Origin of the sequence: Streptomyces sp. CT34 (assembly GCF_000805335.1) — a bacterium.
In the GTDB taxonomy this organism is placed as follows: Bacteria; Actinomycetota; Actinomycetes; order Streptomycetales; family Streptomycetaceae; genus Streptomyces.
In genome coordinates, this window is sequence record NZ_KN708638.1 from 4832927 (window position 1) to 4885930 (window position 53004).

47 protein-coding genes, 1 pseudogene and 1 riboswitch are annotated in these 53004 nt (G+C 72.0%); of the genes and pseudogenes, 23 read left to right on the top strand and 25 right to left on the bottom strand.

Annotation, left to right across the window (positions count from 1 at the left end):
• Positions 1 to 371: 371 nt before the first annotated feature.
• The gene (locus RZ84_RS21220; RefSeq protein WP_078894038.1) at positions 372 to 1619 is read right to left on the bottom strand and encodes an FAD-dependent oxidoreductase; all 1248 of its coding nucleotides are present in this window, start codon (positions 1617 to 1619) and stop codon (positions 372 to 374) included.
• 483 nt (positions 1620 to 2102) lie between these two features.
• Between RZ84_RS21220 and RZ84_RS21225 the strand changes: the two genes are divergently transcribed.
• Positions 2103 to 2747 (top strand): pentapeptide repeat-containing protein, encoded by a 645-nt coding sequence (locus RZ84_RS21225; RefSeq protein ID WP_043265613.1) that lies wholly within the window; start codon positions 2103 to 2105, stop codon positions 2745 to 2747.
• Between the two features lie 88 nt (positions 2748 to 2835).
• Here RZ84_RS21225 and RZ84_RS21230 read toward each other — a convergent pair whose 3' ends face one another.
• Together RZ84_RS21230 and RZ84_RS39120 are read right to left on the bottom strand one after the other, a co-directional pair.
• Positions 2836 to 3333 (bottom strand): hypothetical protein, encoded by a 498-nt coding sequence (locus RZ84_RS21230; RefSeq protein WP_043265614.1) that lies wholly within the window; start codon positions 3331 to 3333, stop codon positions 2836 to 2838.
• 96 nt (positions 3334 to 3429) lie between these two features.
• Positions 3430 to 3771 (bottom strand): hypothetical protein, encoded by a 342-nt coding sequence (locus RZ84_RS39120; protein WP_157878874.1) that lies wholly within the window; start codon positions 3769 to 3771, stop codon positions 3430 to 3432.
• Between the two features lie 38 nt (positions 3772 to 3809).
• Here RZ84_RS39120 and RZ84_RS21235 point away from each other — a divergent pair, with 38 nt between their 5' ends.
• The gene (locus RZ84_RS21235; RefSeq protein WP_241777797.1) at positions 3810 to 5132 is read left to right on the top strand and encodes an SGNH/GDSL hydrolase family protein; all 1323 of its coding nucleotides are present in this window, start codon (positions 3810 to 3812) and stop codon (positions 5130 to 5132) included.
• A 98-nt stretch (positions 5133 to 5230) separates the two neighbouring features.
• On the opposite strand, the gene map is transcribed toward RZ84_RS21235, so the two are convergent.
• Positions 5231 to 5998, bottom strand: coding sequence for a type I methionyl aminopeptidase (gene map / locus RZ84_RS21240; protein ID WP_043265615.1), 768 nt, complete (start codon positions 5996 to 5998; stop codon positions 5231 to 5233).
• Between the two features lie 127 nt (positions 5999 to 6125).
• Between map and RZ84_RS21245 the strand changes: the two genes are divergently transcribed.
• The gene (locus tag RZ84_RS21245) at positions 6126 to 6416 is read left to right on the top strand and encodes a helix-turn-helix domain-containing protein (protein ID WP_043265616.1); all 291 of its coding nucleotides are present in this window, start codon (positions 6126 to 6128) and stop codon (positions 6414 to 6416) included.
• 370 nt (positions 6417 to 6786) lie between these two features.
• On the opposite strand, the gene RZ84_RS21250 is transcribed toward RZ84_RS21245, so the two are convergent.
• Positions 6787 to 7362, bottom strand: coding sequence for a TerD family protein (locus RZ84_RS21250; RefSeq protein WP_043265617.1), 576 nt, complete (start codon positions 7360 to 7362; stop codon positions 6787 to 6789).
• Positions 7363 to 7695: 333 nt separating this feature from the next.
• Here RZ84_RS21250 and arfB point away from each other — a divergent pair, with 333 nt between their 5' ends.
• Positions 7696 to 8124 carry an alternative ribosome rescue aminoacyl-tRNA hydrolase ArfB gene (gene arfB / locus RZ84_RS21255; protein ID WP_043265618.1) on the top strand — a complete coding sequence of 143 codons (429 nt, stop codon included), beginning with the start codon at positions 7696 to 7698 and terminating at the stop codon, positions 8122 to 8124.
• 22 nt (positions 8125 to 8146) lie between these two features.
• On the opposite strand, the gene RZ84_RS21260 is transcribed toward arfB, so the two are convergent.
• Entirely contained in the window at positions 8147 to 8770 is a 624-nt protein-coding gene (locus tag RZ84_RS21260) for a flavin reductase family protein (protein WP_198540020.1), read from the bottom strand.
• Positions 8771 to 9248: 478 nt separating this feature from the next.
• On the opposite strand from RZ84_RS21260, the gene cdgB reads away from it, so the two are divergent.
• The 3 genes from cdgB (at position 9249) to RZ84_RS21275 (ending at position 12584) form a co-directional block, all read left to right on the top strand.
• A complete protein-coding gene (cdgB, locus tag RZ84_RS21265) occupies positions 9249 to 10931 on the top strand; it encodes a diguanylate cyclase CdgB (protein ID WP_043265619.1) in 1683 nt (560 codons plus the stop codon).
• A 260-nt stretch (positions 10932 to 11191) separates the two neighbouring features.
• The gene (locus RZ84_RS21270) at positions 11192 to 12106 is read left to right on the top strand and encodes a CBM35 domain-containing protein (protein ID WP_043265620.1); all 915 of its coding nucleotides are present in this window, start codon (positions 11192 to 11194) and stop codon (positions 12104 to 12106) included.
• A 169-nt stretch (positions 12107 to 12275) separates the two neighbouring features.
• A complete protein-coding gene (locus tag RZ84_RS21275) occupies positions 12276 to 12584 on the top strand; it encodes a peptidase inhibitor family I36 protein (protein WP_157878875.1) in 309 nt (102 codons plus the stop codon).
• Positions 12585 to 12733: 149 nt separating this feature from the next.
• On the opposite strand, the gene RZ84_RS21280 is transcribed toward RZ84_RS21275, so the two are convergent.
• From RZ84_RS21280 to RZ84_RS21290, 3 genes are all read right to left on the bottom strand, one after another.
• Positions 12734 to 13663: a 1-phosphofructokinase family hexose kinase gene (locus RZ84_RS21280; RefSeq protein WP_043265622.1), complete on the bottom strand. Its 930-nt coding sequence runs from the start codon at positions 13661 to 13663 to the stop codon at positions 12734 to 12736.
• A 187-nt stretch (positions 13664 to 13850) separates the two neighbouring features.
• Positions 13851 to 15080, bottom strand: coding sequence for an N-acetylglucosamine-6-phosphate deacetylase (gene nagA / locus RZ84_RS21285; RefSeq protein WP_043265623.1), 1230 nt, complete (start codon positions 15078 to 15080; stop codon positions 13851 to 13853).
• On the bottom strand, positions 15080 to 16012 hold the full coding sequence (locus RZ84_RS21290; protein WP_043265624.1) for an ROK family protein: 933 nt from the start codon (positions 16010 to 16012) through the stop codon (positions 15080 to 15082). The genes nagA and RZ84_RS21290 overlap by 1 nt, the downstream gene beginning before the upstream one ends.
• 346 nt (positions 16013 to 16358) lie before the next feature.
• On the opposite strand from RZ84_RS21290, the gene RZ84_RS21295 reads away from it, so the two are divergent.
• From RZ84_RS21295 to otsB, 3 genes are all read left to right on the top strand, one after another.
• Positions 16359 to 17579: an extracellular solute-binding protein gene (locus RZ84_RS21295; protein ID WP_241777798.1), complete on the top strand. Its 1221-nt coding sequence runs from the start codon at positions 16359 to 16361 to the stop codon at positions 17577 to 17579.
• A gap of 202 nt (positions 17580 to 17781) precedes the next feature.
• Entirely contained in the window at positions 17782 to 18000 is a 219-nt protein-coding gene (locus RZ84_RS21300) for a DUF3263 domain-containing protein (RefSeq protein WP_043270452.1), read from the top strand.
• Between the two features lie 113 nt (positions 18001 to 18113).
• Positions 18114 to 19031, top strand: coding sequence for a trehalose-phosphatase (gene otsB, locus RZ84_RS21305; RefSeq protein ID WP_043265626.1), 918 nt, complete (start codon positions 18114 to 18116; stop codon positions 19029 to 19031).
• A 118-nt stretch (positions 19032 to 19149) separates the two neighbouring features.
• Here otsB and RZ84_RS21310 read toward each other — a convergent pair whose 3' ends face one another.
• The 4 genes from RZ84_RS21310 to RZ84_RS21325 all read right to left on the bottom strand — a co-directional run bounded on the left by RZ84_RS21310 (position 19150) and on the right by RZ84_RS21325 (position 23684).
• Positions 19150 to 19824, bottom strand: a complete 675-nt coding sequence (locus RZ84_RS21310) for a hypothetical protein (RefSeq protein WP_043265627.1) — start codon at positions 19822 to 19824, stop codon at positions 19150 to 19152.
• Positions 19825 to 19929: 105 nt separating this feature from the next.
• Positions 19930 to 21051 carry a cytochrome c oxidase assembly protein gene (locus tag RZ84_RS21315; protein WP_198540021.1) on the bottom strand — a complete coding sequence of 374 codons (1122 nt, stop codon included), beginning with the start codon at positions 21049 to 21051 and terminating at the stop codon, positions 19930 to 19932.
• 103 nt (positions 21052 to 21154) lie between these two features.
• Positions 21155 to 22648 (bottom strand): alpha,alpha-trehalose-phosphate synthase (UDP-forming), encoded by a 1494-nt coding sequence (locus tag RZ84_RS21320; protein ID WP_043265628.1) that lies wholly within the window; start codon positions 22646 to 22648, stop codon positions 21155 to 21157.
• A gap of 49 nt (positions 22649 to 22697) precedes the next feature.
• Positions 22698 to 23684, bottom strand: coding sequence for a glucosyl-3-phosphoglycerate synthase (locus RZ84_RS21325; protein ID WP_043265629.1), 987 nt, complete (start codon positions 23682 to 23684; stop codon positions 22698 to 22700).
• Positions 23685 to 23858: 174 nt separating this feature from the next.
• Positions 23859 to 24007: riboswitch (SAM riboswitch) on the top strand.
• Between the two features lie 17 nt (positions 24008 to 24024).
• On the opposite strand from RZ84_RS21325, the gene thrC reads away from it, so the two are divergent.
• The 5 genes from thrC (at position 24025) to RZ84_RS21350 (ending at position 29602) form a co-directional block, all read left to right on the top strand.
• Complete coding sequence (gene thrC, locus RZ84_RS21330) at positions 24025 to 25341, top strand: threonine synthase (protein ID WP_043265630.1); 1317 nt, start codon at positions 24025 to 24027, stop codon at positions 25339 to 25341.
• A gap of 72 nt (positions 25342 to 25413) precedes the next feature.
• Positions 25414 to 25692 carry a MoaD/ThiS family protein gene (locus RZ84_RS21335; RefSeq protein ID WP_043265631.1) on the top strand — a complete coding sequence of 93 codons (279 nt, stop codon included), beginning with the start codon at positions 25414 to 25416 and terminating at the stop codon, positions 25690 to 25692.
• A gap of 446 nt (positions 25693 to 26138) precedes the next feature.
• Positions 26139 to 26342: a cold-shock protein gene (locus RZ84_RS21340; protein ID WP_010035953.1), complete on the top strand. Its 204-nt coding sequence runs from the start codon at positions 26139 to 26141 to the stop codon at positions 26340 to 26342.
• 403 nt (positions 26343 to 26745) lie between these two features.
• Complete coding sequence (groL, locus tag RZ84_RS21345) at positions 26746 to 28371, top strand: chaperonin GroEL (protein ID WP_043265632.1); 1626 nt, start codon at positions 26746 to 26748, stop codon at positions 28369 to 28371.
• A 508-nt stretch (positions 28372 to 28879) separates the two neighbouring features.
• On the top strand, positions 28880 to 29602 hold the full coding sequence (locus RZ84_RS21350) for a DUF998 domain-containing protein (RefSeq protein ID WP_241777799.1): 723 nt from the start codon (positions 28880 to 28882) through the stop codon (positions 29600 to 29602).
• A 286-nt stretch (positions 29603 to 29888) separates the two neighbouring features.
• Here RZ84_RS21350 and RZ84_RS21355 read toward each other — a convergent pair whose 3' ends face one another.
• A complete protein-coding gene (locus RZ84_RS21355) occupies positions 29889 to 30944 on the bottom strand; it encodes a hypothetical protein (RefSeq protein WP_052230066.1) in 1056 nt (351 codons plus the stop codon).
• Positions 30945 to 31244: 300 nt separating this feature from the next.
• Between RZ84_RS21355 and RZ84_RS41500 the strand changes: the two genes are divergently transcribed.
• Positions 31245 to 31697, top strand: a complete 453-nt coding sequence (locus tag RZ84_RS41500; protein ID WP_063772692.1) for a hypothetical protein — start codon at positions 31245 to 31247, stop codon at positions 31695 to 31697.
• Between the two features lie 240 nt (positions 31698 to 31937).
• Here RZ84_RS41500 and RZ84_RS21365 read toward each other — a convergent pair whose 3' ends face one another.
• Together RZ84_RS21365 and RZ84_RS21370 are read right to left on the bottom strand one after the other, a co-directional pair.
• The gene (locus RZ84_RS21365) at positions 31938 to 32162 is read right to left on the bottom strand and encodes a DUF397 domain-containing protein (protein WP_043265634.1); all 225 of its coding nucleotides are present in this window, start codon (positions 32160 to 32162) and stop codon (positions 31938 to 31940) included.
• Positions 32146 to 32985 carry a helix-turn-helix domain-containing protein gene (locus tag RZ84_RS21370; RefSeq protein WP_043265635.1) on the bottom strand — a complete coding sequence of 280 codons (840 nt, stop codon included), beginning with the start codon at positions 32983 to 32985 and terminating at the stop codon, positions 32146 to 32148. The genes RZ84_RS21365 and RZ84_RS21370 overlap by 17 nt, the downstream gene beginning before the upstream one ends.
• 112 nt (positions 32986 to 33097) lie before the next feature.
• Here RZ84_RS21370 and RZ84_RS21375 point away from each other — a divergent pair, with 112 nt between their 5' ends.
• The gene (locus tag RZ84_RS21375) at positions 33098 to 33376 is read left to right on the top strand and encodes a hypothetical protein (protein WP_052230067.1); all 279 of its coding nucleotides are present in this window, start codon (positions 33098 to 33100) and stop codon (positions 33374 to 33376) included.
• 28 nt (positions 33377 to 33404) lie between these two features.
• Here RZ84_RS21375 and RZ84_RS21380 read toward each other — a convergent pair whose 3' ends face one another.
• From RZ84_RS21380 to RZ84_RS21390, 3 genes are all read right to left on the bottom strand, one after another.
• Positions 33405 to 35063, bottom strand: a complete 1659-nt coding sequence (locus tag RZ84_RS21380) for a PTS transporter subunit EIIC (RefSeq protein WP_052230068.1) — start codon at positions 35061 to 35063, stop codon at positions 33405 to 33407.
• 51 nt (positions 35064 to 35114) lie between these two features.
• Positions 35115 to 36068, bottom strand: a complete 954-nt coding sequence (gene murQ / locus RZ84_RS21385; RefSeq protein WP_043265636.1) for an N-acetylmuramic acid 6-phosphate etherase — start codon at positions 36066 to 36068, stop codon at positions 35115 to 35117.
• Between the two features lie 62 nt (positions 36069 to 36130).
• Positions 36131 to 37042, bottom strand: a complete 912-nt coding sequence (locus tag RZ84_RS21390) for a MurR/RpiR family transcriptional regulator (RefSeq protein WP_078894707.1) — start codon at positions 37040 to 37042, stop codon at positions 36131 to 36133.
• A gap of 247 nt (positions 37043 to 37289) precedes the next feature.
• Here RZ84_RS21390 and RZ84_RS21395 point away from each other — a divergent pair, with 247 nt between their 5' ends.
• The gene (locus tag RZ84_RS21395) at positions 37290 to 37652 is read left to right on the top strand and encodes a hypothetical protein (RefSeq protein ID WP_043265637.1); all 363 of its coding nucleotides are present in this window, start codon (positions 37290 to 37292) and stop codon (positions 37650 to 37652) included.
• 1 nt (position 37653) lies between these two features.
• On the top strand, positions 37654 to 37923 hold the full coding sequence (locus RZ84_RS21400; RefSeq protein WP_043265638.1) for a DUF4031 domain-containing protein: 270 nt from the start codon (positions 37654 to 37656) through the stop codon (positions 37921 to 37923).
• Between the two features lie 97 nt (positions 37924 to 38020).
• Here the strand turns inward: RZ84_RS21400 and RZ84_RS21405 are convergent, their stop codons facing one another.
• Positions 38021 to 39313, bottom strand: coding sequence for a Cmx/CmrA family chloramphenicol efflux MFS transporter (locus tag RZ84_RS21405; RefSeq protein WP_043265639.1), 1293 nt, complete (start codon positions 39311 to 39313; stop codon positions 38021 to 38023).
• Positions 39314 to 39369: 56 nt separating this feature from the next.
• Entirely contained in the window at positions 39370 to 40011 is a 642-nt protein-coding gene (locus RZ84_RS21410; protein WP_241777800.1) for an HD domain-containing protein, read from the bottom strand.
• Between the two features lie 336 nt (positions 40012 to 40347).
• Here RZ84_RS21410 and RZ84_RS21415 point away from each other — a divergent pair, with 336 nt between their 5' ends.
• Positions 40348 to 41070 (top strand): copper homeostasis protein CutC, encoded by a 723-nt coding sequence (locus RZ84_RS21415; RefSeq protein WP_043265641.1) that lies wholly within the window; start codon positions 40348 to 40350, stop codon positions 41068 to 41070.
• 168 nt (positions 41071 to 41238) lie between these two features.
• Here RZ84_RS21415 and RZ84_RS21420 read toward each other — a convergent pair whose 3' ends face one another.
• Complete coding sequence (locus RZ84_RS21420; RefSeq protein ID WP_241777801.1) at positions 41239 to 43500, bottom strand: HelD family protein; 2262 nt, start codon at positions 43498 to 43500, stop codon at positions 41239 to 41241.
• A 344-nt stretch (positions 43501 to 43844) separates the two neighbouring features.
• Between RZ84_RS21420 and RZ84_RS21425 the strand changes: the two genes are divergently transcribed.
• Both RZ84_RS21425 and RZ84_RS21430 read left to right on the top strand, forming a co-directional pair.
• Entirely contained in the window at positions 43845 to 44075 is a 231-nt protein-coding gene (locus RZ84_RS21425; RefSeq protein WP_043270462.1) for a hypothetical protein, read from the top strand.
• A gap of 425 nt (positions 44076 to 44500) precedes the next feature.
• Positions 44501 to 45817 carry a glycosyltransferase 87 family protein gene (locus RZ84_RS21430; RefSeq protein WP_052230070.1) on the top strand — a complete coding sequence of 439 codons (1317 nt, stop codon included), beginning with the start codon at positions 44501 to 44503 and terminating at the stop codon, positions 45815 to 45817.
• A gap of 287 nt (positions 45818 to 46104) precedes the next feature.
• Here RZ84_RS21430 and RZ84_RS21435 read toward each other — a convergent pair whose 3' ends face one another.
• The 3 genes from RZ84_RS21435 to RZ84_RS21445 form a co-directional block, all read right to left on the bottom strand.
• On the bottom strand, positions 46105 to 47784 hold the full coding sequence (locus RZ84_RS21435; protein ID WP_043265643.1) for a DNA repair helicase XPB: 1680 nt from the start codon (positions 47782 to 47784) through the stop codon (positions 46105 to 46107).
• Positions 47785 to 48785: 1001 nt separating this feature from the next.
• Positions 48786 to 49454 carry a rhomboid-like protein gene (locus tag RZ84_RS21440; RefSeq protein WP_052230071.1) on the bottom strand — a complete coding sequence of 223 codons (669 nt, stop codon included), beginning with the start codon at positions 49452 to 49454 and terminating at the stop codon, positions 48786 to 48788.
• A 379-nt stretch (positions 49455 to 49833) separates the two neighbouring features.
• Entirely contained in the window at positions 49834 to 52425 is a 2592-nt protein-coding gene (locus RZ84_RS21445; RefSeq protein ID WP_043265644.1) for a helicase C-terminal domain-containing protein, read from the bottom strand.
• Between the two features lie 302 nt (positions 52426 to 52727).
• Here RZ84_RS21445 and RZ84_RS41505 point away from each other — a divergent pair.
• A pseudogene (locus RZ84_RS41505) lies at positions 52728 to 53004 on the top strand (hypothetical protein); the annotation flags it as partial.

A 53004-nucleotide genomic window follows, 5' to 3' on the forward strand; every position in this document is an offset into this window, starting at 1 on the left:
CGCTGGTCGTCTTCGGTGGCGCGGGGGTCGCCGTGGCGCTGGTGGGTGGGGCGCTGTTGACCGGACGGGGTCGGTCCTAGCCGGTCCCAGCCGGCGCGGGTCGGTCCCTCCTCGGTCCTGGCCGGCGGGCCGTTCCTTGCGGGGCGCGCCGGCCTCTCGGAGTGCGCTGGCCTCTCGGAGGGCGCCGGCCCCTCGGCAGTTGGTGGTTGCCGTGGTGACGGCAGTTGGTTGTTGCCGTGGTGGTGGCGGTGGTCAACTGCCGTCACGTCACTCTGGTACATCAGGCTTGATCGAAGTCAGGCTTGATCGAGGTCAGGCTTGATCGAGGTCAAGGCCGGCCGGGGGTGCGCGCCGATCCCTCGCGCGGGTGGCTATTGGGCCGATGTCCGATCCGGGGACCGAGTTCCTGAGGGGGCGGCTGCCTGATCAGTGCGACGGGTGCTCGCCCCGTGGGCGTGGGTGTGAGCGGGTGGGCGGGGGCCGCCGGCCAGGGCGAGCGTGACGGCCTCCAGGGCGCTGGTGAATGAGACCTCGGAGAGCAGGCCGGGGGCCGCGACCTGGTCGCCCGCCAGGTAGACGCCGTGGCCGCGGTCGATCGCCGGGCGGTCGCGCCAGGTGGTGCCGGGGAGGTCCACCGCTCCTGTACGGCCGGTGGACAGCGACTCACGGCGCCAGGTGGTGCGCTCGCGCCAGTTGGGGAAGCCGGCGTCGAGGAGGCGTTCGGCGCGGGCGATCCCGGCGGCGCGGGGCTCGTCCGGGGCGATGCCGAAATGGCCCTGGAGGAGCTGTTCGCCCTTCGGTGCCAGGCTGGGGTCGGGGGCGGTGAACCGCTCGATCCAGCCGGGGAAGTCGAGCCCGGACACCACGAACGGGTCGCCGCGCCGGGTCCGTATGGCGAGGTCGAGCAGTGCCGCACGGGCGCTGCTCCAGCGGAGCCGGTCGTCCTTGAGCAGGGCGCGGGCGGAGCCGAGGTGGGTGGCGACGATGACCGGGGTGTCCTCCGGCAGCGTCTCGACACGGGCCCCGGTCTCGATGCGTACGCCCAGGTCACGGGCGTGCCGTGCCATCCCGTCGATGAGTGTGCCCCAGCCCCCGGCGACGTAGTGGGCCTCGGCCGGGAGGTTGGTGCTGCGGCGCAGCCGCTCCTGTACGAAGGCGGCGGAGAGCGAGCCGGGGTCGTGGTGGAAGGTGGAGACGCCCACGTAATGGGCCGCCGCGCGGGCGGTCGGCTCGCCGACCTTGCTGCTCGCCCAGCTGAGGAAGTCCTGGTCGACCGGGGCGGTGCGGTGGCGGCGCAGCGTCGTCACCATGCCGAGCGGGGGCAGCCGGTGCAGTGTGCCGTGGTGCAGGAAACGCATCCGGGTCGCTTCCAGCGGGGGCAGCGTGGCGAGCGGCGGCAGTAGGCCGCGCTGCTTGAGCCAGGGCCAGTGCGGGCCGCGGTTGTAGAGGGCGTGCGCGCCCTCGTTGGTGCGGTAGGGCGCGTCGGCGGTGCGGGCGCGGCCACCGAGGGTGCGGTGGGCCTCGTAGAGGGTGACGGCGGCGCCGGACTCGGCGGCGGAGATGGCCGCGGTGAGGCCGGCGAAGCCGCCGCCGATGACGGTGAGGCGGGGGGGGGCCATGGGGGGCTCCTTTGGTGGTCGGGGTCGTGGTTGTGGTTGTGGTTGTGGTGTGTGCTCGGTTGTGTTTGGTCGGCTGTGGCTGTGGCTGTGGCTGTGGTCGAGGTCGAGATCGTGGTTGTGGTCGGTCGTGGTTGTGCTCGGTCGTGCGGGTGGTGCTCGGTCGTGCAGGTGGTGCTCGTGGGCTTGGACGGATGGGGGTGCCGCGGATGTGACATGGGGCCGGTAGAACGGGCGTTTGTGCAGGTCAGGGCGATTGTCAGTGGTGTGGTTCACGATGGGGTGTGGGTCGCGACGGGTTGAGTAGTTGAGCGGCTGCGGACCGGTCGCGTCGCGGACGGGCCGACGGTGGGAATACGCGGCGATGTGACCGGGACGTGGCAGGGGCGTGGCAGGGATCTGGCGGGTACGCGGGCCGGGGAACCGGTTCCGTGCGGTACGGAAGGCGGTGATCGCGTGGCAGGGGCAGGGCGCGGCAAGGAGACGGTGCGGGCGGTGCGGCGGCCGGAGGTGCGGTTGCCGGAGCTCCAGCCGTACGACGGTGCGGAGCTGGAGCCCGAAGGGGACTACGACGGGCTGGAGTTCGCGGGGACGGACTGCTCCGGGCAGTCGGCGCGGGGTGCGAGATTCATGGACTGCGCGCTGCGGCGGTGTGTGCTGGACGAGGCGGTGCTGAGCCGGGCGCGGATCATCGACAGCGTGCTGAGCGGGGTCCGCGGGGTCGGTACGGACCTGTCGCAGGCGATGCTGCGCGATGTGGAGGTGTCGGACGCCCGGCTCGGCGGGATACAGCTCCACGGTTCGGTGCTGGAGCGGGTTGTGGTGCGCGGTGGGAAGATCGACTTCCTGAATCTGCGCAAGGCGAAGTTGCGGGATGTCGTCTTCGAGGGGTGCGTGCTGGTCGAGGCGGACTTCGGCGGCGCGGAGCTGGAGCGGGTGACGTTCGACGACTGCACCCTGGCGCGGGTGGATTTCAGCGCGGCCCGGATGAAAGACGTCGATCTGCGCGGTGCCGCTGCGTTGGATATCGCGCGGGGGATCGACTCCCTGGCGGGCGCGGTGATCAGTTCGGCCCAACTGATGGATCTGGCACCGGCGTTCGCCGCGCAGGTGGGCGTGCGGGTGGAGTGAGCGGGGAGTGGGGAGTGGGGGGACGTGAGGCGGATGCGGCGAGGAGGGGCGACGTGACGGTGGAGGATGCGCCCGTCGGCCGTAGGGGTCAGACGCGGGGGAAGCGAGCCTGGAGTTCCCAGATGGCGGGGTTGTCGGCGAGACCGTTGTGCATATCGGTGAGGTCGGCGATCAGGTCGTGCAGGAAGTCGCGGGCCTCGCGGCGGAGTACGGCGTGGTTGAAGGTGAGCGGGGCCTCGTCGGCGGGCATCCAGTCGGCGTCGATATCGACCCAGCCGAAGCGGCGCTCGAAGAGCATCCGGTCCGCGGATTCGGTGAAGTCGAGCTCGGCGTGGATCGGCCGGGCGGAGCGGCTGCCGCGCGGGTCGGTGTCGAGCTGCTCGACGATGTCGCACAGCGCCCAGGCGAAGTCGAGTACCGGCACCCAGCCCCAGGCCGTGGACAGCTCGCGGTCGGACTTGGTGTCGGCGATATAGACGTCGCCGCAGAAGAGGTCATGGCGCAGGGTGTGCACATCCGCGGTCCGGTAGTCCGTCTGCGGCGGATCCGGAAAGCGGTGGGAGAGGGAATAGCCGAGGTCGATCACGTCTTGATGGTGTCACGCCGGTGCGGCGGGCGGTCCGGACGGTCGGGCGCCGCCGGTCCACCCCGGCCGGCCCGGGCCCGTGTGGCCCCGGGTCGATCACCGCAAGGAGATCGCCGACGGTGAGACGACCTGCGGCGTGATCGCAGACGGCGCTATCTCGTACGGCGTGATCGCAGACGGTGAGATCGCGGGCAGCGAGATCGCGCACGACGAGACGACACACCGCGCGATCACACCGTCCGCGATAACGCACCGTGCGATCACGCACGACGAGATCGCTCGCCGCGGATGCGGCACGACGGGACGACGGAGGACGGGACGACGGGACGACACACGACGAGATCGCTCGCCGCGGATGCCGCACGACGAGATGACGCGCGACGGGACGACGCACGACGAGACGACGCACGGCGGGACCGCGTACGGCGGGATCGTCATGACCAGAGGGTGGGGTAGTGATCATGTCTGGTTCGCCGGTGAGACGTTCGGCGGTTGCGCTGGTGTCGGCGGCGGCGCTGGTGGCGCTGCCGGTACTGCCCGTGCTGCCGGACGGCCCGGGTGGGCAGGGTGCGGCGGCGTACGCGGCGGGGCCGGGCGCCGGCGCCGGGCCGGCCGGCGCAACCGTGAGGTATGCGCAGGGGCATTGGCGCGGGGGCTGGGCGGCGGCGCCGCAGCAGGCGAACGAGGTGCTCGGCAAGAACTGGTCCGAGGGCGGCTTCGCACGGCAGACGGTGCGGCAGGTGGTCCGGGTCAGTACGGGCGGCACGCAGGCCCGTATCAGGCTGTCGAACCGCTACGGTGCGACGCCGCTCAAGGTGGCCGGTGCCACTGTCGCGCGGACCGCTCAGGGGGCTTCGGTGCAGGCCGGTTCGGTGCGGCAGCTGACCTTTGGGCACCGGCGGTCGGCGACCATACCGGCGGGCGGCGAACTGCCCAGCGACGGCGTGGGGTTACGGGTGCGCGCCCTGGAGTCGGTGACCGTCACCCTGTATCTGGACGCACCGACCGGTCCGGCCACCTTCCATGCGATGGCGATGGCCACCAGCTATCGCGCGGCCGGTGACCGCCGCTCCGATGTGGGGGCCGCGGCGTTCACCGAGACCTCGCAGTCTTGGTACTACCTCTCCGGCGTCGAGGTGGCCGGTGGCGGGCCGGCCGCACGGAGCGACGGGGTGGTGGCCTTCGGGGACTCCATCACCGACGGGTACGGCTCCACGGTCGACGCCAACCGCCGCTACCCGGACCAGCTGGCCGAGCGGTTCGCCGCCGCGGGCCGGCCGCGCAGTGTCCTCGATGAGGGGATCAGTGGCAACCAACTGACCAGCAGCACGAGCGGGTTCGGTGAGAAGGCCGTGGTCCGTTTCCGGAAGGACGCGCTCAAGGCGCCGAACGTGGGCACCGTCGTCGTCCTGGAGGGCATCAACGACATCGGTATGAGCGAGTGGGGCGGCGCGCCGGGCGGGCCGACCCCGGAGGTGTCCGTCCGACAACTCATCGCCGCCCAGCGGGTGTTGATACGTCAGGCGCACGGCAGGGGAATCCGGGTGATTGGTGCGACGCTGACACCGTTCAGGGGTGCCGCGTATTACACCGAGCGGGGCGAGATCAAGCGTGAGGCGCTGAACGACTGGATACGCACCTCCGGTGAGTTCGACGGGGTGGTGGACCTGGACCACGCGTTGGCCGATCCCGCCGACCGGGGCCGCATAGCGCCCGCGTACGACGAGGGCGACCATCTGCATCCGAACGACGCCGGCTATCGCGCGATGGCCGATGCGGTCGACGTCAACGCGTTCTGAGGGTGCCGGCCGCCGGCCCCGGGGCGTTGGTGCCGGGCGCTGAGGGCACCGGTGCCCGGCGTGGGCGCTGACGGCGGCGCGCCGCTTCGTGCTCGCGCCTACGGCAGGGTCAGTACGCGCGGGCCGTCGTCCGTCACCGCGACGGTGTGCTCGAAGTGGGCGGCGTGGCTGCCGTCGGTGGTGCGCAGGGTCCAGCCGTCGGGGGCCGCGTAGTAGCCGTCGCCGCCGCCGGACAGGAACATCGGCTCGATGGCGATGACCAGGCCGTGGCGGAGGACGAGGCCGCGGCCCGGTCGGCCGTCGTTGGGGACCGGCGGGTCCTCGTGCATCGCGCGGCCGATGCCGTGGCCGCCGAAGTCGTGGGGGATGCCGTAGCCGGCGGCGCGTCCGACGCTGCCGATGGCGTGCGAGACATCGCCGATCCGGGCGCCCACGACGGTCGCGGCGATGCCCGCTTCCAGGGCGCGCCGGGTGGTCTCCATCAGCCGGGCGTCCTCGGGGTGCGTGGCGCCGACGGTGAAGCTGGTGGCCGCGTCGCCGGCCCAGCCGTCGACGACCGCACCGCAGTCGATGCTCACCAGGTCGCCGTCGCGGAGCCGGTAGCCGTCGGGGATGCCGTGCACGATGGCGTCGTTGACGGAGGCGCAGATCACGGCCGGGAAGGGCGTCGGCGCGAAGCTGGGGCGGTAGCCGAGGAAGGGGGAGGTGGCGCCGGCCTCGCGCAGGACCGTACGGGCCACCTCGTCCAGGTCCAGCAGCCGTATGCCGGGGGTGGCCGCGGCGCGGACCGCGGACAGGGCGTCCGCGACGACCCGGCCGGCCACGCGCATCGCGTCCAGCGACGCATCCGTCTTGATCTCGACCATCCGTACAGCCTCCCGTTCGGGCCGCCCGTACGCACCTCGGTGCCGGGCGGCGGACACAGCTCACAGTTCCGCGCAGCGACCGGTATTTCATTACCGGTATTTGTTTACCGGTATTAGTATCACGGGCATGGTGCGCACTCCACTGACCCCCTGGGAACGCGAACGCGGCGAGCGGCTGGGCGCGCTGCTGCGGGCGGCGCGCGGCGAGCGGAGCATGGTCGAGGTCGCCGCGGCGGCCGGGCTGTCCGCGGAGACGCTGCGCAAGATCGAGACCGGGCGGGCGCCGACCCCGGCGTTCTTCACGGTCGCCGCGCTGGCCGGCACGCTCGGCCTGTCGCTGGACGAGGTGGCGGTGCTGGCCACGCCGCCGGATGCCGCGCCGGAAGCCGCCAACCGCCACGGTGGCGCGGCGGCCTAGGGTCCTACCCCATCGGGCAGGCCCTGGCGCCCATCCGAGCCGGGGCCTGGCGCCCATCCGGTCGGGGCCTTGTCGAGCGAAGGGCCGGCCCCCGTCCGGGAGTCGGCCCCAGCATGGATGGCCGGGCTGCCAAACGCGAAGGGCCGGCCCCCTTCCGGGAACCGGCCCACCGGCGGTGCGTCACCCACGGCGGTGCGTCACCTGCTGACGTGTGTGACCTGCCGGCGGTGTGTCACCACAGCCGATGTCCGACCTACCTCCAGCGCTTCACCCGCCGCCGGCACCTCACCAACGCCGGTACCTCGTCAACGCCGGCGCCTCGGGTGCCGACTCCGAGTGCGGGGCAATCGCCTCAGACACCTCAAACGCCTCAGACGTTGACGCCGAAATCCTGGGCGATGCCGGCCAGGCCGGATGCGTAACCCTGTCCCACGGCGCGGAACTTCCAGTCCGCGCCGTTGCGGTACAGCTCGCCGAAGACCATGGCGGTCTCGGTGGCGGCATCCTCGCTGAGGTCGTAGCGCGCTATCTCGGCGCCGCCGGCCTGGTTGACGATGCGGATGAAGGCGTTCCGTACCTGGCCGAAGTTCTGGCCGCGGCTCTCGGCGTCGTAGATGGAGACCGGGAAGACGATCTTGTCGATGTCGGCGGGCAGCGCGGCGAGGTCGACGTTGATCGACTCGTCGTCGCCGTCGCCCTGGCCGGTGGTGTTGTCGCCGGTGTGGACGATGGACCGGTCCGGCGTCTCCTTGTTGTTGAAGAAGACGAAGTGCTGGTCGGAGTGGACCTTGCCGGTGGCGTTGACCGCGATGGCGCTGGCGTCGAGGTCGAAGTCCGCGCCCGTGGTCGTGCGGACGTCCCAGCCGAGGCCGACCGTGACGGCGGTCAGGCCCGGTGCCTCCTTGGTGAGCGAGACGTTGCCGCCCTTGGACAGGCTTACAGCCATGGGAAGTCCCTTTCCTCGTCGAGGTCGCGAGCATGTGGTCACACGCTTCGGGCTCCGCAGCGTGCGGTCACACGCTTCGGGCTCCGCCCCGGGCGGAGCTGCCGTTACCCACCTCAACGCGGCCGGGGGACCGGGTGGTTCCAGGTTTCTTTACTTTCCTTGGTCGACTCTTTGGCTGTTCCTTTGCCTTATCCCGGCGCCGGTCTTCAGCCGACCGGCCTTTACTCGGTGCCGGGTGCCGGGTGCCGGGTGCCGGGTGCCGGGTGCCGGATGGGGGGGGCCGCCCGGGAAAGTGAGGTGACGGGCGGCCGTGGGCGCGGGATCATGGGAGGCATGTCCGGGCCCTATGTCATCCGAGGTTCGGTCGTTCTGCCGGAGGCCGAGCTGGTCTGGCGTTTCTCACGCTCCTCCGGGCCGGGCGGCCAGCACGTCAACACCAGCGACAGCCAGGTCGAGTTGCGCTTCGACCTGGCCGGGACGAAGGCGCTGCCCCCGGTGTGGCAGGAGCGGGCCCTGGAGCGGCTGGCCGGCCGGCTGGTCGACGGCGTGCTGTCCGTACGGGCCTCCGACCACCGCTCCCAGTGGCGCAACCGCGAGACCGCGGCCGTACGGCTCGCCGCGCTGCTCGCCGAGGCCACCGCGCCGCCGCCCAGGCCGCGCAAGAAGTCGCGGATCCCACGCGGTATCAACGAGCGGCGGCTGCGCGAGAAGAAGCAGCGCGGCGAGACCAAGCGGGGCCGCTCGGGCCGCGATTGGGGCTGAGCGGGCCGACGGTTCCCGGTCCTCAGCCCAGCTGGCGGTACTTGCCCCGGAAGTACGTGAGCGGCCCGTCGTCATCGTCGGACGTCGTGGTCGCCAGGACGCGTCCGATGACGAGGGTGTGGTCGCCGGCCACCACCCGCTGTTCGGTGCGGCACTCCAGCGTCGCCAGTGCGCCGCCGATGAGCGGGGCGCCGGACGCTTCGCCGCGTACGGACGGAATGTCCTCGAAGAGCAGCCGGTCGCTGATGCGGCCCTTCATGGCGAATCGCCCCGCTACGTGACGCTGATGGCCCGAGAGTACCGAGACGGCCCACAGCGGCTGCTGCGCCAGCAGGTCGTCCATCCGGGAGTCGTTGCGAACGCTCACCATGACCAGCGGCGGGTCCAGGGACACGGACAGGAACGCCGTCGCGGTCATGCCGACGTCCTCGCCACGCGGGCCGGCGTCCGGGTCGTGGGCGGTGATCAGCACCACGCCTGCGGCGAGGCGGGACAGGGCGGCACGGAACTCGTCGTCACTCACCCCAACAGCATGCGCGATCGGCCCGTCGCCCGGCACGGAGGCGAGGGAGACGGCGGGTGCGGTGGGTGCGGCGGGTGTGGCGGAGCCGGCGGCCGGGGTGGCGGCAGGAGTTTTCGTGAACACGCCATGAACGCTAACTTCGACCGGCCCCGGTCCGCATCGGGCCCCGGGACCACTCGCGCCCTAGGTCCGGCGGCGGAGGCGATCGCCACCGCGGAGGGCACGGAGGGCACGGAGGGCACGGAGCGTGCGGGGCGGCGCCCGGGGACGGGTGCTCGCGGAAGTGTCCGCCGAAGTGCCCGCGGAACGGTTCGGAGAAGTGCTCGCGGAAGTGCTCGGAGGTGGCTGGAATTTGCGTTCAGGAAGACTTCGAGGAGTAGCCGAGCGTTGTTCGGGCGCCTTGGTGAGCTGCGGCCGTGGACCGGCAACCGGCCGTCACCGCTTGTGACTTGAGTCACAGCGGGCGCTAATTGTTGACCCTGTGTACCGAGTGAACAGCTCACTGTGATTCAGTGAGCGTGGAATCGGACGACGAAGACGACGAAGAAGAAGACGACAACGAATCGGTGGAGTGCTGTCGAGGTCTCAGGGAGAGCGAGCGATGGAGACCGAGTCGGAGCCCTATGTCCGTCTTGCGACCCTGCGGCAGCTGCACCAAGTGGTCGCCGAGCTGAATACCGCACGCAGCCTTGCGGACACCTTGCAGTCCGTTGCCGACGGGGCGATCGCCGGGCTGGGCTTCGAGCTCGCCGCGGTCAACCTCGTACGGCCGGACGGCGATCTCGTGGTCGCCGCGGTGGCCGGCAGCGCGGGCGCCGAGGCGCTGATGGCCGGGCGGGTGGGCTCGCGCTCCTCATGGGAGCGGCGGCTGTCCATGGGGGAGCGCTGGGGCGACCTGTGCTTCATCCCGTACACCGAGGGCTGGGTGCTGGATGACGACGACGTGCCCCAGTGGCACACCGCCGGGCCCGCGCCCCGCTTCCCCGACGAGTGGCACCCGATGGACCGCCTCTTCGCGCCGATGTACACGGCCGCCAACGGCAACGGCGAGCTGCTCGGGGTGATCTCCGTGGACCGGCCGCGCAACGGCCGGCGCCCCGGCCCCTGGGGCCAGGAGGCGCTCCAGATGTACGCGTTCCAGTCGGCCATCGCGATCAGCAACGCCCGGCTGCGGGCCAACATGCAGCGCGCCCTGGTCCGGCTGGAGCGCGAGCAGCAGGCGCTGCGCGCCAGCGAGGAGAGCTTCCGGCAGGCTTTCGAGTACGCGCCGAGCGGGATGGCCGTCGCCGAAATGGGCGGTGACCAGCACGGACGGCTGCTGCGCACCAACGACGCGCTGTGCCGGCTGCTGGGCCGCCCGGCGTCCGCGATGCGCCGGCTGTCCTTCTCCGACCTCGTGCACCCCGAGGACATCGGCACCCTGCTGCGCACCTCCGCCGAGGGCGGCCGGGCCGAGCTGCGGCTGGCCCGCCGGGACGGCACGTACGTGTGGGTGTCGCTGCGGAACTCGGTCGTCGCGGACACCGCCGACGGGCCCCGCTACCTGCTCACCCACGTCGAGGACATCGAGGAGCGCAAGCGCCATGAGCTCGCTCTCGCGCACCGCGCCAGCCATGACTCGCTGACCGGACTGCCCAACAGCGCCGAACTGCGCACCCGGCTCGGCGCCCGGCTGTGCTCCCGCCGGCCGGGCTCGCTCGCCGACGCCTACGCCTCCTCGGGTGCGGACGGCTCCGATCCGCGCGCCCCGCACGGCTTCGGGGCGGACGGCACGGAGCCGTTCGAGGGGCTCGACGGCTTCGAGGGCAAGGCCGCCGGCCCGGTCCCGTTCGACCACCACATCCATCTCTTCGCGCCCCCCGACGGGCCCGAGGACGACGGCTCCAAGGGGCTCGCGGTCCTCTTCTGCGACCTGGACGGCTTCAAGTCGATCAACGACCGCTTCGGGCACAACACCGGTGACGCGGTGCTGATCGAGGTCGCCCGGCGGCTGACCAGCGGTGTCCGGGACGGCGACACGGTCGCCCGGCTCGGCGGCGACGAGTTCGTGGTGCTGGCCGACGGGCTGGGTACGGCCGATGCGCAGGACCTCGCGGTCCGGCTACGGAACGCGATCATCCCGCCGATCCGGGTCGAGGGCCGGGCAGTCCGGGTCGGCGCCAGCTTCGGCATCGGCTGGGCGAGCTGCGGTATGACCGCCGAGGAGGTGCTGGAGTCGGCCGACCAACGGATGTACGTGGAGAAACGCTCCCGCTCGAAGGGGAACCGGCGGGCGGCGGGCTGAGCGTGGGAGCCGGGCCGGGAACCGCGGCCCCGGTGCCGCGCATCTCACACCCGCGGCATCGTGCCTGGCGTACCGCCCGTTCACCGGCCGTTGGTGATCTTGTGGTTGGGCGGGATCGGCGTGGTACGGCCTTGACGGGGTAGGCTGCGCCGATGCGGCGCGGAGCCGCCGGGGCCGGGAAAAGACAGTTCGCGCGGATGCCCGCGAACGCGCACATCACGCGCACATCACGCGTACGGATCGCTTGGGAGTGACACGGAATGACGGCCGGTAACAACGGCGCGGACACGCCGGAGAACGACGACCCGTTCGGCTACCTCTACCGCTCGGAGGGCGGCGAGGGCGGCGCGGGCCCGTCGGGCGACGGCGGGGCGGCGCGGCAGCCGGGCGTACCGCGGACCTCCTACAACCAGGTCCGCGCGGTCGGCCAGCGGCAGTACGGCGGTCAGCAGACCCAGCAGCCGGCGTACGGCCAGCAGAACGCCCACTACGCCGCGCCCGAGACGCTGCCCGGAGGCGGCGGCGAGCGCACCCGCCCGGCCCCCGCGTACGGCGGCCAGGAGCCCCGGCGCGGCCGGAACGGCCTGCTGATAGGCGCGGTCGCGGTGGTCGCGGTGGTCTGCATAGGCATCGGTGTGGCCATGCTGACCAACAGCGGCGACAACAAGAGCGACACCGCCCAGAAGCCCGGCCCGACGGCCGGCGACTCGGTCCAGCCCAGCACCCAGCCGTCCACCAAGCCCAGCCCCGGCGCACTCCCCAAGGACGACGCGGGCGCACTGCGGCTCAGCGGTGGCGCGACGACCGCCAAGGACATCAAGGGTGCCCAATCGGCCAGCGGTTCGTACGTCACCGGCTTCAACCAGGTCGGGGCGAAGGTGCAGTGGACCGTGAACGTGCCGACCGCCGGCGACTTCCGGCTGAATGTGCACTACAGCATCCCGGGAGACGACGCCAACGCCACGCTCTCGGTCAACGGCAAGCCCAACAGCTCGCCGTTGGGCCTGAAGAACTTCATACACTCCGCGAAGGGCGACTGGGTGAAGGGCTGGCAGACGACCTGGGCCCCGGTCACCCTGAACAAGGGCACCAACACCCTCGAGATCGCCTGCGCACAGGGCAATCAGTGCAACGCCATCCTGGATCAGGTGTGGCTGACGGGGGCCAATCAGTAGGCGTCGATTGCCACTTGGGGTGCGGCCGCAACACCGCAGGTGAGCAGGCTCGTTGCCCGAAAACGGATTGCACTCGTCACTTTGGTCAACTGGACTGGGCAGCAACATTCCAGTTGATCTGAGGTGATTACGCGAGAAGTTACGTGTCATAGCCCTGTCCGGTGCTGTGTTGCTGGCCGCGCTGCCGCTCACCGCGGGAACGGCCGATGCAGCTGCCAAATGCCCCAACGGCAACATCTGTGGCTGGACGCAGCCGAACTTCGAGGGGCAGGAGTCCGACGTGTTCACCCCCTCGTCGGGATGCAACGCGTTCGACCAGGACAACGTCCGGTCGGTGTCAAACCAGGACTACCACCGGGTGACCTTCTACAGCGATAGCGGGTGCTACGGCCAGCACTTCGACCTGACCAGGGGCCAGTACTCGGCCAAGACTCCGTGGCCGGTGAGGAGCATAGCCGTCTGGGGGCCGGACAAGTAGCAGGTGGCGTTGGGCTGATACGGGCCGAGGGCGCGATCGACCCGGTCGTGTCCTCGGCCCGTCGTCCGTCCGAGTGTTGCGCCTCAGGGCCTTGCTGCCGGCAGTTGGACAGGGCACCGGGCGAGTGCCGCCGAGCAGGTTCGGAATCCTCACGCCGCCGTAGGCCGATCCGTCACCACCACGTGCGGCAGCAGTTCTTCGTACGTCGCGGGGTCGAACTCGCCCGCGGCCGGGGCCCGTACGGTGGCCGCGGAGAGGGCCACCGCGCGGGTCAGGCGGTCCGGCCAGGGGAGTTCCTCGACGAGGCCGGAGAGCAGGCCGGCCACGGCGGAGTCGCCGGCCCCGGTGGGGTTTCCGGCGAACCGGTGGGGTGGGGTGGCCTGCCAGGCGCCCTCGGCGGTGACCGCGAGCATGCCGTCCGCGCCGAGGGAGGCGGCCACCGCGTGGGCGCCGCGGCGGCGGGCGTCGCGGGCGGCGCGCAGCGGTTCGGTGCTGCCGGTGAGGGCGGCCAGCTCGTCGGCGTTGGGCTTGGCGAGGTCGGGGCGGGCGGCCAGGCCGCGGCGCAGCGGTTCGCCGCTGGTGTCGAGGAGGACGGGGACGCCGGCGGCGTGCGCGGCGCGGGTGAGGCGGGCGTAGACGTCCACCGGGACGCCCGGCGGGAGACTGCCGCAGAGCGCCACCGCCCGTGCCTCGCCCAGCAGTTCGCGGTAGGAGCCGAGGAACGCGGCCCATTCGGCGGGGGAGACGGTCGGACCCGGTTCGTTGAGCTGGGTGGTGTCGCCGGTGGCGGCGTCGACGACCGCGATGGTGCGGCGGCTGGCGCCGCCCACCGGGACCAGTGCGTCGGTGACGTCGGTCTCCTGGGTGAGCAGGGCGCGCAGCGCCTCGCCGGTGCCGCCGCCCGCGAAGCCGGTGGCGACCGTGCGGTGGCCGAGCGCGGCCAGTACGCGGGCGACGTTCAGGCCCTTGCCGCCGGGGCGTTCGGTGACCTCGGTGACGCGGTTGGTGGCGTGCGGGTGGAGCCGGGGGACGCGGTAGGTGATGTCCAGGGCGGCGTTCAGCGTGACCGTGAGGATCATGGTCTCCCCTCCGGGAGGAGGCCGGCCGGACGGCCGTGGGTGAAGGCACCGCGTGCGGCGGTGGCATACGGACAAGTGCGCGAGCGATCATGCCATCGCGGATGCCGGTACGCCCAGACCCGGAACGGCCACCCGGTACTGCCCGGCCGCCGGCCCGGCGGCCGGGCAACACCCGGTGCCCGTCGGTTCAGGCGCCCGGCGGGCGCACCAGCCATGTGCCCCGGCGCATGACGCCGACCAGTTCGCAGGCCGCGTCCAGCACCACCAGGTCGGCGTCCTTGCCGGTCTGGAGGGAGCCGGTCCGGCCGTCGATGCCCAGCAGCCGGGCGGGGGTGGCGGAGAGCGCCCGCACGGCCTGATCGATCGTCAGGCCGTCGACGGTGACGGCGCGTTGGAAGGCGCGGTCCAGGGTGAGTGTGGAGCCGGCGATGGAGCCGGCCGTGGGGCCCTCGCTGATTCGCGCGACGCCGTCCTTGACCTCGACCCGCATCGGGCCGAGCGGATACATCCCGTCGGTCATCCCGGCCGCGCCCATCGCGTCCGTGATGAACGCGACCCGTTCGGCGCCCGCCTCGCGGAAGGCCAGCTGGAGGACCGCGGGGTGCAGATGGGTGCCGTCGTTGATGAGCTCGACGGTGATCCGCTCGTCCTCCAGGAGGGCGGCGACCGGGCCGGGCGCCCGGTGGCCCAGTGCGGGCATCGCGTTGAAGAGGTGGGTGGCGACGGTGGCGCCGGCGTCGATGGCCCGGCGGGTGGCGTCGTAGGTGGAGTCGGTGTGGCCGATGGCGGCGATCACCCCGGCGTCGGCGAGAAGCCGTACGGAGTCCAGGCCGCCGGGCAGTTCGGGGGCGACGGTCATCATCTTCGCGGTGCCGTGCGCGGCGTCGACGAGCTTGCGGACGTCGGCCGGGTCCGGGTCGCGCAGCAGCTCGGGCTGGTGCGCGCCGCAGCGGTGCGGGGAGATGAACGGGCCCTCGAAGTGGATGCCCGCCAGGTCGCCCTGCTGGACCAGCTCGGCCAGCACCGCGGCCTGCCGGGCGAGGTCGCCCAGTTCGCCGGTGACGGTGGAGGCGACCATCGAGGTGGTGCCGTGCCGGCGGTGGGTGTCGATGACCTTCAGGCACTCCTCGGGGTCGGCGGACGAGAAGGAGCCGCCGCCTCCGCCGTGCACGTGCACGTCGACGAAGCCGGGGACGATCAGGTGCCCGGGCAGCTCGACGACCGTCTCCGCTCCGGCGGTTGCGTCGCCGTTCTCCGGCACCCGGTCCACGTCGCGGCTGTGGACCCCGGCGATACGGGTGCCCTCGACGGTGAGCCGGCCGCCGTCGACGACGCCGGACGGCCGGGCGATGCGGGCGCCGGCCAGGACGGTGCGCCGGGGGGCCGGGGTCCGTCCCGCGGACTGTTGCTGTGCCATCAGGCGGTTACCTCCGTGGAGAGAAGATCCCAGGCGAGCAGTCCTGCGCCCAGGCAGCCGGCGGCGTCCCCCAGGGCCGCCGGAACGATCGAGGGGAGCCGCTGGAACGTAACGCGCCGCCGGACCGCTTCCCGCAGAGGCGCGAACAGCGTGTCACCCGCCTCGGCGAGCCCGCCGCCGATGATCAGCGTCCGCGGGTCGAGCAGGGTGAGCGCGGTGACCAGGCCGTCGGCGAGGGCGTCCACCGCGTGCTGCCAGACCTCCCGGGCGCGCCGGTCGCCGGACTCCACGGCCCTGGCGCAGTCGGCGGCGCCGGCCGCCGGATCGCCGCAGACCGCCGCCCAGTCGCGGCCCACCGCCGCGGCCGAGGCCACCGTCTCCAGGCAGCCGCGCTGCCGGCAGCCGCACTCGCGCCCGCCGGGCCGGACGACGATGTGGCCGATCTCGCCGGCGCTCCCGTGGGCGCCCGCCTCGATCCCGCCGCCGATCCCGATGGCGCCGGCGATCCCGGTGCCGAGGGGGACGAAGAGGAACCGGTCGGTGTCCCGGCCCGCTCCTATCCGGCCCTCGGCCAGGCCCCCGGTGCGGACGTCGTGGCCGAGGGCGACCGGCACCCCGCCGAGCCGCCGGGACAGCAGCTCGCGCATCGGTACGTCCCGCCAGCCGAGGTTGGCGGCGTAGACGGCGATGCCCGCGGCCTCGTCGACGATGCCGGGGACGGCGACGCCGGCGGCCACGGCGGTGCTGCCGAAGCGCTCCCGGCCGAGGTCGCGCAGCTCGGTGGCGAAGCCGAGGATCGTCTCGACGACGTCGGCGGGGCCGCGTTCGCGCCCGGTGGGGCGTCGCGCCTCGTGCAGCAGGGTGCCGTCCGCCCCGGCGAGGGCGGCCTTCATTCCGGTGCCGCCCACATCAAGGGCGATGACGTGTCTCACGGGAACAGTTTCGCGCGATCCGCCATGAAAGGTCTAGTCCACTCGCCGGTGCGGTCGCGCCGGCGCCCGAATTCGGATCTGTGGTACGCACGGGTAGCATTTCGTCTTCGCCATCCCACACGGTGCCTGACCTGCGCAAGGGGCGGGGCGATAGGGAAACGGAATGGGGAGTGGTGTAGACCTTGTGAGGGGCAGTGGGGAGACTCGCTGTTCTGCGTCGGTCGAGGGCGAACCCCGAGACGGCGGTGGGGCTAGCCCGGCAGACACGGAAATTCGGGACAAAGGGGCGGTAACAGCGGTGCAGCGGCGGTACGTGAGCCTGGCGGCGGTGGGACTGGCCGCCACCATGACACTGACTCTTACCGGCTGCGGAAGCAGCTCGGACGGCAACGATGTCACCCTCAAGCTGATCGCGGCGGACTACGGCGACAGCAAGACCAACAGCTCCCAGCACTACTGGGACCGGCTCGTCCACGAATTCGAGCAGAAGAACCCCGGCATCAAGGTCGACGTCAGCGTCTACAGCTGGACCGATGTCGACAAGAAGGTCGAGGACCTGGTCCACGCCGGCAAGGCCCCCGACATGGCCCAGGTCGGCGCGTACGCCGACTACGCCGCGCACGGCAATCTCTACACCGCCGACGACCTGCTCTCCATCCCCGTCCAGGCCGACTTCGCGCCCTCCCTCGCGGAGGCCGGCGAGTACCAGCGGCGCCAGTACGGCATGCCCTTCGGGGCCAGCACCCGGCGGCTCTTCTACAACAAGAAGCTCTTCGCCCAGGCGGGCATCACCAACCCGCCGCAGAACTGGGACGACATCGTCAGCGACGCCCAGGCGCTCAAGGCGCACGGCGTGAAAATACCCTTCGCGCTGCCCCTCGGTCCTGAGGAGACGCAGGCCGAGACGCTGGAGTGGATGCTCGCCGGAGGCGGCGGCTACACCGACAACATCGGCAAATACACCGTCAGTTCGCCGGACAACGTCAAGACCTTCGAGTGGCTCCAGAAGGAGCTGGTCGGCAAGGGCCTCACCGGCACCGACCCCGCCAAGCTCAACCGCGGGGACGCCTTCGCGGGCTTCGCCGACGGCCAGGTCGGCATGCTCAACGGCCACCCCACTCTCATGAAGCAGGCCGAGGCCAAGGGCATCGACTACGGCACCGTCGAACTCCCCGGTACCAACGGCAAGGCCAAGGCCACCATGGGGGTCGCCGACTGGATGATGGCGTTCAAGCAGAACGGCCACCGCAAGCAGATCGGGAAGTTCCTCGACTTCGTCTACAGCGACAAGAACGTCCTGAAGTTCTCCGCGGACTACAACCTGCTGCCGGTCACCACCTCCGCCTCCCAGGCGATGCTCGCCGACGACCGCTTCAGCAAGCTGCACGGCTTCCTCACCCAGCTCCCCACCGCCCAGTTCTACCCGTCCAACAAGACGTCCTGGCCGCTGGTCTCCAAGACCGTCAAGTCCCGGATGGGCGCCGCCGTCGGCCCGCAGGGCAACCCGTCCGCGGTGCTCACCGACATCCAGAACACCGCCGACACCGCCGACAACGCCGCCGAGTGAGCCGGCGGACCCCGGGCCGCGGACCGGGCGCGGGGACCCCGGGCCGGGCACCGCGGCCCCGGACCGGGCGCCCGGAGGGGTCCGGCGGTGGGCTTATCGTGGGAACGTGAGGGCGGACCACGTGGACGGCACAGGCGGCGCAGAAGGCGCAGACGACACGGACAGCGCAGACGGCACCGGCGGCGCGGGAGCGGAGCGCGGACTGTCCGCCCGCGACGAGGCGGTGCTCGCCGTGGAACGCCGCTCCTGGTCCGGCCCCGGCGCCAAGGAGCGCGCCATCCGCGAACAGCTCGGCATCTCCCCGACCCGCTACTACCAGCTCCTCAACGCACTGCTCGACGACCCGCGGGCGCTGGCGCACGACCCGGTGACCGTCAACCGGCTGCGCCGCGTACGGGACGCCCGCCGGGCCCGCCGCTGAACCGCCTCCCGGCGCAGACCGCCTCCTCCGCTGCCCCTCCCGGCGCCCGGCCCGCCGCCCCGATGCGCCCGTGCCCCCGGCGTGCGCCCGTGCCCCGCCGGTAGGGTCGCCCCATGGGCAGCCCCCCGAACGCCGCGCCGCAACCCGAACCGACGCCGGACCCGGCCCCGACGCCCCCCGCCGTCCCGGTACCGCACTCCGCCGCCGGCCGCGAGGGCCTCGCCGCGCTGCTGGCGCACCCCGAACGCGCCGTCGTCGCCCTCGACTTCGACGGCACGCTCGCCGACATCGTCCCCGACCCGGCCAAGGCCCGCGCCCACCCCGGCGCCACCGCCGCCCTCGCCCGGCTCGCCCCGCACCTGCGCGCGGTCGCCGTCATCACCGGCCGCCCGGCCGCCGTGGCGGTCCGCCTCGGCGGCTTCGACGGCCTGCCGGGCCTGGACCACCTCGTCGTCCTCGGCCACTACGGCGCCGAGCGCTGGGACGCCGCGACCGGCGCGCTGCACGCCCCCGCCCCGCACCCCGGCATCGCCGCCGTACAGGCCGAACTCCCCGGCGTACTGGACCGTTCCGGCGTCTGGCACGGCACCTGGGTCGAGACCGCCGTCGAGCACAAGGGCGGCCGGGCCGTCGCCGTCCACACCCGCCGCGCCGCCGACCCGCAGCACGCCTTCGAGACGCTGCGCGGACCGCTCACCGAACTGGCCGAGCGGCACGGCCTGATCGTCGAACCGGGCCGGCTGGTACTGGAGTTGCGCCCGCCCGGCATGGACAAGGGCGTGGCGCTCGCCGACTGGGTACGGGAGACCGGCGCCGCCGCCGTCCTCTACGCGGGCGACGACCTCGGCGACCTCGCAGCATTCGCCGCCATCGAGAAGCTGCGCTCCGAGGGGCCGGGCGGCGTCCTGGTGTGCAGCGGCAGCAACGAGGTCACCGAGCTGGCCGAGCGCGCCGACCTGGTCGTCGACGGCCCCCGGGGCGTGGTGGCGCTGCTCGGCGCCCTCGCCGACCGCATCGAGAGCCGCAGCTGACCCCGCCCGGGACCGGAAGGAGCAGCGGCGCCCCGGGCCGCTCCTCCGCGCGGCCCGGGGCGGTTCCCCGACAGCCGGGCCACTCCTTGCGGCCCAGGGCGGATCGCCCCTGCCCCGGCTACTCCTTGAGGCCCAGGGAGGACAGCGCCGTCGTCCAGTCGTGCGCGATGGCCTGCTGTGCCTTGGCCAGGTCGGTCTTGCCGGAGCAGATGGCGGTCTTGAGCTTGTTCTCCACCGCGTCCTTGGGGTTGTTCGGCCCGGCGCCCGGCTTGTGCCCCGGGGACGGCGGCTCCACCCACAGGTTGCGCGGATCGTTGGGGTCGCCGCCCAGCTGGAGGCTGATGAGGTGGTCGTACTCGGCGTCGTGCATCGAGCCGGTGTAGCCGTACGACTTGGCGTTGGCGGCCTTCTCCCGGTTGGTGATGTTGACCGGCGGCCGGATGCCCTTGGTGTAGCCGCTGGAGCAGATGGTGGCCTTCAGCGTCTGCGGCGTGACCTTCGGGTTGGTCGCCCCGGGGGTGCACTTGGGGTCGGGCAGCGGCTGCTTGTCGGCGGTGTAGTGGACGTGGCAGGTGCCGGGGTCGGGCTGCTTCTGGACCGTGTACGCGGACTGCGGCCCGGGGCCGACGGGTATCGGCCCGGACGGGGCGGAGGCGGAGGAGCCCGGCGCCGCCCCGGACTTCGAGGTGCCGCCCTTCGGGTCGGACCCGCTCTTGCCGGACGAGCAGCCGGCGAGCGTGGTCGCCAGTACGGTGACGGCCGCAACCGCGGCCCATCGTGCGGAGATTGACATGAACAAGAACTACCCCACTCCGGCCCCGCACAGCCGCGCGACGGGGGTGCGGGGGAGCATCCGCGGTACGGGGGAGCATCCGCGGGGCGCCGGGCCCCGGGGGTGCTAGCGCCCCCGACGGAAGCGCTCGCCCACCGCGCCCTGATCGGTCTCCCACCAGGGTCGGGTCAACTCGGGCTGCGGAACGGAGGGTTCGTCCCGTACAGCCGCGTCGTCCGCCGTGCCGGCGTCGCCGTTGTCCCCGGTGCTGCCGGAGTTGCCGGTGCCGCCGGTGTCCTCGGCCGCCCGCCCGGCCGCCTCCGCAGCCGCCGCGGGGGCGACCACCGTCAGCTCGCGGTCCAGCCGAGCGTCCAGCGCCGCCGTCCGGCCGCGCTCCGCCCGCACCCACTCCGCGAACACCGCGATCATGAACGGCAGCCCGACCAGCTCCGCGATCGTCAGCATCAGCCCGCCGCCGAGCATCTGGTCCTGCTGCGGACCCGGGCCCCACGGCCGGTGCCGGGATGTGTACCAGCCGCCCGCGATCAGCGTCCCGCTGGTCATCACCACGATCCCGGGCACCGCGTCGACCAGCCCGTCCACCAACACCAGCAGCGCCCGCACCGGATGGCTGCACCACGCGGGCAGCAACTCCTCGCGGGTGAGCATCGGCAGCACGAACAGGCTGCCGGTGACGATCAGTTGCAGATACATCAGCTCGTGCAGCGGGCCGTGCCGCAGCGCCGTCGAAAAGTACGGCGTGAAGTAGATCGCCAGCTCGGAGGAGAGCACCAGAACGGTACTGACCAGCGGAAACGTCAGCAGCCGCAGTACCCGCCCGGAGATCGCCGAGCGCAGCCGGCGCGCCGTACGGCCGTCCTCGGGCAGCGCCCGCAGCGCCAGCGAGAGCGGATCGCCGAGTGCCAGCCCGAGCGGCGCGATCAGATCGAGCACGATGTTCTGCACCGCGGCCGGCCAGAACAGCTCGTGGTCGTAGACCGCCAGCCCGGACATGGTCGCCGCCACGACCGCCCCGAGCCCCAGGCCCGCGAACGCCACCGTCCGCGCCACCGGCCACCGCTCCCCGCGCCGCGCCAGCCGGACCACTCCCCAGGCGTACAGGCCGCCCAGTACGAGCACCAGCACGAGCGCGTACGGGTCGAGCTGCCAGCTGCCGACCAGCCGCCCCGCGGTGAGCTCCGGCAGACCGGCCGCGAGCGTCGTGGTCGCAAGCGTTGTCTCTGTCACGGACCACCACGCTAGCCGGGCCCGCGAACGATCTACCGGCGGGGCACCTCGGGGCGCCCCCGCCCGAGCCCCTGAAGGGCAGCCGGGCCCGACCCGCGGCCGCTCACTCCGCCAGCGCCCGCAACTGCTCCAGGAACCACCGCGCCGGCGGCAGCGCGGTGGCCGCCGCGGCCAGCCGCGCACTGCGCTCCGCCCGCTCCCCGGCGGGCATCGACAGCGCCGTGTGCAGCGCCTCCGCGGTCGCCCCGACGTCGTACGGATTGACCCCCAGCGCGTCCTCGCCCAGCTCCTCCCAGGCGCCCGCCTCCCGCGACAGCACCAGCGCACAGCCCGCGTCGGACACCACCGGAACCTCCTTCGCGACGAGGTTCATCCCGTCCCGGATCGGATTGACCAGCGCCACGTCCGCGAGCCGGTACGCCGCCAGCGACCGCGCGAAGTCGTCCTTCACGTGCAGCACGACCGGCTGCCAGCCGGCCGTCCCGAACTCGGCGTTGATCTCGTCCGCGAGCCGGCCGACCTGGGCGGTGTAGTCGCGGTAGACGGGCAGATCCTGCCGCGAGGGATAGGCGAACGCGAGGTGCACCACCCGCTCCCGCCACTCCGGGCGGTCGGCCAGCAGCCGCCGGTACGCCAGCAGCCCGCGCACGATGTTCTTGGACAGCTCCGTCCGGTCGACCCGGACGATCGTCTTCCGGTCCGCCCCGCCGATCTGCTCCCGCAGCGCCGCCATCCGCTCCTCGACATCGGCCCGCCGCGACCGCTCCCGCAGGAACTCCGCATCGGCCCCCAGGCCGTGCACCCCGATCCGGGTCCGGTGCGCCTTGCGGTCCGGCGGCATCGCGATGACGCTGGGCACCTCGTGCCGCGGCCAGTGCGCCGTGCAGTCGCCGCCCAGCGCCCGCTCGCAGCACGCCGTGAACGCCCGCGCCCACCGCTCGGTCAGGAAGTTCGCCCGGTCCGCGCCGAGAATCCCCAGCACCAGCTGCCGCTGGATGTCGTCGGGCAGCATCGCGAAGTACTCCGGCGGCGCCCAGGGCGTGTGCGAGAAGTGCGCGATCCGCACGTCCGGCCGCACCTCGCGCAGCATCCCCGGCACCAGCGCCAGGTGGTAGTCCTGCACCAGCACCGCCGCCCCCGGACTCGCGCAGTCCGCGAGCGCGGTGGCGAACGCCGCGTTGTACGCCTCGTACGCCGCCCACTGGCCGCGGAAGTCCGCGTCGAACACCGGCTCCACGGGCGTCTGGTACAGCATGTGGTGCACGAACCACAGCACGGAGTTGGCGATGCCGTTGTACGCGGCGACGTGCACATCGGCCGGCACGTCCAGCATCCGGACACGCTGTCCACCGGTGTCGGCGACATCCAGCAGCCCCCCGGTCCGCCGCACCGCCTCCCGGTCACCGTCCCCCAGCGCCGAGCACACCCACACCGCATCGGTCTCCGGACCGATCGCCGACAGCCCCGACACCAGCCCCCCGCCGCCCCGCCTGGCGGTCAGCTCCCCGTCCGCTCCCAAGGCGTACGACACCGGCCCACGGTTGGACGCGACGAGAACCTCGGCACCTGGCTGGACCGCACTGCGCTCGGAGACCATGTCGCGACATTAACCACTGACCGATCCGCGCAAACGTACGGATCGTCCCTCAGGCCGCCCGCCGTTCCGCGTATTCGGGGATTTCGGCCATCGGCGGACGCTCCTCGGTGTCCACGTCCGTCGTCCGCGGTACGAAACCGTGCTCGCCGCGGTCGAACTGGGTGAGCCGGGGACGCACCAAGTGCCCACGGGCCAGCCGGAGTTGCGCGGTCCGGTAGATCGCCGCGGCCATCCGTCCCAGGGCCTGCCCGCCCTGGTGGCGGTGCTTGCGCACCCCCACGTCCACCTGCGCCAGCGCGTCCAGCCCGACGGTGTGCAGCGCGTCCACCAGCAGACCCAGCTCGACCCCGTACCCGACCGGGAACGGCAGCCGCTCCAGCAGCGAACGGCGGGGCCCGTACTCACCGCCCAGCGGCTGCACGAAGCCGGCCAGCAGCGGCCAGTGCAGATTCAGCAGCGGCCGGGCCACCAGCTCGGTCACCCGCCCGCCCTGCTCGCCGCCGGGACGCCCGCCCCGGCCGGCCGCCGCCGGCCCGGCCCCGGTCTCCAGCGGCCGGTCGTACATCGCCTTGACGAACTGGATCTCCGGGTCGGTCAGCAGCGGGCCGACGATCCCGGAGACGAAGCCGGCGGAGAACTCCCGCAGATCGGCGTCCACGAAGCAGACGATGTCGCCGGTGGTGACCAGAAGGGAGCGCCACAGGACCTCGCCCTTGCCGGGCACCGCCGGAATCCGGGGCAGCACGCAGTCCCGGTGGACGACCCGGGCGCCGGCCGCGGCGGCGACCTCTGCGGTGCGGTCGGTGGAGCCCGAGTCCAGCACCACCAGCTCGTCGACCAGCGGCACGTCGTCGGTCATCAGCTCGGCCCGGATCGTCGCGACGATCGCGCCGACCGTGGCCTCCTCGTCGAGCGCGGGCAGCACCACGCTGACCGTCCGGCCCGTCCGGCGCTTCGCCTCCAGCAGCTGCTCCAGCGGCCGGTCCGCGGCGGACCAGGAGCGGCTGCCGAGCCAGCGCTCCACCTCTTCCAGCACGTCTACGACTCTCCTCGATGGCCGCCCCGGGGGCGACCGCTGTGTGATCCATCTCGCGGTTCGGACGACTATCTCCACCATCAGCGCCTTCGGTTACAGTCTTGAACAACGCGGATGACCGTTGCATGTCGGGGTCGCCGCGCCACAAACGCCTGGGTCCGCCCAGCGCCATACCGCTCATCCAGAGGGGCAGAGGGATACGGCCCGTTGAAGCCCCGGCAACCCTCCAGTCGGTCTCCGCCGCAGCACTGCGCGCGAGGCTCCCGGCTAGGGAAGGTGCCAAATCCGTCTCACGGCGAGATGCGTCGTGAGGAAGATGAGGAGAAAGGGCCTCGCCTCCATGGCTGTGCAAGTCACCGAATCCACTCCCTCGTCCCCCAAGGACTCCGACAGGCCCCGTCCAGGGGGGACCCCCATCCTCGGCCCCGCCGTCGCGCTCTCCTGCCGCGAGTGCGGGCAGCGCTTCGACCTCGGTCCGATCTTCGCGTGCCAGGAATGTTTCGGCCCGCTCGAAGTCGCCTACGAGCTGCCGGCCGGGGACCCCGAGGGGCTGAAGAAGCGGATCGCGGCCGGCCCGGACAACATCTGGCGCTACGCCCCGCTGCTCCCCGTCCCCGCGGACGTGGCCGACAAGCCCAACCTCAACCCCGGCTTCACCAAGCTCGTCAAGGCCGACCGGCTCGCCGCCGAACTGGGCGTCACCGGCGGCCTGTACGTGAAGGACGACTCCGGCAACCCGACCCACTCCTTCAAGGACCGGGTCGTCGCGATCGCCGTCGAGGCCGCCCGCGCCTTCGGCTTCACCACCCTGTCCTGCTCCTCGACCGGCAACCTGGCCGGTGCGGTCGGCGCCGCGGCGCGCCGCGCCGGCTTCAAGTCCTGTGTCTTCATCCCGCACGACCTGGAGGCCGGCAAGGTCGTGATGGCCGCGGTCTACGGCGGCGACCTGGTCGGCATCGAGGGCAACTACGACGACGTCAACCGCTTCTGCTCGGAGCTCATCGGCGACCCGCTGGGCGAGGGCTGGGGCTTCGTCAACGTCAACCTCCGCCCGTACTACGGCGAGGGCTCCAAGACGCTGGCGTACGAGATCTGCGAGCAGCTGGGCTGGCGGCTGCCGGACCAGCTCGTCATCCCGATCGCCTCCGGCTCGCAGCTCACCAAGATCGACAAGGGGCTCAAGGAGCTGATCGCCCTCGGCCTCGTCGAGGACCGGCCGTACAAGATCTTCGGCGCGCAGGCCGAGGGCTGCTCGCCGGTGTCGGCCGCCTTCAAGGCCGGGCACGACGTCGTACGGCCGCAGAAGCCGAACACCATCGCCAAGTCGCTGGCGATCGGCAACCCGGCCGACGGTCCGTACGTGCTCGACATCGCGCGCCGCACCGGCGGTGCGGTCGAGGACGTCGACGACGAGCAGATCGTGGACGCGATCAGGCTGCTGGCCCGTACGGAGGGGATCTTCGCGGAGACCGCGGGCGGTGTGACCGTCGGCGTGACCAGGAAGCTCATCGAGGACGGGGTGCTCGACCCGTCGCTGACCACGGTCGTGCTGAACACCGGTGACGGCCTGAAGACCCTCGACGCCGTCGCCTCCGGTCCCACGGCCACCATCCGCCCGGACCTGGACGCGTTCCGCACGGCCGGCCTGGCCGGCTGAGCCCGCTTTCGCCCCTACGCTGCCGCCGGGCAGCCCCGACAGTCCCACCCCGCACCGCTGGAAGGCAGAACCATGAGCGTCAAGGTCCGCATCCCCACCATCCTCCGTACCTACACCGGCGGCGAGGCCGAGGTGGCCGCCGAGGGCGCGACCCTCTCCGAGGTGATCGCCGACCTGGAGAAGAACCACCAGGGCATCGCGGCCCGTGTGCTGGACGACGCGGGCAAGCTCCGCCGCTTTGTGAACGTCTATGTGAATGACGACGACGTCCGCTTCGAGCAGGGCCTTGAGACCCCCACCCCGGACGGTGCGGGCGTCTCGATCATTCCCGCGGTCGCCGGCGGTTGCTGAGCATCTGCCGCATTTGGCGCCTCATTTGCGCCAAACCTTCCGTCGCTTGACCGAAATTGCCCCGTCCGGCATAAACGGACGGGGCAATTCCGCGTTGTGAAAGGGGATACCATTGGGGCGATCCCCCTCCGCCTATCTCCGCGCGCGTGCCCAACGCATATGAGAGCGCGGCGAGTTGTGTTCAAAGTATGCACGGCTTTTGTCGCTTACGTGGCTTATTCCCGGCCCGAATTGCGCCGGAATATTGGGACTTCCGGCCATATTGCCGATTCCCCGCCGTCAGAATTCTCGTCCGATTGACCTGTTGCGCTGGGCATCGGTCCAGATACATTCAGCGGCGGTCGACGCGTTCCGGCGCACACCCCACGGGCCATTCGCGGGGTGAGGTCTGACCCGGGTCCGCGGAGTGCGGTCCTGCGCAAGGGCCAGTAATAGGGGAGTTAGGCATGGCTCAGGGCACCGTCAAGTGGTTCAACGCGGAGAAGGGGTACGGCTTCATCGCGGTCGACGGTGGTGCGGATGTATTCGTCCACTACAGCGCGATCCAGATGGACGGTTACCGCACCCTTGAGGAGGGTCAGCGGGTCGAATTCGAGATCTCGCAGGGCCAGAAGGGGCCGCAGGCGGACATGGTTCGGGTCAGCGCCTGAGGCGGCGACCGACTGCGCGTCGGGAAGGCCCGCACCCCAACTCATGGGGTGCGGGCCTTCCTGCTGCCGCCCCGGCCGCCGCCCGCGGGGCGCAGGTGCCCCGCCGGGCGCGCCGCCGGGCCCCGGCGCGCGGGTCCGGAGTTGCGCACGGCGCACGGACGGCGTGGGGCGGGCGCCCAGGGCGGGCGCGGGAGTGTGGGAAGGCCGGTGAGCGCTTGCACTCGACAGGGTCGAGTGCTAATCATTGCGTTAGCACTCTCCCCGTGAGAGTGCTGAATGTGGACCGGGTCGGTGAGGCCCGCAGGCCGGGTGGGGCAAGGAACCACAAGGCATGCAGGCCGTCCGTCGCGGGCGCCAGCGCGGTCCGAGCTTTCTCCACCCCAGTCCGGGAGGACCACTTCACATGGCCAAGATCATCGCGTTCGACGAGGAGGCGCGGCGCGGCCTTGAGCGCGGTATGAACCAGCTCGCCGACGCCGTCAAGGTCACCCTCGGCCCCAAGGGCCGCAACGTCGTCCTTGAGAAGAAGTGGGGCGCCCCCACGATCACCAACGATGGTGTCTCCATCGCCAAGGAGATCGAGCTGGAGGACGCGTACGAGAAGATCGGCGCCGAGCTGGTCAAGGAGGTCGCGAAGAAGACGGACGACGTCGCCGGTGACGGCACGACGACCGCGACCGTCCTCGCCCAGGCGCTGGTCCGCGAGGGCCTGCGCAACGTCGCCGCCGGCGCCAACCCGATGGCCCTGAAGCGCGGCATCGAGAAGGCCGTCGAGGCCGTCTCCGGTGCACTGCTCGACCAGGCCAAGGAGATCGAGACCAAGGAGCAGATCGCCTCCACCGCGTCCATCTCCGCCGCCGACCCGCAGATCGGCGAGCTGATCGCCGAGGCGATGGACAAGGTCGGCAAGGAAGGCGTCATCACCGTCGAGGAGTCCCAGACCTTCGGTCTGGAGCTGGAGCTCACCGAGGGTATGCGCTTCGACAAGGGCTACATCTCGGCGTACTTCGCGACCGACATGGAGCGCATGGAGGCCGCGCTCGAGGACCCGTACATCCTCATCGTCAACTCCAAGATCGGCAGCGTGAAGGACCTGCTGCCGCTCCTGGAGAAGGTCATGCAGTCCGGCAAGCCGCTGCTGATCATCGCCGAGGACGTCGAGGGCGAGGCCCTGTCGACCCTGGTCGTCAACAAGATCCGTGGCACCTTCAAGTCCGTCGCCGTCAAGGCCCCGGGCTTCGGTGACCGCCGCAAGGCCATGCTCGGCGACATCGCCATCCTCACCGGTGGCACCGTCATCTCCGAGGAGGTCGGCCTCAAGCTGGAGAACGCCGGTCTCGACCTGCTCGGCCGCGCCCGCAAGGTCGTCATCACCAAGGACGAGACCACCATCGTCGACGGTGCCGGCGACAGCGAGCAGGTCCAGGGCCGGGTCAACCAGATCCGCGCCGAGATCGAGAACAGCGACTCGGACTACGACCGCGAGAAGCTCCAGGAGCGCCTCGCGAAGCTGGCCGGCGGCGTGGCCGTCATCAAGGCCGGTGCCGCGACCGAGGTCGAGCTCAAGGAGCGCAAGCACCGCATCGAGGACGCCGTCCGCAACGCGAAGGCGGCCGTCGAGGAGGGCATCGTCGCCGGCGGTGGCGTGGCCCTGCTCCAGGCTTCCTCGGTCTTCGAGAAGCTGGAGCTGGAGGGCGACGAGGCCACCGGTGCCGCCGCCGTCAAGCTGGCCCTGGAGGCCCCGCTCAAGCAGATCTCCGTGAACGCCGGCCTGGAGGGTGGCGTCATCGTGGAGAAGGTGCGCAACCTGACCCCGGGTCACGGCCTGAACGCCGCGACCGGCGACTACGTCGACATGATCGCCGAGGGCATCATCGACCCGGCCAAGGTGACGCGCTCCGCGCTGCAGAACGCCGCGTCGATCGCCGCGCTGTTCCTCACCACCGAGGCCGTCATCGCCGACAAGCCGGAGAAGGCCGCCGCTGCGGGCGCTCCGGGCGGCATGCCGGGCGGTGACATGGACTTCTGATCGACCTCGGTTGATCACCGTCCACTCGTTCGCCGGGGCGGTACCTCCTCTCCCAGGGGGTACCGCCCCGGCGGCGTTTTCCCCTCCGTGTGTTCCGGTTCTCCCCTCCGCGTGTTCCGGGAGCGCATTCCGTCCCTGCACCCTCCCCGTGTCTTCCGTCTGCCCGTCTGTCTGTTCCGTCCGCCGTGCCCGCCCGGAACTCCCGGGCGGGCACGGCGACATGGCGGCCGGCCGGTCAGGGGCACGGCAGCGCCGGCCGGTGTTACGGCAGGCGGTCCGGGCGCTGCCAGGAGCGGCCGAGGTCGCCGGGGACGGCGTGGACGATTGCCGGGCCTCGCCGGCGGACACGCGAACGCGGTGCCGGAACGGGCCGGCTCGCGCGATCAGGGGAGCGGTTCGGCCTGTCGGGTGATGGCAGGGCGCGCTACGACCGGCCCGCCAACGTAGCGGGCATTGCGGGAGGGAACCTCGCCTTGTCAGCCCGCCCCCACCGGAACAGGACCCGCACGTGCCGAACGCCACGAGGACCGGTGCCCGCGCACCGTACGAGCCGCACCTTGACCAGCTCGCCCCCCTGGCCGGCCGCGAGGCATGCGCGGCGGTCATGTTCGCCGTCGCCGCGCTGCTCTACAACTGGTGGCTGCTGGAGTTCCTGCTGCCCACCGGACTCGATCCCCGGCACTCCTACGTCAGCGAGCTCTACGCCGCGGATCAACCGTTCCGCTGGCTCTTCGGCGCTCTGGAGTGCTTCTGCGCCTTGCTGGTCGTCACCGGCTCACTGCTCGCCACCCGCGCGGTGCCCGGCCGCTGGGCACGCATCGGCTGGCTGGCCATGCTCGGCCAGGGCCTGTCCTCCCTGGGGGACGTCCTCCTCCCCATGACCTGCGCGCCCTCCGTGGAGCCCGGCTGCGAGGCCGTCCACCCGTGGCACACCGCAACCAGCGCCTTCGCCCACTTCTTCCTGTTCGCCTCGATGGTGCTGCTCAGCCGCGCCGCCACCCGCGACCGCCGTCGTCTGCCGCTGATCCACCGCTGGGGCACCCGCGTCCTGGCACTCGCGCTGCCCGCCGCCGTCCTGACGGTCGGCCCCCTCCTCGGCCACCCCGGCTGGCACGGCATCCCCCAGCGCACGCATCTGATGCTGGTGGGGGTGTGGTTCGTGCTGCTCTCCGCCGAACTGGCCAGGGCGGCCCGGAGAAGCGGCCGAACGCTCCTCGCGCCCACGCGCTGAGCGGTGCGATGACCGTCGTGGTGTGATGGCCCGTCGCGGTGTGATGGCTCGCCGCGGTGTGATGGCCCGTCGCGGTGCGGCGATCCTGAGCGGTGCGACGGTCGTGAGTGGCGCGACGGTCGTGAGTGGGATCACCGTAGGGGGCCTGGCCTGCACTGCTTCCCGGCCTGCACTGCTTTCCGGTCCGGACCGCTTCCCGGCCCGGACCGCGTCCTGACCCGCACTGCGTCCCGTCCCGCACCGCGTCCCGTCCCGCACTGCGTCCCGTCCCGGACCGCGCCACGGTCTATGTCCTGGTCTGTGCGGTGCCGACTTGCGGCCTGGAGGGCGCCGATACGCGGTGGAGAGCGCGCAATTGCTCGGCGTGGGCGCGTACTTGGGCGGGTGGGAGGCGGGCCGGGCCACGGTCCGGTGGGGCCTCGCCCCGGCAGGCGCCGCAGATCCCTCCGGGGAGCGCGGCCGGGAGTCCTGGAACCCCGCAGACCGTGCACTCCATCATCCGTAGGGGCGTGGGGGGATCGAGAGCGCCGGGTGGACCGAGGCCGCTGACGGTGCCGGGCCCTGTGCCGGTCCCTGCGCCGGGACCGGGGGGCCGCTCCCGGGCGGCTTCGGCCGTCATCGGCGGCAACTTGTCGACGAGCCTGCGGTGCGCGAACCGCCCCGGGTGGTGGACCCGCGGCGGCAGCCCCGCCGTCAGCGCGGCCAGTACCTGTTCCGGCGACGCGCCCCGCGCCAGCCACTCCTCGGCGTACGCCTCCAGGGCCGTGCAGTCCGCCGCCGAGAGCGTCATCCGCGGTTCCGTCCGGCCGAGCGAGGCGAGCAGCGCGTACGCCCGGCTGTAGGGGCGCTGCGGACGCGGCGCGGGCGGCGGATCGTCCTCGGGGGCGTCCGGCGGCTCCTCCTGGGGCCGGTCGGCCGACGGCGACGCCGGCGCGGCCGTCGGAACGTTCCCGGCGCGTAAGGCCGCCCACCAGGCATCATCCCGCGGAGTCCGCGAGAAGTACGTCCGCGTCACCCATTGCTGACTGCCGTCGTCACTCATCAGGTGCTCGGTGAACTGCCGCAGATGACCCGCCTCGGACAGCCGCCGCCGTACGGTCCGCAGCGCGCACTGGCCGTAGTCCGGCAGCACCTTGGCCAGCGTCTTCACGGAGATGTCCGCCCCTTCGGGCAGCTGGTCGAGGTACGCGGCGACCGACGCCTCACGGCGCGGCAGATGTGCGAAGTCGCAGGGCCGGGCCGGACGTTGACCGGGGGCGCTGCGTTTGCCGAAACCCGGCTTCGCGAGGGGGTGCGGGAGTGCGGAGAGGTGCTGGGAAGAGCTAGAGTTTTCGTAAGCCACGGGATCGATGGTTCCGATCTTGTTGGTACGCCACGGGATCGATGGTTCCGATCCCCGGTGAGACCCCGGCCGGTGTTGCTAGCGCCTGTCGGGGTCGATTTCTTGCTGCGCACGCTAAACCGACGATACGTCGTGTGGCAAACCCGCTACGGAATGTCATCCTTCCTGGTATGCGCGAGAGTTGGCGCGCAGGGGGCGGGTGGGTGGGTTTCTGACCGTCCGCCCGTTCCTTGGAAAGAGGGCTCGGATCGCGAGGCTTGAGCCCCGGGGCATGGGCGATTCGCGTACGCTGCTGCGGCGATGACCGAGTTTGTCGAAGAGGTTCGCTCCCGTACCGTCCGCCTGTTGCGCATGGCCAACACGACGGACGACCGGCTGCGCAAGCAGATCGTGGCCTACGCCGACGCCACCCCGGACCCGCCCATCATGGGCCCGCTGGGCATCGGCACGACGGGCTGCCCGCGCTGCCGCCGGACCATGTGGCAGCAGCGGGACAGCGAGGGGCCCGTCTGGGTCTGCGCGTTCTGCGGTCACGTCGAGGGAGTGACGATGCTCTGCCCGCACTGCAAGGTGGCGATGAAGTCCCCCTCTCCCGGTTGGGTGGACCGGTGGTCCTGCCCTCAATGCCCGAGGGTCGCCGCCACCGGCGACAGCGCGGAAGAGATAGAGGCCCGCGAAGCGGCGCGTCTGAAGGCGGTCGAAATGCTTGACCATGCCATCGCTCTGCGTGAGACCGAGTCCGACTCCGGGTAGAACGCATCCGGGAGGTCGGTATGGGGCCACTGATCGAGACGCGCGGATGCGGCAAGTGCCACAGCACGATGTACAGGACCGTGGAAACCGACGAGAACGGCAATCCCACCGACGAGTCGCAGTGGGTGTGCAGTAACTGCGGACACGTGGAGTGATTACTACGACGGACAGGGGCTCGTGATACGCCCCAGTGGCGCATCACGAGCCCCTTACTGCGGGCAGGAAGGGGGCGGCTACGGCTTAGCGGTCGCCGCCCGCTTCCCCTTCCCTGACGCCCGCTATGAACGCCGTCCACGCCGACGCCCGGAACACGAGCCCCGGGCCCTGCGGAACCTTGGAGTCGCGAACCGGCACGATGCCGGGGTGGCCGTCGGAGACTTCGAGGCAGTTGCCGCCGCTGCCGCCGCTGTAGCTGGACTTGTGCCAGGTGGCGGTGCTCAGGTCGTACTCAGGGATGCTCTTCATGGGCGTAATCCTCCGCCACCGATTCAATCAGGGCCAAGGATTCTTTCGGTGACAATGCGTTGGCCGTGAGGAAATCGTAGGCGAGTTGGTAGTGCGCGACTGTGGCTGGATCGTCGTGCAGCCGTCCGGTACCAAGACCCTGGAGGTAGGCCAGTGGCGGTGCATCTTCGAAGGCCATCAGCTTCAGAGAGCCCTCAAGGGCCGCATGCGCCCCGGCACTGAATGGCAGTACCTGAACGATGGCCCGGTGACGCCGGGCCAAGTCTGCGACGTGGCCCAGCTGCTCGGCCATCACCCCGGATCCGCCGACCGCTCGGCGTAGCGCCGCCTCGTCCAAGATGCTCCAAACCAACGGAGTTGTTGGACTGTCGAGCAGTCGTGTTCGGTCCATTCGGTTCGCGACCAGTTCGTCGATGACGTCGTCCGTTGCCGTCGGCTGGTATGCACGGAAAACGACCCGCGCGTACGCCGGAGTCTGGAGCAATCCCGGGATCAGCAGCTGCTCGTACTCACGGATCTCTGTCGCAATCGCCTCCGCCTCCGCCGCCTCCGCGAAGTGATCCGGGTACTTCGACTTGGTCGCCGCCGCGCAGTTGCGCTCGAAGTAGCCGTCCGTGCCCAGGATTTGGTCTATCTGCTGGGCGATGTCGACGTGCATGCGCCGCGTGCCCGCCTCCAGCTGGCCGATGAAGGAGCCGCTGACGAAGAGGCGGTTGCCGAGCTCCTCCTGCGTGAGTCCGGCCTTCTCGCGCTGGTGGCGTAGTTCGGCGCCGAGCATGGCGCGGGGCGACGAGGAGGGATCGAGGGGCTTTGGTGCGGGCATCGCAGCAACTCCCTGGTGGAACGGAACGGTTGTTGGGTCTGCGCCTCTGTCCAGGCTAGACCGGTTGCCGCCACGCTGTGTGCATAACGGCGAACGCACAGTGTGGAAGGTGATGGTGGGAGTGCTGACGGCGAGCGAGAGCGAGCAGGTGCCCGAGCAGGTCACGGCGGAACTGGACAGCGCGCTACGGGCGGTGGGGGTGACCTTGCCATCCCTGTGCGTGGATCCGGTCTCGGCGGCCAGTACGTTCATGGCGCCGCTGGTGGAACTGGGGCGGTGCAATGTGGAGACCGCCCAGCGGCTGGCCGAGGTCCTCGCGGAGTACGCCGGGGGCGCCGCCTTCGGGCACGACGCGTACGACGGGCACGGCCCGGAGGGGCGGCGGCGGTGATTCCGGCGGCCGGCCGGCAGCTCCGGTGCTAGCCGGCGTCGTGGAGCGGCGCGCGGGCGCCGTCCGCACCTCCCGGACGGGGGACAGCCGGCGCGGCCATGTCGGCTTCCCCGGCCGTCGGTGCCGGGGCCGCGTCCGCGCGCTGCGGGGCGGCGTTCAGGTCCGTACGCAGCTGTCTGCTGAAGCCGAAGAGATACGTGGCGACGAAGCCGACCAGATAGCCGACGGCGAGGCCGAGGGCGTAGACGGCGACCGTGGTGCCGAGCGGGTGGTTGCCCTTGACCAGGGGGAACAGGGCCCAGCCGGACGGGCCGATGGCGGTGGAGCCGACCGCGTCGCCGAGTTGGTTGAAGAGGCCGACGGTGCCGCCGCCGAACGCGCCGCCGATGCAGGCGGTGATGAACGGCCGGCCCAGGGGCAGCGAGACGCCGTAGATCAGGGGCTCGCCGACACCCAGGAAACCGGCAGGGAGGGCGGACTTGATCGTCGTACGGATCGAGCGGTTGCGGGGGAGGCGGATGTAGACGGCGAGCGCGGCGCCCACTTGGCCCGCGCCGGCCATCGCGAGGATCGGCAGGAGGACTGTATAGCCCTGTTGTTGGATGAGGGTGGTGTGGATGGGGATGAGGGCCTGATGCAGGCCCAGCATGACCAGGGGGAGGAAGAGGCCGCCGAGGATGAAACCGGCGACGGCGCCGCCGTGGGCGAGCAGCCAGGTGGCGAACGCCCCGATGGCCGTGGAGATCTCGCCCGCGGCGTACATCAGGCCGAAGACGGTGACCAGGCCGGCGAGGAGGACGGTGAGGGTGGGGGTGAGGAGGACGTCCAGGGCCTCCGGGACGCGTCGGCGGAGCTGCTTCTCCACCTGGACGGCGAGGAGAGCGGCGGCCAGGGCGCCCAGGACGCCGCCCTGGCCGGGGGAGAGCTTCTGGCCGAACGCGGTGATGTTGGCGACGCCCGGGAAGACGATGACGGCGGCGACCGCGCCACCCAGGACGGGCGTGCCGCCGAACTCCTTAGCGGTGTTGTGGCCGACGAAGACCGCGATCAGCGACATGAAGCCGGAGGCGATGGCGGTAAGGGCCGGGACGAGGCCGGGGAGCCAACCGGCGTTCGCCAGCAGGCCGTTGACGCCCGCGATGATGCCGCAGCCGATCAGGGCGGGGATGAGCGGGACGAAGATGTTGGCGATACGGCGGAGGAAGAGCTTGACGGGTGTGGCGTTGCGCGCCTTCTGGCGGGCCTTGAGGACAGCACCTTGCGCGGCCAGATCGGAGGCGGTGGTGGCGGAGCTGGTTGCGGCGGTTGGGGCGGGCGCGGGTGTGGGCGTGGGTGTGGGCTGCGGGGTGTCCTCTGGTCCGGCTTGCGGTGCGGTTGGTGCCTCGGAGGGTGGTTCGGTCGGTGATTCGGGTCGCGGGATGGGGGTGCTGTCGTCGGCCGCGAGGCGCTCCAGTTCCGGGGTGACCCGGGCGACCGTGCCGGGACCGAGCACGATTTGGTAGGTGTCGTCCTCCACCACGCCCAGTACGGCCGGCAGCGCCTTGAGGGCCTCGTCGTGGACCAGGGAACGGTCCCGGATGCCCAGGCGGAGTCGGGTCATGCAGTGGGCGATGGAGGTGATGTTCCGGGCGCCGCCGACGAGGGGGAGGATCGCGGCGGCGGTGGCGCGGTTCTTGTCTTCGGTCATGTGCGGCGCCTCGCTGTGTGTGACGTAACGTCAGCAATGAGGGGTCTCGGGTCAGTTGGCCGAGTGGGCGGAGTGAAGGGCGGCGCGGAGGTGGCCGCGGGAGGAGTGCAGCAGGCGGGCGGCCCGGCGGCCGTCGACACCGCCGAGGAGAACGAGGATGGCGTTCTTCACCTCGCCGTCCGTCTCCGCGAGAGCGGCCTCGATCTCCAGGTCGGTGGCGCCCGTCGCGAGCGCGACAATGCGGCGCGAACGGGCCCGCAGTTTCTCGTTGGAGGCGCGGACGTCGACCATCAGATTCCCGTAGGTCTTGCCCAGCCGGATCATGGTGATGGTCGAGAGCATGTTGAGGACGAGCTTCTGGGCCGTGCCCGCCTTGAGGCGGGTGGAGCCCGTCAGCAGCTCGGGGCCCACAACGACCTCGATACCGTGCTCCGCGGCGGCGGCGAGAGCGGAATCGGCGTTGCAGGAAAGGCCGATGGTCAGCGCCCCGATGGCACGGGCGTGCTCGACGGCACCGATGGCGTACGGCGTACGACCGGAGGCGGAGATGCCGACGACGGTGTCGCGGTCGGCTACGGCGATCGCGGTCAGGTCCTCGACCGCGAGCTCCTTGCTGTCCTCGGCGCCCTCGACGGCCGAGACCATCGCCGACGGGCCGCCCGCGATGAGGCCGAGGACCTCGGAGCGGTCGGTGTTGAACGTCGGCGGGCATTCACTCGCGTCCAGCACACCGAGGCGGCCCGCCGTACCGGCACCGGCGTAGATCAGCCGGCCCCCGCGGGCCATACGGGCGGCGGTGGCGTCGATGGCGGCGGCGATCTCGGGGAGGCGGGCGGCGACCGCGGCGGGGACGGTGGCGTCCTCGCCGTTCATCGTGCGGGCGATCTCCAGGGTGGAGCGCCGGTCGATCTCCGCGAGGTCGGGCCGGAAGGCTTCCGTGGTGAGGGCGTCCAACTCGGTGCGGAGGCTGGTGTAGTTGGGGTCGTGGGCGGCGGGGCTGGTCATGGCTGGCGGCTCTCTTCGGGCGTGCGCGGAGGACGGAGGGGCGGCCGGTGCCCGCGGCGGGGTCAGTGGCCGGTACGGGGCGAGTGGCGGTGGGCCAGCGCCTCGTAGGAGGCGGAGAGTGCCGGGGCGGCGGTCTCGTACGTGCGCTGCGCCACGCCTATGAAGAGGCAGTCGACCACCAGGAGTTGACTGGTCCGGGAGGACATCGCGGCGGGGCGCAGCTCGCTCTCACGGGCCGTGGACGTGGTCAGGATGTGGTCGGCGTACGCGGCGATCTCGCCGTCCGGGCGGCCGGTGATGGCGATGGTCGTCGCGCCGTGGTCGAAGGCCACCCGCAGGGGCTCTATGACGTCGGTGGTCCGGCCGGAATGGGTGATCGCGATGGCGACATCGCGGGCCCTCATCTGCACGGCGTTGGTCACGGCGAGGTGCGGGTCCGAGTGCGCATGCGCGATCAGGCCGATACGGAGCAGCTTCTGCACCAGATCCTGGGCGACGAGATTGGAGGCCCCTATTCCGTACACATCGATCCGGCGGGCCGAGGCAAGGGCGGCAACGGCCGCTTCGAGCTGGGTGACGTCCAGCGCGGCGGCGGTGTCGGCCAGGCACTGCCGCTCCTCCTGCGCGAGCTTGGCGACGACATCGATGAGGGAGTCGTCGACCGCTATATCCGCGGTCACCGCGGGCGCGCCGCCGGCCGCCTGCTGCGCGGCGAGCGCGGCCAGCGCCAGACGCAGATCGCGATAGCCCGGATAGCCGAGCAGCCGGGAGGTGCGGACGACGGTGGCTTCGCTGGTGCCGGTGCGCTCGGCGAGGCCGGTGACGGTGAGGGCGGCGCAGCCGGCGGGGTCGCTCGCGACGGCCTCCGCGACGCGCTGCATGGAGCGGGTCATCGTCGGGGCCAGGGTGCGGACCTTGGCTGCCAGCGCCGCGGGCGCGGGCGCGGACGGAGCCGATCTGCTCGCGGGGCGGATGCCGGGCCGGATGCTGGCTCGGGACTCGGGCCGCGGTTCGGGATGGGTCTCGGGGTGGATGTCGGGGTGAGGCTTGGTGGACTCGTCCTTGAAAGTTTCCTTCACTCCGCTGCTCATGACTGAAAAGTAATTTCAGTGCGGTGACGCGTCAATACCCTCCGTGAAGCCTGTGGACAGTCGCGAGGCCCGCTCGGCAGCGCCTGTGGATAACTTCGACCGGTCGCGCGGACCGCGAGAGAATGTGGGCATGGAGCTGGAGCAGGCATTGCATACCGCGCGAGCGCTGGTGCTCGCCGATCTGATCGCGGACGAGGTCGCGGACGCCGACATCGTCTCGCTCGTCGAGGACGCGGTCTCCCACCGCCGGTGGTGGGTGGAGCAGTGGCCTGACGGCGCGGCGTTCCTCGCCGGGCTGATAGCGCAGGATGTACAGGACGCGCTGTTGGATCGGTACGGGCGCTGGCCGCTGTGTCCGGTGTGCATCGAGTCCGGCGATCCCCATGCGCTGGACGTGGAGCCGGAGTTGGGTCCGGATCCGCACTGGGTGTGCCCGAAGACAGCGGTGGCCGTGGCCCCCGTCGGCCGGCTCCGCGCGCCGGCGGAGGGATGAGGTGGCGATCTATATAGATCCGCCCACGTGGCCTGGACACGGAAGGATGTGGTCACACCTGGTGAGTGATCGGTCGTTCGACGAGCTGCATCGCTTCGCGGCTGAAATCGGCGCGCCGCCGCGGGCCTTCGAGCGCGACCACTACGACCTGCCGGCGGAGCGCTATGGGGACGCGGTGCGGGCGGGGGCCGTGGAGGTCGGGTCCAAGGAACTGGTCCGGCGACTGACCGAAGCAGGGCTGCGACGCCCCAAGGGGCGCCCTGGAGCGTAGCGAGCTGCCACGCCACGCAGGGCGCCGAGGGGGAGCGACAGTCCCGGTTCGGGAGCATCGGTCCCGGTTGGGAAGCGTCAGCGCCGGTTCGGGAACGTCAGCGCCGGTCGGCGGCTTCCGGGGTGGGGGTGGGCGTGGGGGTGGTGGGTGTGGGGGAGGGGCTGGGGGCGGGGGAGGGGGCCGGGGAAGAGGCGACCAGGCGGGAGCGGGCCGTCGATCGGTGGACGCGGAAGGCGACCGCCGTGGTGGCGACGGCTACGGCTGCCAGGGCCGCGCCGGTCCATGCAACGGACGGGTAGCCCCAGCCCGCGCTGATGGTCACGCCGCCCAGCCAGGGGCCGAGGGTGTTGCCGACGTTGAAGGCGGCGGTGGTGGTGGCGCCGGCGAGGGTCGGGGCGGCGTTGGCGACGTTGAACATCCGGGCGTTGAGGGCCGGCGCGGTGGTGAACGCGGTGACGCCGAGCATGAGCGAGAGGCCCACGGCGGCGACCGGGCTGTGTGCGGTCAGCGCCAGGGCGGCCAGTACGGCGGTGGAGGCCGAGATTCCGGTGAAGAGCGTGCCGAAGAGGTGGGCGTCGGCGATGCGCCCGCCGATGAACGTACCGATCAGCGCGCCGACGCCGAAGAGCGCGAGCACCGTCGGGACCCAGCTCTCGGCGAGGCCGGCGGTCTCGGTGAGCAGTGGGGAGAGGTACGAGAAGAGGGCGAAGACCGCGGCGGCGTTCATGGCGGTGGCGATCAGCGCCAGCCAGACCTGCTTGTCCTTGTAGATGCTCAGCTCGCGGCGGAGCTGCGGGCGGTCCTCGCCGGTCGGGACCGCCGTGTACGGGACGAGGGCGATGACGCCGACGAGGCCGATCACGGAGAGGGCGGCCACCGCCCAGAAGGCGGCGCGCCAGCCGGCGTGCTGGCCGAGCAGGGCGCCGGCGGGGACACCGGCGATGTTGGCGATGCTCAGCCCGCCGACCATGACTGCCATCGCGCGGGCACGCGCCGTGACCGGCACCAGCGATACCGCCACCGCCGCGCCGACCGCCCAGAAGCCCGCGCAGGCCAGTGCGCTGATGACGCGGGAGGCGAAGAGGACGGCGTAGGACGGGGCCAGGGCGCCTGCCGCCTGGCCCAGCCCGAAGACGGCGAGCAGGGTGATGAGGGTGGTGCGGCGGGGGAGGCGGAGGGTCGCGGCGGCCAGTACGGGGGCGCCGACGACCATGCCGATGGCGAAGGCGGAGACCAGCAGTCCGGCTTGCGGGATGGAGACCTTCAGGTCCCGGGCGAGAGGCTGGAGGATGCCGGAGAGCATGAACTCGGACGTGCCCAGGGCGAAGACCGAGAGCCCCAGGACGTAGACGGATATGGGCAGGCGGGAGCGGTCGGATGGTGCTGGCATGTCAGGTACCAACCGTGCCTGGGCGGCTTACATTCCCGAGGGCCGGGTGTCGCGGATCACGTCCCGGTGCTCAGGAGGGAGAGTTCGGTGGCGAGGTTGTGGCGGGCCGGCTGTTCCCAGTGGGCCCGGCCGTGGGGCGTCCTGAACAGGTGGGGCAGGGCCAGGAGTTGGCGGAGTACGGCGGCGCGGCCGGCCCGGAAGTCGGGGTCGGGGACGAAGCCGTACTCGGCGCGGACGGCGGCGGCGTAGGCGGCGTAACGGTCCGGGGAGCCGGCCAGTACGGCCAGGTCGGCGTCGCAGAGGACCTCGCCGTTGCGGTCGCCGTCGGCCGGGTCGTGGGTGACGGTGAGGCGTACGAGGCGGGCGACCTCGGCGGTGCGGGGGGCGTCGATGCCGAGTTCGGGGAGGGCGCGTTCGGCGAGGGCGGCGCTGCGCTCCTCGTTCTCCGAGCGGTCGGGGCGGTAGACGGCGTCGTGGAACCACGCCGCCAGTTGGACGGCCGGCAAGTCCTGGGCGTGGTCGGCGAGTTCGTCGATGCGGTCGAGGACCGCGGCGAGGTGGTCGGTGGTGTGGTAGCGGCGCTGGGGCTCGTCCCAGCGGGCGAGGAGGTTCGTCGCGTACGGGGCGGGGTCGGGGCCCGTGTGGGGGGCGCGGGCGTTGGCCACGGTGGTGGCCCAGCGGCTGGCCAGGGTGGTCATGGGCGTCATTGTGCCCCGGTTCCGGTGCGGGGGGTATCGCGGCAGGGGAGGGGGCGATGATGGCGGGAGAGGTGGGGTACGGGTGGATTTCGGCCGTGTCCTGGGGGTGAGTGGCCCCGACGGGGCCGGGGAGCGCTTAGGCTGGATATTGGACTAGACCTGTCGTGTCGGTGCGCGTGACCGTGCGCGTGTCGGTGTGTGTCGCCGCAGTGCTCGGCGGCGTGCCTGCCATCGTGCTCGCCGTCGTGGTGCTCGTCGTGGTGCGCGGTGCGGCGCCTCGGTCCGCTGTCCTGTCACGTGGTCGCTCGCCATCTCGTCGTCGAAGGGTTGGGTCGTATGAATCAGCGCGCGCTCCTGGAGGTGATCGCGCTCGGTCCGCAGGACGCGATCGCCGCCCAGTCCGGCGGTGCCGACCGGCTTGAACTGGTCACGGACATGGCGGCGGACGGGCTGACGCCGCCGCGCGCCACGTTCGCGGCGATCCGCGCGGCCGTCGATCTTCCGCTGCGGGTGATGCTGCGGGCCGCCGACGGGTTCGCGGCGGGCGACGTGGACGCGCTGTGCGCGGAGGCGGCGGTGCTGCGGGCGGAGGGGGCCGAGGAGTTCGTCCTCGGGTTCCTGACCCCGGATGGGCGGGTGGACCTCGCGGCCGTGGGGGCGCTGGCCGAGGTGATCGACGGGTGCCGCTGGACCTTCCACCGGGCCATCGACCGGGCCGCCGACCGGGACGCGCTGCGTACGGAACTGGCGGGTGGTGGCCGGTCGGGCGGCCTCGACACGTATCTCACGGCGGGCTCGGCGCAGGGCGTCGACGAGGGGCTGGCGACCCTGGTGGCCGAGCAGGCGCGCACGGAGGCGGGCGAGCCGGGATACGCGCCGCGGATCCTCGTGGGCGGCGGGCTGCGGCTGGAGCATCTGCCGGAGCTGCGGTCGGCCGGGCTGAACGCGTTCCACATCGGCGGCGCCGCCCGGCCCGGGGGCTGGGCGGCACCGGTGGAGGCGGCGGCCGTACGGGAGTGGCGGGCGGCGCTGGATGTGCCGGTGGTGCAGCAGGTGTGAGGTGAGGGCTGCGGGGTGGGGCGGGCCTCGGGGGGTCTGCCCCACTGAGGCCGCCTCGGTCGGGGGTCCCCCGTAGCCGCCGTCGGCCGGCTGCCGCCCGAGTCTGTGGTCTGCCCCCTATGGCCGTCGTCGTCGGCCGTCGTCGTCCGCCCGCCCCCGTGGCCGTTCTCAGCTGTCCGCCCCCGCGGTCGTCGTCAACTGCCGCGGCAGGTCGGCCGCGTGGACGACGGTCAGGCCGGACACCGGCCGGGTCAGGCAGACGTACAGACGGCGCAGCCCGGTCCGTTCGTCCGGTTCGCCGTCGACGATCGCGGCCGGCTCGTCCAGCACCACGTAGTCGTACTCCAGGCCCTTGGCCAGAGTGGCGGGCACCAGGGTCAGCCGGGCGGTGGCCGAGGTCTCCGCTCCGGGGGCGAGGCAGGTGATACCGGCCTCCTCAAGTGCCGTACGCAGCACCGGAATCCGGGCGTCCGCCGCGATCAGACCGATCGAGCCCTCCTTCGCGAGCGCGTCGCGGCAGGCCCCGAGGACGGCGGAGTCCAGGTCCGCGGGCCGCACCGCGCGGATCGCGAAGTCGCCCGCCGACTCGCGGATCGAGGTGGCCTCCGTCAGATCAGGGGCGATGGCGGGCAGCAGCCGGGACGCGTACGCGATGACCTCGCGCGGTACGCGGAAGCCCTGGGTCAGCTCCTCGATGACCGAACCGGGCTTGCCCAGGTGGGCCAGCGCCTCCTGCCAGGTATCGGTCGCCCACGGGGTCGTGCCCTGGGCGATATCGCCCAGGATGGTCGCCGAACCGGTCGTGCAGCGGCGGCCGACCGCCCGGTACTGCATGGGGGAGAGGTCCTGCGCCTCGTCCAGGACCACATGGCCGAGCGAGTGCGTACGGGTCACCAGGTCCATCGCCTCGTCGATCAGCACCGCGTCCGCGGGTGACCACTTGGCGCTCCGCACGCTGCGCGCCGGCTTGGTCCACAGGATCGTCTTCTGCTCCTCGGGGGTGAGGATCCCGTCCGCCTGCGCGGCGAGGAAGTCGGCGTCGCCCAGCAGCCGCAGGACCAGCTTCGCCGGATCGACCGGCGGCCAGACCGCCTTGACCACCGCCTTCACCGCGGCATTACGGGCCACCGCGTCCTGCACCCGGTCGTCGGGCGCCTCGCCCGCCTGCTCCATGCGGACCAGGACGGCATGCGCGATCCGCTGCGGCAGCGCCTCGCGGGCCGCCCCGTAGCGGATGTCGCGGTCCATCAACTCCCGGACGATCTCTTCGAGTTCATACGCCGGTACGCGCCAGCGGCGGGAGCCGCGGACCACCACGCACGGCTCCTGCGGCAGGGCGATGTGCGAGCGCACGGCCCGCCGCAGCACCTCGGCCATCCGCACGTCGCCCTTGACCATCGCCGCGGCGGCCTCGTCCGCACCGCGCACCTCCACATGGCCGACCAGGTCGTCCACCGTGGCCTGCTTGACCTCCAGCTCGCCCAGGGCGGGCAGCACCTGCTCGATGTACTGGAGGAAGGAGCGGTTGGGGCCGATGACCAGGGTGCCGGAACGGGCCAGCCGCTCCCGGTGGGCGTAGAGGAGATAGGCGACACGGTGCAGGCCGACGGCCGTCTTTCCGGTGCCGGGCGCACCCTGGACGCAGACCGAACCCCCGATGCCGGCCCGCACGATCTCGTCCTGCTCCGGCTGGATGGTGGCGACGATGTCCCGCATGGGGCCGACGCGCGGACGTTCGATCTCCGCCTGGAGGAGGGCGCTGGTGGTCTCGGCCTCGGCCGGGTCGGTGAGGTGCTCGTCCTCGTAGGCGGTCAGCTCACCGGCCGTGTAGCCGAAGCGGCGGCGCAGCTTGAGGTCCATCGGGTCCTTCTTGGAGGCCCGGTAGAACGGCTGGGAGACGGGGGCGCGCCAGTCGATGACCATGGGGTCGCCGTCGGCGTCGTGGACATGGCGGCGCCCGATGTAGAAGTTCTCGCCCGCCCGTCGCCCACCACCGCCCTTGTCAGAGGCGCTTCGCGCCGCCCCTTTTGATGCGCCCTCGGCGAGGTCGAGGCCCGGGGCGTGCAGGTAGTCGAGTCGGCCGAAGAAGAGCGGGGTGTGCGCGAGATCGGCGAGGGCCTTGATACGGGCGTCGATCTCGCCCTGGAGGACCTCGGCGTTGACCCAGTTCGCGGTGACGTCGGCGATGTTGAGGGCTTGGGCGTCCTCGCGCATCGCGCGGAGGGCGGCACGGGAAGCGGCGAGGTGCGCGCGCTCGCGCTGGAGGGGGGCGCGGTCGGGCGACGGGGGCTCTGGGGCAGGGCTGTTGGCGCTCGGTGCCGTCGGTGAGGGATGGTGGTCGGGCGACGGGAATTCCGGAGCGAGGCTGCCGGCGCTCGGCGCTGCCGATGAGGGGCGGTAGTCGGGGGACTGGTGGGCGTGCGAGGGCACGGTCTTGCCTCCGGTGGCGGGTCGGCATCGGTGCGAAACGAAGGGCCGGCCGGTTTCCGTCCGGTCGGTGGCACTCCCGACGGGAGGCAGGCAGACGCGCGATTGTAGTCAGCAGCTATCAGGGGCGCCAATGGATTTTCCGGGCCTGCGGAGCCGGCGCCGGGTTGCCGTACCAGGGAGGGACACCGCCTGGTCCCGTAGGTCTCCCGTAGGGGACGGGGTGGACCCATAGGCTGACGCGGGGCCGCGGAGAGATGGACCCGTGGGCCGATGTTCCGCGGTCGCGTGGATTCGATGATGGAGGCATGAGCAGCGCAACGATTTCCTCGGCTTCTGTCGGCACCATCCCCTCCGTCGTCTCCTCCGTCTCCTCCGTCTCCTCCGTCTCTTCCTCTGCCCATCCGGTCTCCCGGCACCCGGTCAAGGGCGCCACAGCCCTCGGTCCCGACCCCAGCGGCGGCACATCCGCCGCCCATGAGCACCGCCATCTCGTCGGCGACGCACTTCGCGCGGTCAAGGTCTTCGCGGCGGCGGCGTTCAGCGTCGTGGTGATGGGGGAATACGCCGAGGGCTGACCATCCGGCCGCGAATCCAACGGCCAAACCAACCGAGAAACCAACCACGCACCCAACGGCGAAGCAACCACACACCCAACGGCGAGATCACCGATCGACCGCGCACCCGACGGCGAGATCACCGGTCGACTACGAAACCAACGAGGAGAACGCCGGCCGACGCCAAGCACGCCGGCCGACGCCAAGTACGACGGCCAATGACGAGAACCGGTCGACGCCAAGTACGGCGACGAACGGCGAGAACACCAGCCAACGACAAGCACACCAAGCACGACGAGAACACCAACCAATACGCGCCAGGACGTGCAAGAAGCAGCAGATTCGGCATGGACCTCCGGTTGACCGGAAAGCGTTACGGACGGTCGGTCTCGATCCATTAGCGTCGCCGCAGAGCGCGCGCTCAGGGCGACGAGGAGGGGTCAACGGTGTCTGCCGCCGACGGGACGGGGACGTGGACGTGGAGACGCACCTGGGCGCAGAGCATCGCCAGGCCCGGCCGACTGGCGTGGGGAGTGGCGCTGCTGGTGCTGTCCTTCGCCGGGCTGTGGGCGCTGTACATGACCGTGCAACTCCCGATGTCCGACATAGTGGTCTACCGTGCCGAGGGCCAGGCCGCCGCGACCGGCGGTGATCTCTACGGCTTCACGGTCACCAAGTGGGACCTGCCGGCCACCTACCCGCCCTTCGCCGCCCTGCTCTTCATCCCCACGACCTGGATCTCGCTCACCACCCTCAAAGTCACCTGCGTCCTGGTCAACGCCGCCCTCCTGGCGCTGCTGATCCATCTCTCCTGCAAAGCCGCCGGCCTGCGCAAGGCCGCTTACAGCGCGCCCGCCATCCTCGCCGCCACCGCGTTCGGCCTCTGGATCGAACCGGTCTTCCAGACCTTCGTCTTCGGGCAGGTCAACCTCGCCCTGACCTGCCTGGTCCTGTGGGACCTCTCGCGCCCGGACGGCGCCCGGTTCAAGGGCTTCGCCACCGGCATCGCGGCGGGCATCAAGCTCACCCCCGCGATCTTCGCGGTCTATCTCCTCATCACCGGCCGGGTGAAGGCCGCCTTCACCGCCCTTGCCGGGTTCGTGGTCTCGGTGCTGCTGGGCGCCCTGGTGCTGCCCGGCGCCAGTATCGAGTTCTGGACGCGGCGGATGTTCGAGACGCAGCGGGTCGGCAAGGTGTGGATCGTCGACAACCAGTCCCTCCAGGGCCTGGTCGCCCGGCTGCTGCACACCACCGAGCCGGGGATCTGGTGGATGGCGGCGGCCGGGATCACCGCCGTCTTCGGCCTCTGGGCCGCCCGCCGGGTCTACATACGGCGCGGCCAGGACAACTGGGGCGTCCTGGCCACGGCCGTCACGGCGCTGCTGGTCTCGCCGATCAGCTGGTCGCACCACTGGGTCTGGTGCGTACCGCTGCTGGTCGCGCTGGCCGCACACACCCGGCGCGTGCCCTGGCGCCGGGCGCTGACGGCCGCCGTCGCCATCGCCTTCACCGCCCGCTCGATGTGGGCACTCCACCACCGCGGCGTGCGCGCCCTGCACTTCGACTGGTGGCAGCAGCCGCTCGCCGCGCCGTACGCCCTGATCGGCCTCGCGCTGCTGGTGGCGCTGGCCTGGTGGACGCGGCGGGCCCCAGACGATCCCGCCCGCGCCGGCCGCATCCGCGGGGGCAGCCGCGGCTGGAGCGGGATACCGCAGCCGCGCGTGGACCAGCGGCTCCGTACGCGGTCCCGGGCGGCGGATTAGGAACGCGGGCCGCGGAGCCGCGCGGGCCCCGCACGGCGGCGACCGGTCCCGGCACCTGGCAACGGGAGCTCCGGTTACGGAGCTCCGTAACCGGAGCCAGCTCACCAGCGTCTGCTCATCAGGCCCTGATCACCGGCGCCCGGTCACCAGGGCCTGGTCACCGGCGCCCGGTCGGGAACGGGGCGTGTGAACCGGGCGTGCGAACCGGGCCTGGAGGCGGGCGACTGGTTCAGACCGCCAGGTGCCCCCGGGGGTGCCCCGGGGGCACCCCCGGGGCGCTCCGGAGGTCACGCGGGTGCCGGGTCGTCCTCGCCCGCCGGGTCGTCCTCTCCCACTGACAGCAGCTCGTCCGCGTCCACGATCCGGTACGCATAGCCCTGTTCGGCCAGGAACCGCTGGCGGTGGGCGGCGAAGTCCTGGTCGATGGTGTCGCGGGCGACGACCGAGTAGAAGCGGGCCTCGTGGCCGTCCGCCTTGGGACGCAGCACCCGGCCCAGGCGCTGGGCCTCCTCCTGGCGGGAGCCGAAGGTGCCGGACACCTGGATCGCGACGGTGGCCTCCGGAAGGTCGATGGAGAAGTTGGCGACCTTGGAGACGACCAGTACCGAGAGCTCGCCCTCCCGGAAGGCGTTGAAGAGCTTCTCGCGCTGGGCGTTGGTGGTCTCGCCCTTGATCACCGGCGCGTCCAGGTGCTCGCCCAGCTCGTCCAGCTGGTCGATGTACTGCCCGATGACCAGCGTCTGCTCGCCGCGATGCCGGCGCACCAGCGCCTCGGTCACCCGCTGCTTGCTGTCCGTGGTCGCGCAGAAGCGGTACTTCTCCTCCGTCTCGGCCGTGGCGTACGCAAGCCGCTCCGAGTCGGTCAGATTGACCCGCACCTCGACGCAGTCCGCCGGGGCGATATAGCCCTGCGCCTCGATCTCCTTCCACGGCGCGTCGAAGCGCTTGGGGCCGATCAGCGAGAAGACATCCGACTCCCGGCCGTCCTCCCGCACCAGGGTGGCGGTCAGCCCGAGCCGGCGCCGGGCCTGGAGATCGGCGGTGAACTTGAAGACCGGTGCGGGCAGCAGATGCACCTCGTCGTAGACGATCAGGCCCCAGTCCCGGGAGTCGAACAGCTCCAGATGCGGGTAGACGCCCTTCCGCTTGGTCGTCAGCACCTGGTACGTGGCGATGGTGACCGGCCGGATCTCCTTCTTCGTACCGCTGTACTCGCCGATCTCGTCCTCGGTCAGCGACGTCCGCCGCACCAGCTCGTGCTTCCACTGCCGGGCCGAGACCGTGTTGGTGACGAGGATGAGCGTGGTGGCCTTGGCCTGCGCCATCGCGCCCGCGCCCACCAGCGTCTTTCCCGCACCGCAGGGGAGCACGACGACACCCGAACCGCCGTGCCAGAACCCCTCCACGGCCTGCTGCTGATACGGCCGCAGCGCCCAGCCGTTCTCCTCCAGGTGGATCGGATGCGCCTCGCCGTCCACGTAGCCGGCCAGGTCCTCGGCCGGCCAGCCCAGCTTGAGCAGCGTCTGCTTGATCTGCCCGCGCTCGGACGGATGCACCACGACCGTGTCCGGGTCGATCCGTGCCCCGACCAGCGGCTGCACCTTCTTCGACCGGAGGATCTCCTCCAGTACGGGGCGGTCGGTGGTGGTGAGCACCAGCCCGTGCGCGGGGTGCTTGGTGAGCGTCAGCCGCCCGTAGCGCGACATCGTCTCGGCGACGTCGACGAGCAGCGCGTGCGGCACCGGATAGCGCGAGAACTGCACCAGTGCGTCCACGACCTGCTCGGCGTCGTGCCCGGCCGCCCGCGCGTTCCACAGCCCGAGCGGCGTCACCCGGTACGTGTGGATGTGTTCCGGCGCCCGCTCCAGCTCGGCGAAGGGCGCGATGGCCCGCCGGCAGTCGTCCGCCAGCTCGTGGTCCACCTCCAGCAGCAGCGTCTTGTCGCTCTGGACGATCAAGCAGGACACACATACCTCCGTGGATAGGATCGCTCAGGCGACAGACACCGTTCCTGCTCAGGTGCGGGCCATGCCCCGTGCCCGACGCCGCAAGGACGTCTCGGCCGACGCGCCGGGAATGCGCGCCGCTCTCTATGTTCGCCTATCGCGCGAAACCGAGGAAAGCACTTCTCCAGAGCGCGGGCGGGCGGCCTGCGAGGCGCTGTGCGAAGCGCGCGGCTGGAGGGTCGTCGCAGTAGAGGACGACATCGACGCGTCCGGCTATTCCCGCGGACTGGACCGTCGGCCTCCGACGGATCCTGGCGCGCCTCTCCGAGTTCGACGTCCCCGTCCTCTTCAAGATCGACCGTCTCGCGCGCTCGACGGTCGACTTCGCCGAGATCAGGGCGGAAGTCGTGCGCATGGTGGAGCATGCGGGCGAGGACTTCCGTCCACAGCTCCGCCAGGCCGAGGGAGCCCTCAACGGCCTTGAGGAGGACCGCTACGAGCGTGGCCTGTTCAAGGGGGAGGACGGAGCCAAGCGCTATGCCGACCGGTACGCGAAGTGGGAGGAACGCCTCGCGTCGCTCAAGGCCATGCGACGCGACGCCAAGCCCGCCGGCCTGGAAGAGGTACCCACCGGGCCAGACCTACGAGGACCTGCGGAAGGCCGCGAGCGTGGAGGGCAACCGGGACCTCCTCCTGGACGCGGGACCCCGGGCTTTCCCCGCCTCCGGCTCGGACGCACGGAGGCGGGGAGAGCGCACCGGAGAAATGCGCACGCTGGCCAGCCTCTCCCTAGATGACGGGTTCGGCATCTCGGAGCGCTGCTCTCGTGGGCCGTTTGGTGGAGGGCGCGGCGGCTCGGCTGAGGTGGGTGTCCGCGCGGAGGCCGGCGGGGCGGCATCCGGGCGAGCTGGCCTGAGATGTCACGGTCCCCGGTGCATGGGGGGCGGCGTGGGAAGACGCGGGCCTGACTGGCTGGGGCTAGGGCCAGGACGCTTCCGACGGCTCTTGCCGGGGTGGGCGGATCAGTTCTTGGTCAGGCAGACGTGCTGGGACGGGGTGGCCTCGGCGGGTGTCGCCGGGCTCGGATCCTTCTGCGTGGAACGGCGCCGCACGGCGGAACGCAGCCAGGGGGTGCGGGCTCCGAGTACGCCCAGGCCCAAGGCCACGAGGTGGCCCGCGTCGGCGAGTTCCTGGTTGATGATCCACGCAACCGTGAGCAGGGCGGCAAGGGCGAGCACTCCGTAGCGGCGGACTCGCCGTCCGCTGAGGGCCAACAGGCAGGAGGCGGTGGCCACGAGCCCGTAACTGATCCCGACATCGCGGGCCCTGGACAGGGCGCCTGGCAGGTGGGCCAGTTTCATCAGCCACATGGCGCCCTCGGTGAGGAGCGTCGCCACGACGTGCCCGAAGAGGAAGATCCCGAACCCGCGCAGGGTCCCCCACCGCCACTCCGCCAGCCCGAGTACGGCAGCTACGGCACCTATCCCGAGCAGAATGGGAACTCCGTCCACCATCAGCGCACTGGTGAAGAGCGTCCACCACTTGCCGACTTCGAGATGGTGCACATTACTGCTGTTGTGCCGGATGAAGCGGTTCTGCTCTCGCACGGACTGCGAGGCCATCCACCCGGCGGTGGCCAGCAGCAAGCCCACATAAACGGTCGTAGCGGGCAAACGTCTCAGCCGTTTCATCGCGGCAGAATAGAGAACCCCACGTTGGGCTGACGTAAGCGCCCGGGCTCCGCCGGACGGAGGCTCGCCCCTGGGGTGGGGCCCCTGTTCCTCTGGGGGAGGACCGAAGCGTGATAGCGGCTCTGTTTCTGTACGGGTTCCAAGGTCGCCAGGGCTCCGTCGGTCGCCGTCGGCAACGCTGTGAACTGTGCAGATGTCCTCAAGGGGGTCGTCGGTAGATGAACGTCATGGCCTTTTCGGGGCCTTGCTCGGTGCCGGGGGATTCCGATGCCTGGGCTTTTGCGCTTCTCGTCTGACCGAGAGAGCCGAGAGAGGGCGCGGATCGTTGCTCCGGACAGTGCTGAATCCGGTTTGGGGACGGCGCTGCTGCCCCCGGCTCTCAGGCCGAGTCGTCCGCCAGTTCCGAGGCGCCGGTGATGCGGTGGAGGGCGTAGGTGCGGACCTCGTCGGAGGTGTGGTCGTAGGCGGTGACGAAGCCGCCCTCGACCCGTACGGGGGCGATGACGCGTTGGCTGGCGGCGCCGTCGGCGTTGACGTAGCCGATCCAGACGGGGGAGCTGGTGAGGACGGCGGCCTGCATGGTGGCGAGGGTTTCGGCGGAGGTGGTGCGCGGCAGGGCGCCCGGGGCCGACGGGGCGGCGGGGGCCGGTTTGCGTTCGGCGGTGGCGGCGAGGTCGCCCGCGCGAATGGCGCGTACCGCCGCTTCGAGGAGGGTGCGGTCGGGGGACGGCGGGCCGTCGGGGACCGGGGCGGGGGCCGTGCGGGGCGGGGTGCGGTACGAGTCGGCGCGGGCGATCAGGACGTCGCCGGCGGCGGACTCGGCGGCCGGGGCGTAGCCCATCGCCCGCAGGCCGTCGAGGAGTTGATCGGGGGAGGTCTGGGCGGCGAGCACGGTCGGGGCGAGGCGGCGCAGGCGCAGGGCGGCGGCGCGGCGGTCGGCGAGGATCTCGGAGAGCAGCGCGTCGTCGTCGCAGCGGACGTAGGCGGCGGCCGCGCCGATCCTCAAGTGGCCGTGTTTGCGGGCCACATCGTCGATGAGGTACGCGAGCGGCTGGGGCACGGGGGTGCGGGAATGGGTGGTGAGGAATTCCTGGAGCTCGGCGGCGGAGCGGCCGGCGTCCAGGGCGCGGCGCACGGAAGCGGGGGTGAAGCGGTAGACCGTGGCGCCGCCCTTGGACTCGATGTCGGCGAGCACCCCGAGTGCCTCGGCGAGCGGGCGGTGCAGCGGGCCGGGGGCGACGGCGGTCAGGTCGGCCTGGAGGAGGACGTGGTCGACGGGTTCGGGGAGGAGGGGGGAAAGGAGGGCGGCGGCGTGGGTGGTGGGATCGGTGGGAGCTGTGGGGGCAGTGGGGGTGGTGGTCGTTGCCTCGTCCGGGCCGGTCCAGGTGTCCGGGGCGGTGCCGGTGTCCAGGTCGGTCTCGGTCTCCGGGCCGGTCCCGGTGTCAGGGTTGGTGCCGAGCAGTGCGCGGCCGTGGGTGGAGAGGGCGCCGCGGCCGGTGATGCCCAGCAACTCGGCCTCGGTGAGCGTCCATTGGGCGAGGCGGGAGCGCAGGTCCTCTACGGGGGCGGGGGCGGTGGCGGACTCCGGGGCGGTGGGCTGCCCGGCGCCCGGGGCTGCCGCGGCGCCGCGCAGCGGCCGTTCCCAGCGGAGCCGGGCGAGGATCGCCGCCGGCGGTACGCAGGCGCCGGGCGGGAGCGCGGCCAGCAGGGTCAGCGTGCGGCGCCGGACCTCCGGGGCCGGGGAGCGGTCCAGGTGCGGGCCGAGGGCGGCCAGCGCGCGGCCCTTGGCGTCGGCGGTGCCGACCACGCCCGGCGTACGGGTCGCGGGCAGCCAGGCGGCGGCCAGCACCGCCCAGCGCTCGTGGTCGGGCAGCTGGAGCCAGTCCTCGGCGGCCGGGGTGGCGGCGTAGCGCTCGTCGGCCTCGCCGTCGGAGGCGATCAGCCCGGCCCCGTAGGCGAGTTCGAGCCAGAAGGCGGCGAGCTGCTCGGTGGTGTCGAGGGCGACGGCGGTCCGCTTGAGGTCGCGGATGCTCAGGCCGCCGGCGCGCAGTACGGGCGGGCCGCCGAGGTCCCATTCCTTGAGGAGTTCCTCGACGGTGGCCAGTGCCGTGAACGCCTGGCTCGCCGCCGCGTTGTCCACAAGCTGTGGATCGCGTGCGGTGACCGGGGCGAGGACGGGCGGTTCCGGCTCGGGGACGCGGTGCGCGCGCCCGGCCCGCAGGTGGAGCGCGGCCTCCCGGGGCAGTACGACGTTGCGGGCGCCCGCCGGAAGGAGCAGGCCGCGGTCCAGCAGCCACTGCAGATGCGCGGCCGGTCGGTCGGTGACCGCCCCGTAAGGCGGGCCCCACAGCAGCCTGTCCAGGACGGCGACGGACTCCGCGGGCGCGGTGTCCAGCAGTGCGGCCATGCGGGCGCGGTCGGTGAAGAGGGCGGTGAGCGCGGCCACCGCGGAGACCGGGTCGTGGGTGGCGGGCAGCCCGGCGGCGGCGATGATCTCCTGGAGCCGGCCCGGCGACATCCCGGCCGCGGCCTCCGCGACGGCCGGGCCCAGCCCGGTCGGCGACGGGTGCGTGGCGCTCGGCGTCAGCAGTTCGCGCGCCGTACGCACCAGCCGCAGCCGGTCGTCCGGACCCCACACCAGCGCCTGCGCGCGCAGCGCCGCCACCGCCCGCGGCAACTCGGCGGCCACCGCCGCATCCCCGGCGTCGCCCGCCATCAGCGCCGCGAGCGCCGGGTACGGGCACGGGTCGGGCGCCACCGCCAGCGCCTCCGCGGTCTGCAGCGCGAAGGTGTCCAGCCGCTCCACGGCGCGCACCACCGAGGCCCGCGTCCCGGCCCGGGTCGCCAGCTGCGTCAGGTCGCCGGGCACCGGATTCAGCAGGTCGGGCCGGGACCGCAGCAGACCGGCGAGCCCGCTGTCGGAACGGTTCCGGAGCTCCTCGGCGAGGGTGCGGGGGGATGGGGTGGTCATTCGTCTTACGTTAGCCGGGTGAGCGGAGGCGGGGGAGCACGCGGCGGGTGCGGTCTTGGTTGCCGGGGGTCGGGGCGGCGGGCCGGGTACGTCCAGCGCCTCCTCGCACCCGCCTCCGTACGCGGTGCCGACCGGCTTCCGCGGCGCGTCCCGGTGCGCTTCGGGCCCGCCTCCGTGCACCTCGGCACGCCTCCGTACGGCTCGGTACGCCGCCGCGCGTGTGGGCCGCGGTGCCGGCACGGGGCGAGGGAGTACCGTCGGGGCAGCCGGGGCAGCAACCAGCGCACGCCGCAGGGGATTTCGTGGGGATCGAGAGCGATCAGCTCGTCTTTGACTATCTGAGCCGGGTGGGCGACCTGGCCCAGCAGCGCGGGCTGCCGTCCGGTGACCGGATGCGGCTGGTGGCCGCGCTGCGGGCCGAGATCGACGCGCAGAAGGTCGACTCGGTGCCCGGGGTGAAGCGGATGCTGGCGCGGCTGGGGACGCCGGAGGCGGTGGTGAGGGCCGCCGGGAGCCGGAACCGGGACGCGCCGCCCGGTGGCGGCCCGTCGGCGGCCCGGGACTCCGGCTCGCCCCCCG

What these genes read in the sequence shown, in the direction of transcription:
- RZ84_RS21245 (WP_043265616.1), top strand. Translation starts at nt 6,126, where the DNA reads ATGGTGCGCACTCCACTGACCCCCTGGGAACGCGAACGCGGCGAGCGG.
- RZ84_RS39120 (WP_157878874.1), bottom strand. Translation starts at nt 3,771, where the DNA reads ATGACGATCCCGCCGTACGCGGTCCCGCCGTGCGTCGTCTCGTCGTGC.
- RZ84_RS21370 (WP_043265635.1), bottom strand. Translation starts at nt 32,985, where the DNA reads ATGCCCGCACCAAAGCCCCTCGATCCCTCCTCGTCGCCCCGCGCCATG.
- nagA (WP_043265623.1), bottom strand. Translation starts at nt 15,080, where the DNA reads ATGGCACAGCAACAGTCCGCGGGACGGACCCCGGCCCCCCGGCGCACC.
- RZ84_RS21335 (WP_043265631.1), top strand. Translation starts at nt 25,414, where the DNA reads ATGAGCGTCAAGGTCCGCATCCCCACCATCCTCCGTACCTACACCGGC.
- cdgB (WP_043265619.1), top strand. Translation starts at nt 9,249, where the DNA reads ATGGAGACCGAGTCGGAGCCCTATGTCCGTCTTGCGACCCTGCGGCAG.
- RZ84_RS21340 (WP_010035953.1), top strand. Translation starts at nt 26,139, where the DNA reads ATGGCTCAGGGCACCGTCAAGTGGTTCAACGCGGAGAAGGGGTACGGC.
- RZ84_RS21280 (WP_043265622.1), bottom strand. Translation starts at nt 13,663, where the DNA reads ATGATCCTCACGGTCACGCTGAACGCCGCCCTGGACATCACCTACCGC.
- RZ84_RS21395 (WP_043265637.1), top strand. Translation starts at nt 37,290, where the DNA reads ATGGAGCTGGAGCAGGCATTGCATACCGCGCGAGCGCTGGTGCTCGCC.
- RZ84_RS21310 (WP_043265627.1), bottom strand. Translation starts at nt 19,824, where the DNA reads ATGTCAATCTCCGCACGATGGGCCGCGGTTGCGGCCGTCACCGTACTG.
- thrC (WP_043265630.1), top strand. Translation starts at nt 24,025, where the DNA reads ATGGCTGTGCAAGTCACCGAATCCACTCCCTCGTCCCCCAAGGACTCC.
- RZ84_RS21375 (WP_052230067.1), top strand. Translation starts at nt 33,098, where the DNA reads ATGGTGGGAGTGCTGACGGCGAGCGAGAGCGAGCAGGTGCCCGAGCAG.
- RZ84_RS21270 (WP_043265620.1), top strand. Translation starts at nt 11,192, where the DNA reads ATGACGGCCGGTAACAACGGCGCGGACACGCCGGAGAACGACGACCCG.
- RZ84_RS21380 (WP_052230068.1), bottom strand. Translation starts at nt 35,063, where the DNA reads ATGACCGAAGACAAGAACCGCGCCACCGCCGCCGCGATCCTCCCCCTC.
- RZ84_RS21445 (WP_043265644.1), bottom strand. Translation starts at nt 52,425, where the DNA reads ATGACCACCCCATCCCCCCGCACCCTCGCCGAGGAGCTCCGGAACCGT.
- RZ84_RS41500 (WP_063772692.1), top strand. Translation starts at nt 31,245, where the DNA reads ATGACCGAGTTTGTCGAAGAGGTTCGCTCCCGTACCGTCCGCCTGTTG.
- RZ84_RS21365 (WP_043265634.1), bottom strand. Translation starts at nt 32,162, where the DNA reads ATGAAGAGCATCCCTGAGTACGACCTGAGCACCGCCACCTGGCACAAG.
- RZ84_RS21295 (WP_241777798.1), top strand. Translation starts at nt 16,359, where the DNA reads ATGACACTGACTCTTACCGGCTGCGGAAGCAGCTCGGACGGCAACGAT.
- RZ84_RS21410 (WP_241777800.1), bottom strand. Translation starts at nt 40,011, where the DNA reads ATGACCACCCTGGCCAGCCGCTGGGCCACCACCGTGGCCAACGCCCGC.
- RZ84_RS21405 (WP_043265639.1), bottom strand. Translation starts at nt 39,313, where the DNA reads ATGCCAGCACCATCCGACCGCTCCCGCCTGCCCATATCCGTCTACGTC.
- otsB (WP_043265626.1), top strand. Translation starts at nt 18,114, where the DNA reads ATGGGCAGCCCCCCGAACGCCGCGCCGCAACCCGAACCGACGCCGGAC.
- RZ84_RS21220 (WP_078894038.1), bottom strand. Translation starts at nt 1,619, where the DNA reads ATGGCCCCCCCCCGCCTCACCGTCATCGGCGGCGGCTTCGCCGGCCTC.
- map (WP_043265615.1), bottom strand. Translation starts at nt 5,998, where the DNA reads ATGGTCGAGATCAAGACGGATGCGTCGCTGGACGCGATGCGCGTGGCC.
- murQ (WP_043265636.1), bottom strand. Translation starts at nt 36,068, where the DNA reads ATGACCAGCCCCGCCGCCCACGACCCCAACTACACCAGCCTCCGCACC.
- RZ84_RS21440 (WP_052230071.1), bottom strand. Translation starts at nt 49,454, where the DNA reads ATGAAACGGCTGAGACGTTTGCCCGCTACGACCGTTTATGTGGGCTTG.
- RZ84_RS21250 (WP_043265617.1), bottom strand. Translation starts at nt 7,362, where the DNA reads ATGGCTGTAAGCCTGTCCAAGGGCGGCAACGTCTCGCTCACCAAGGAG.
- RZ84_RS21415 (WP_043265641.1), top strand. Translation starts at nt 40,348, where the DNA reads ATGAATCAGCGCGCGCTCCTGGAGGTGATCGCGCTCGGTCCGCAGGAC.
- arfB (WP_043265618.1), top strand. Translation starts at nt 7,696, where the DNA reads ATGTCCGGGCCCTATGTCATCCGAGGTTCGGTCGTTCTGCCGGAGGCC.
- groL (WP_043265632.1), top strand. Translation starts at nt 26,746, where the DNA reads ATGGCCAAGATCATCGCGTTCGACGAGGAGGCGCGGCGCGGCCTTGAG.
- RZ84_RS21320 (WP_043265628.1), bottom strand. Translation starts at nt 22,648, where the DNA reads ATGGTCTCCGAGCGCAGTGCGGTCCAGCCAGGTGCCGAGGTTCTCGTC.